The sequence below is a fragment of the Porphyromonas gulae genome (assembly GCF_000765945.1).
Classification (GTDB): Bacteria; Bacteroidota; Bacteroidia; order Bacteroidales; family Porphyromonadaceae; genus Porphyromonas; species Porphyromonas gulae.
Window position 1 is genome coordinate 1 of the sequence record NZ_JRAT01000026.1, and the last position, 57,671, is coordinate 57,671.

The window sequence follows — 57,671 nt, forward strand, 5'->3', positions numbered from 1 at the left end:
ATAAAATCACGGTTAAAAGGAAAGAGTCCGGTGCAATACCGAACTCTTTCTATAACCGGATAATGTTTAACCTGTCCAACTTTTTGGGTGCACTTCAAAGCAAAGGGGGCTATGTCAAAATCGAATTTTGACATAGCCCCCTTTCTCTTGGCTCTATTCTATAGGTAAATCGTTTTAGATCGTCCTTACATTACACAGTGTTATTCTCTGAAAGAGGTCGAGAGGCTTGCATGGATTACTTCACCTTCGTGAGAGCTTCGTCCACGGCTTTGAGTACGGGCAATACCGATATGGGAGAACCCACAGCCTGTTTCATCCAGTACTGTGGCACCAGCCGTCCCTGTACGAGCATGCGCTTCAGCTCCACGGCCAAGGATTTTCCCTTGATGTACTGTTCGATCTGAAAGTCGATGATATGCCCCATCGGATAGTTGGGCAGGTAGAGCGGATAATTGATCATGTGTGAATAGATGCCCAGAATGGTCTCGTCCTTTTCTCCGAGAATGCCGGCATAGTACTTGTTCCAAACGGTTTTGGCTGCCTCCATGACGGCGAGTTTCAGTTCGTGTGCATCAGCTTCGGGATGCGTGTACATCCATTCCCAAACGGCCATGTCTACGAGGGATACGCCCATGATCTCGTAGCAATTCCAGAAGTTGGTCAGAGCCTCGTTGTACTCTTTCTGCGGATCGGGTTTGATGACACCGAGAAGTTCGAGATCCCGCTTTTGGAAGAGAAAAGCGACGGCTTCGGTGAAAGACGTGTTCGGCACGCCGTTGAGCATGTAGTAGTCCACATCGTTCATCGTGATGGTTTGCTCGGTATTGTGTCCGAACTCGTGTACGGCTATGTTGTATCCTTTGTAGTCCATCCCCGTATCGGCGATACGTGTGCGCAGGTGAGCAAAGTCATTGCGCATCATCGATCCTGCTGCATGGCCGGCACCTCGCGAAGGATCCACCATCACCAAAGAAGCTATCCGCTCGGCATCTTTGCTTTCGAATCCCAGCTTGCGCAGGATGTTCGGCAGATCGGCTTTCAGAGCTTCGGGTGTAGGATATTTGGCTTCGGTGATTTTGTCCAATTCGCTCTCCGGCATGCCGGACTGCGAGCGGAAGCCATTGTACCAGATGTCGAACGGCTCCAACGGGCGTCCCAATCGTTTGCTGATCAGTTGGGCCACCTTCTTTACCTGTGGAGAGGAGAGCAGGGTCTCGAATAGTCGCTTGACGTCTTCTTGCGGAATCTCCATCTCTCCCTCGAATGCACGCAGGATCTGGTTCGGCTGATGTGGCATATACGCATCCTGTGTTTGCATCGCACGGAAATTGGCCAGGAAATATTCATATCGCGTATCGGGTTCGGCATGACCTCGGGTAGCAGTGCCGGCCGAGTCGTAGAGCATATTGCTGAGCGGATCCCACTGAAAGTCCGTCTTATTGATTACTTCTCGTGGGATGCTTTGGTCGATGATCCTTTTGATGATCGCGTATACCATTCGCTGCTTTTCCAGTCCGTCTTTGGGGTCTGCGTAGTTGCTCTTGATCTCATCTCGCAGTCCCCAGTGCGTGATCAGCTTCATATCACGAGGAAAGAGAGTGGTGCTGTCCGGACGCCGGAGGTAGCCCATACAGATATTGTACTCGGATATGTACGCATCCCCACGTGTCAAAGTCTCCGATACATATTGGTGTACTTCGGCCGGTATACGCGAAGCGAAGCGGTCGCCTATTCGGGCAAAAGCCCATTCCTCTCTGCTCCAATTCGCTCCCAGCTCCATCTTCTCCGTAAGAGAGTAGTAGGGGAAGTTCAGCGCAGCTATCAACCCGGCCTTATTCGCATAGAGATCATCGCTCATGTGTGCCGATGCGTTGTATCCACCGAAGATCATATCCAGAGAACTGATCTCCGGACCTTTGAGGTGGAGGGGTTCTTTCAGCGCCAGATCGATCTTGTTGAAGTAGCCGTTGAGGATTTCCAGATTCCGCTCCAGCGTACTATACATACGACGCTGACCTTCGAGCGTAGGTTCGAAGTTTTCGAGTACGAATGTGCGAAAAGCCTCGACGTCGCCATCCCTGGCTCGCCATAAAGCAGCTACTTGTGAAGTGCCACGGTCAGCTCGAAAATGAACCTCCTTGCCATAGCGTCTTACCAATAGGTCTGTCAGTTCACTGAGCATTTCCTGTCGAAAGGACATACGTTTTTGCATCGGGTTTATGTTTTGAAGTTTCACCGTTTGATCTGTCGTGTTTGCTTGGGCAAATGCCGTGTATCCTCCCCTCGGAAGCAAAGTCAGCGACCACGCCAACGCCAGCGATAGCTGTTTTCTCTTCTTCATACTATTATTATTGATTGAATTTAGAACGAATCTCCCCAAATGTAAGGACATTCGGGATATGCGAGACAAACTTTGTGTAAGAATTTCGGGTGCAAATTCTTATAAATACATATTGTTGGGGAAATAAAAAGAGACGTACCTCCGAGGGGGAGATACGTCTCTGCTTTTTCGTTTTTGTATCTGCTCTTTGTGAGCAGAGGGGAGTGATGTCAGGGATTAGCAAACGCCCTGAGCTACCATAGCCTTGGCTACCTTCATGAAGCCGGCGATGTTAGCACCCTTCACATAGTCGATGTAGTTGCCTTCCTTACCGTAAGTAACGCACTGGTCGTGGATGTCTTGCATGATCTGGTGCAGCCACTTGTCCACTTCTTCGTTCGTCCAAACGAGGTGCATAGCGTTCTGCGTCATTTCGAGACCTGAGCAAGAAACACCACCTGCATTAACAGCCTTACCCGGAGCGAAGAGCATCTTGTGCTCTACATAGTATTCGCTGGCTTCGGCCGTACAACCCATGTTAGAAGTTTCAGCTACGAGGATAACACCGTTCTTGTGCAGTGTCTTGGCATCTTCGAGGTTCATCTCGTTCTGCGTAGCGCAAGGCATAGCGAAGTCTACCTTTTGCTCCCAAGGCTTCTTGCCGGCGAAGAACTGAGCGTTGGGGAATCTCTTAACGTAGTCAGATACTACGTCATTGCCACTGTCGCGGAGGTCAAGCATGCACTGGAATTTCTCCGGTGTGTTGATACCGTCGGGATCGTAAACATAGCCGTCAGGACCGGAGATCGTAACAACTTTCATGCCCAGCTCGGTAGCTTTCTGAGCTACACCCCAAGCAACGTTGCCGAATCCGGAGATAGCAACAGTCTTGCCCTTGTAGTCTACGCCATTTTGCTTACACATGTTCTGTACGAAGTAAACAGCACCGAAACCGGTAGATTCGGGACGCAGACGAGAACCGCCGAACTCGAATCCCTTGCCGGTAAGCGTACCTGTATGCTCACGAGCGAGCTTCTTGTACATACCGAACATATAACCTACTTCGCGACCGCCTACGCCGATGTCACCGGCAGGAATGTCGGTGTCAGGACCGATGTTGCGCCACAATTCGGTCATGAAGCTCTGGCAGAAACGCATGATTTCGGCTTCGCTCTTGCCCTTGGGAGAGAAGTCGGCACCACCTTTACCTCCACCCATGGGGAGAGTAGTGAGTGCATTCTTGAACATCTGTTCGAATCCGAGGAACTTCAGGATAGAGAGGTTCACTGAAGGATGGAAACGGATACCGCCTTTGTACGGACCGATGGCATTGTTGAACTGAACGCGGTAGCCGATGTTTACCTGTACCTTACCTTGGTCATCTACCCAGGGTACACGGAATGTGAATACACGATCCGGCTCTACGATACGCTCGATGATACCGTTCTTTTCGAACTCGGGATGTTGGTTGTACACTTCTTCTACTGAGAGAAGAACTTCCTTCACTGCTTGGAGGAATTCGCTTTCGCCGGGGTGCTTAGCCTCCAGCATTGTCATAATTTCTTGGGTCTTCATAGAGAACTCTAAATAATAGTAAGAGATTACTCCGGCAAAAGTAGCTAATGTGTTTGGAACTTTCAAGCCTTTTCTCAAAAATAAAGTTTTCTGAGTTCGCTTATGCTCGCGAGGCAACTGAACCTAGCTCCAGTAGGCTCTGTAAAGGAGCAGAAAGGCACCTCTCGACTGCCAAGAATGTGCGGCCGAAAACAGGCTTCGGTACAGAATAAGCAGTTTGTTTCCGGAGTAAGTGTGAGCATTCGTATTTGATCAGAATAGTCGGAGAAGGGGGTGTATCAAGAAGCCACCTTCCGGAACTATTCCAATATGACTGCCGTACCGGAAACGGCAACCATCAGCATGGATGTGCCGATCGTTTCGTAGTCGATGTCGATGGAGAGAATGGCATCGGCACCTAATCGCATGGCTTCACGCTGCATCTCGTCCAGTGCTTCGTTCTTTGCTTTGCGGATTACTTCCTCGTAGGAGCCGGAGCGTCCGCCGACCACGTCTCGGATACTCGCAAAAAAGTCGCGTACAATGTTGGCTCCCATGATGGCCTCACCGGAGACTATGCCGCAGTACTGGCGAATGCGTCGTCCTTCGATATTGGGGGTTGTGGATAGAATCATAATGGTTGTTTTTTGTCTTGTTTGGGATCAATGTGCTACAAAGATAGCAGTCTAAGGTCAAGGAGGTGCCAAAAGGGATATTCCCTCTCTTCGGGGCAGTTACACCTCTTTTGAGGTGAGAGTATTTGTTTTTCTTTTCACTCTTGAGAAGAATTGAATTGTACTAATTTTTCCCAATCAATGTCTCCATCTTCTTTGCAAAATTCTTTTGTAAATTCTTTTGTAAATTTATTGATGGTTTTTGTGTATGAATTGATAAATTCTTCATTCTTTTGTTTTGCCTTGTGCCCAAGTGGTTCAATTATTTTAGTATAGAGATCTTTATCGCCAGAAATAAATTCCCAAAAGCGTTGTCCACAATATTTATAGTATGCTCCTTTGTCCGGTTTATTATCTTGTCCATAGCAGCATCCATTCACAGCAATAACATTTAAATTTGATTTGCTTGTACGTAATGTTTTCTTCGCTGTGTTAAAATCCGCTATCATCTTTTTTTGTTGCGAGCTATTACCCCAATTAGGACCTGATTTTATGGAGACGATATATCTTGTATTGTCCTTCTCAAATTCCAAGTCGACTCCCTCTATTCCTGACTTTTGGCCTCCATATACCTTTTTGTTGATAAAGATGGCTAATCCCTCTAGCCAATCGCCAAAAATAGTTTCTTCATTAGAGGAAATATGTGCATCTACAAATCCCCGAACAATTTGTTCTGCCGTCAAAACATTTTTTGCTTTAAATAAGTATGGGTTTTTGCGTTTTAATACTTTTTCGAGTTTTAATTTTTCGAGACTGTCAATGCGATTTGTGTGGAAATTACTTATTTCATTCTCAACGTATTTTTTTACGTCATTTATTTTTAATTTTTTCATAGTTTGATGGGTCTTCGAATAAATATTGATCAATATGATTGAGACGATTCTTTACCATTGTGTAGTATTCGGGTATTACATCTATACCGATAGAGTTCCTTTTCATCCTGTTGGCAACGAATAGAGTGGTGCCTGAACCCATAAAAGGATCAAGGACAGTATCATATTCAGTTGTAAATAATTTGATAAACCATTCTGGTAATCCTTCTGGAAATGCTGCACTATGATTTTTGTTATTGCATTCTGTTGCGAGATGTAAGACATTGGTTGGATATGCTTTATCTCTGTCGATCCAATTGGAAATGTTTTTCCCGAATCCACTACCAACTTTAGAATTGTCCCGAATCTTGTCTGTTGTGGAAAGCTTTTGAAGTCTTGTTTTGGCCCAATCTCCCATGGGAACCATAACTTCTTCTTGGTACATCTTAAAGCGTTTATCTTTATTAAATTGTAAAAGTCTTTCCCAAGCGTCCCGGAAACGATTAGGCCATTTCCCCGGATATGAATTTTTCTTATGCCAAATGAATTCTTCTGTCCAAAGCCACCCCTGCTTACGCATTTCAATGATTAGCTCCATAACGTAAGTACTCCTTTCTCCGGCTACGACTTTTTCTTTTATGTTTAGTATAAATGTGCCAGAAGGCCTTAATACTCGTAATAATTGTTCGGAAATAGGTAGGAACCATTCTACATATTTATCTGGTCGAATACCACCATAAGTATTTTTTCGTTGATCTGCATAAGGCGGTGATGTTATAATTAAATCAACTGAATTAGACGGGAGTAATTTCAGTTGTTCTTTACTGTCACCTAAATATAAATCCGCTTTTATTTCCTCCATTTTTGTACAACTATTGAAATCGTCAGTGGTTTTGCTTGTTTGAAGTTTCGATCATCACTCTACATCGTTTTATGCTTATTGTAGCTTTTTGCACTTCCAAAGTTAATTAAAAATAGTTGTATCCAATTCTGCTCAAGCTCTCAAATTCTGTTTTGTCTCTATAGGCTCTGCTCCAAAGCCTTTCGTTACGGCACAAAGCTGTCAGTAAATTTATTTGTTTCAAAATCTGTGAATATCCCTATTTCGGCTATAGCTGTATACTTAATTCTGAAATTTACAATCGAATGTCGCTTCCTTCAAGGGTTTCTTTCCGGTCGGTCTTTTTCGTTACATTTGCAGAGCGATAGGAATCTCTTCCTAAAGCCAAATCGCAGTATATCAGCGAGATTCTATCGAACGACAGTGTTTTGTATTAAACGAACAAATGACATTAGACATGTATCCGAACTTTACTCATTCTCTTGATTTGTCCGGCCGATCGGGCCGAACTCATACGTGCACCGTATATTGCTTCCCCAAACATATATATATCGGCAACGGATAGGATTGGGATAATACTTCCATAATAGACCCCAATACATAAGGCACCCACTCGGTTCGGCCACGAATCGAGTGGGTGCCTCTTTTATTTCAGCTCCTGAAAAGGCTTTTTTCGGATCACGATTTATATACAAATCATTTACGATCTATATATAAATTAAAATCGTTTTGTATATAAATCGAAAACGATCTGTATATAGATCGTAAATGATTTGTATATAGATCGTTATCATGTATTGCAATATTCGTATCCTGATCTGAAAAAGTTCGTTTTATCATCTCTTTGACGGCAAAAAGCACTTGCGTTTGGATGCTTATTTAGAATGGTTCTAAACTCATCTTCGTTGTTGAAAACTTTTTTGGCACATGTTTTTATACCGATGGATGGTGTAAACAGGGATGATTCGGCATTCGTGGCAGTGAAATTGCAGATCTTTTCCATATGATTTTTCATGCTTATTCGTATTCTGATCGGATACAAAGAAGATGAAGGAAGGACTTAGAGGATGGAACGGGGGGATTTGTCAGAGGGCGGACTTCAAAAAATAAGGGCTATCTCCCGACAGCCCTTACTTCCTTATTAACCTTAAAATCTAATACCATGAAAAACACAGTACAAAAATAAGGCGATGTATTTCCCGTGCAACTATAATAGGCCCAAAAGGCGTATAACAGCTCACTTAATACCAGTTTTCGACCTTATACTCTTGTTTTCTCCCATATTCGAACGGGGATCATACGCCAGAAAGCAACCAGCAAACAATACCGCCAGTCGAAAGTCAGCAGTCTTTTTCGACGGATGACAGCCTTTACTATTGCTTGGGCAACTGTCTTGGACTCCATCAGCATCGGATACTTCCCGTCTCGCAACAGGGGGGTATCGACAAATCCGGGACGAATCTCCGTGATGGTCAGGTGCAGGCTATCTGCTGTGGCCAATTGGCGTATGGATTGGAGATAGTGCATTTGGAAGCGTTTCGTGGCGGAGTAGGCAGGAGCGGATCCCATTCCTCTTGTTGCTGCTACCGAACTGATGGCTACTATTTGGCCCTCTTTCCGAAGGCGAAAATAGCGGTAGGCGGCACCGACCATTCGGGTAAATCCCACTCCGTTGGTGCGGAGGGTATCCAGTTCTTTCGTTTCGTCCAGTTGCGGATTGTTATAACCGATACCGGACGAGTGGAAGTATATATCCATACCGCCCATTTCTTCGATGAGGCGAGACAGCCGTTCAGGAGCATCGGAATGCGTGATGTCTATTACTGCTGTATAAACCTGAGAGGGATTCTCCTGCTTCAATGCATCAAGCATTTGGGTATTGCGACCGGCAACACCTACGAGCCAACCGCGAGAGATAAACAGGCGAGCTACATCAAGCCCGATGCCTGAGGTCGCTCCTACGACAATGATTCGTTTGGTTTCCATGATTTTCTGTTATGAAATGAAGTCCATCCCACGAAGAATTTCCGCCTCTTCCATAGTGGCTCCTATGACAGTGAAAGCTTTCATCTCACGAGGGTGTGGGTAGGCTTTGCGTTGTTCTTCGAATGTCTTCGGCGATGCTCTTAGCGACCGATCCGGTACGAGCGGATCGAAGGTATGCAGCAAAGCCCTTTCGATACGATGGTCGGGGAAGAGCGTCAGGTCTATGATGGGATGAGTCGGTGGGGGAGGGGCTAAAGTATGCAGCAGGGGAAATTCCAGTCCGAATACTTCTGTAATGGCTTCAAGGCACATTCTGGCTCCATTGGCTTTTCCATCTGCAGAGAATCCTGCAATGTGAGGAGTCGCGATGTCTGCCAAATCCAACAGGCTGAGGTCTATATTGGGTTCTCCTTCCCAGCAATCTATTACGAGGGCTTGGAGCCATCCGTTTCTGACAGCCCGAATAAGAGCTTGGGTATCCGCTACGGCTCCTCGGCAAGCATTGATCAGGATGGGCTTTTTGTCTGCGCAGCTTCGTAACAAAGCTTCATTGATGAGGTGGTAGGTGGCATGAGGACCTTCATGGGTGAGGGGAACGTGGAATGAGATAATGTCGCACTGCTCCGCCAGTCGGCTTAGGGGAAGAAAGCTACTGTCCCGCTCTGCCTCCGACCGAGGAGGATCGCAGAGCAGGAGCTTCATGCCATAGGCGGAGGCCAAACGTTTCAGCTCACCGCCTACATGGCCTACACCCACTATACCCATTAGCTTCTCTCTCAGGGAAAATCCCTCGCGCAAAGCCAGACGGCACAGGCAGCACATTACATACTGCGCTACGGCCGTAGCATTACAGCCGGGAGAATTGCGCCAGAGGATACCATGGCTTTCGCAGTATTCGCGGTCGATATGGTCGAATCCGGCCGTGGCAGTCGTTATCAGCCGTACATCAGTACCTTGCAGAAGAGCCGGTGTGCACTTGGTGATGCTGCGGACGATCAGTGCCCGGGCATGACGTATCGTATCGGGAGAGAAGTGGCCCGAGTGCAGGTAAGTAATGTCAGCAACGGGATCGACAATACCTCTCAAATAGGGTACGGATGCTTCCGCCACTATTTTGAGAGGATCGGACGGAGGAGAGGAAAGCATTTCTTAGGCTTCGCCTTTTATTTTGGTTGGGAATGTAAATGTGGCATCCGATACACGTTGCTCGATACGGATCTCGCCGTGTTCTGCTTCGTAGCGACGGATGTTGTCCGAGAGAGTGGTCAAAAGCCTTTTGGCATTGTCCGGAGTCAGGATGATGCGATTCTGAACTCGTGCATTGTCCCGATTCGGAACCATACGGATGAAGTCCATGATAAATTCGCTCGGAGAGTGCATCACGATACAGAGATTGCAGTAGTTGCCCTGAGCTATTTCTTCGGGCAGTTCGATGTTGATGGTTTTGCTTTCGTTTTCCATTTTTCTTGAATGTTTTTAAGAGGTATGAGGGGAAGTGCCAAGCCGAATAACGTACGGCGGCGTTACCCTCTTTCAAACAAAGTTACTCCTTTCGTCCAAATGCGAATAAGGGTTCACGTGCCACGAGTGGAATTATTGTGGCTCGAATTACGGATAATGCCCTTCTCCCATCCGACAAAAACATACCCTGTACGAAGTACGCTCTTTTGGCAGAGGCATACTTTGTACAGGGTAAGTGAGCACGTCCTGATTCGGGACGGGATAAGGCGAGCTTATCGCAGGCGTTCGGCTGCTCGTATCATAGCTTCATCAGCCCCTATACCGCGAATGGCCAGGTAGTGCAGGATGATGGAGACTATTGGCATGCAGAGCCAAAAACGGAATCCGAACTCCAAGTTCTCAGCCGAGCATATCTGCCAAATCTGAATCCCCAAATAGATAAGAAAACCTATCGTCACGAGGATATTGAAGATACATAGTCTGATCTGCAAGATTCGCTTTTTGTAGAGGAATATGGTAGCGAACGAGATTAGTACGATGATGGCATCAAGTGCAAAAAGGCCCCAAGTGGACTTGACCAGCGCATTGGTAGCCGGTACATATAGTCCTAATACGTTCATCACGTATCCTTGTCCTTCCGGCTCTGTCAAAAGCCCTATCGGTTTGAATAGAAGTACCGTCATGGCTATACCTGCAAGCAGGAGCCACAGTGTCTGAATTCTCTGCCACATAAGTCGAAAAAGTTGGCGTTGTCAATAGAGATCAGTCGTTCGTGGATGTTGCTCCGGGCATACGGTAGTAGAGCTTGTCCTGCTCATATTCTGCCGTAGCTATCAGACCGGGTTTGGGTAGATGCTCATAGTAACGCGAGATCTCGATCTGTTCACGATTTTCGAAGACTTCCTCCAGACTGTCATTTGAAGAAGAAAAGTCCTGAAGCTTCTTTTCCAAATCCTGTTTCATTTGCTGCCCGATTTGATTGGCACGCTTGGCTATGATCATCACTGTCTCGTACACGTTCTCCGTGTCTTCGCTCAGACGTACCATGTCGCGCGTAATGGTGTCCATGGGGACATTCATTTTCTTAAGCTCCATATATTTTTATGATTGTTTTTGTTTTTAGTCGTACTTGTGCCAGAGCCTTTCCCTTCCGATCGGCTCCCTTGTCGATCCACCCTCTGCCGCCTCCTTCATGTCGCTGCGATGGGAGAGACTCCCCGGTGTATATGAGCATTCGTCAAGCGTCTTGTGAGATATGCTTGCTGACGTTGTCGTAGATCTTTTTGGCTTGCTTGAGGTATTTCCCGTTAGGATATTCATTGATGTAGGCAAAGTACTGGTCTGCCACATCACGGTAGCGCGTTTGCAACTTTTCGCTGACGCTGAAAGAAGCCTCTTCGTACATAGCCTGAAGCATCAGGAAGACCAGCTCTTCGCGATGCTTGGTGTATGGATAAGTCTTCAATGCAGCCTCTGCTGTGACTATGCAAGAGCGGTAGTTATTGCCCAAATACAAACCGAGATTGTAGTAGAGCTTGGCCGTCCTGTACTCCTTATAAGCAAGTTTGTCCTGCAGGTCGAACAGCATCTTCTCAACCTCTTTGGTGTATTTGCCATTGGGATAAAAATCGAGATATGACTGTAGCTCCTGAATAGCCGAATAAGTGTCCGATTGGTCTAATCGCGAGTCTGGTGATGCTTGGTAGAAGCAATATCCTGCTTTGTAGCGGGCCTCATCGGCGCGTGCTCCCTTGGGATATTTATTGTAGTACTCCTGATAGCAGAGACCGGCATCGGCGTCGCGCTTTATCTCGAAATAGCATTCTGCCAGCAGATACATCAGCTGCTCGCCTTCGCTCGTGCCGTCGTATATGCCTCGCACATCTTCCAGCAAAGAGGCTGCCTTGCTGTACTTCCGTTCGTTGTAGAACTTCTTGGCATAAGAATACTTGAGGGTTGCATCGGGGCTCTGTTGTATCCTTATGAACTCTCCGCAGGATGCAAAAAGGAATGTCAGTGCAGCGAAAAAAATGAGCTTTCTGATTGTCATCTGTTTTTGTCTTATGATGGACTTAACCTCGCAAAGATAGCCGTTTTCCATATATATGAGACCTTTGCACGGCAATTGGCCTACATTTTATTTATTAATTCATTGTGTAATAGGAAGTTTTTCAGGTAGAAACCAATGTTGTCCTAAATAAATTATGAGTTAGGCGTAACCCGTTGAGTTATACAGCCCAACGAAAAAATAAGAATTTTAATCCCGCCTTTCCCCTAATTCAGCCTTAACGACACGACAAGGTTTGCCAGCCCCCATTTGTAACGAGCAGTATGCTTTAGCCAACAGAGTAGCAACATTGTTGTTAGGGCAGTCCATATCTGCGTTTCCACAGCATTGCGAGATGTCCCAATAAAGCTCTTTATACGTAGTAATTGTTTGAGATTACGGAAGAAAATTTCGATTTGCCACCGTGACTTGTAGAGCTCTGCGATGGTTGATGCAGCTAATTGCATATTGTTAGTGAGCAATTGAAGCGTAAACTCGTGTTCCTCATTCCATATTGCAATGCGTCGAAGTCTTTTCGGGTATTTCAAACTCGTCTTGGCTCCCTTGAGTTTAATAATTTCATCTATTAGTACATTTTGAGCTGCGTGTTGTGGTAAGGCGAGTTCTCGGATAGGCTCATAAAGGAGGTTGTCCCTATGGCGGACTACAAAAAGTACATGCTTGCTGTCCCAATCATTCAACAGTTCGAAATTACAGTAGCCCCCCTATCCGCCACTACTACTGAATGAGGAGCTATTGGAATGTCAAAAGAGGCTTTGTCGTCTGTACATTTTCCGGTGCTAATGGTCACGAATTCAGGTAGAAGAGTGTCATAATCGAGCAATGTGTGCATCTTAATGGCACCCTTTGTTGTGGTGTAGTGTGCCCAATCGTAAAGGGACAGCGTCAAGCTCACCATTGAGGAATCAAGCAGTTTTATGGGAGCCTTGAAACGGAATTTGCTACGTTGCCACAAGCTCTGCTGTCCAAAATGTTGAAAAGTGGCATAGTAGATATCTCTGAATACCTTACTATTCCTGTGAGCGTTCCGGTAAGCGATGGTAGATTTAGAAGGTGCACGAGCTATTCCTAAGTGGTTGAGATTGCCGTTGGCAGAATTAAGACCATTGGAAATGTCTCTCACAGAGTCGCAGTTTGAGAATTGGCTGAACATCATACTAACAAACTGACTCCAAGTATCGTAACCCTTGCAATGTTTGTCTGTACCTGACTCCCGAATAATCTTTCTAATCTTTTCTTTCGGTAGTTTACCGATGGCTTGCGCAAAGAGTGTTATCTATCTTTTTTGCTACCTTTGCAAAGTAACTGAGAGTTCTTCACAGCAATGTGAACAACTATATATACAAATAGCCTGCTCAATTTATAGAACAACTTGACAAATGACCCATAGACATGCATACCGACTTAGCATATACCAGTCCTTTGTTAAGGGCAATTTTGCCCCATCTATTCGTGTACTGCGACAACATCGTATCCCATACAAGTGGCCTTTATCATATGAGAAATAGCGTTTAGGGAGATATTTACTCCCTTTCCAAGCATATCAGGCACCCGTCGAATTAGACTCAGTTCGACGGGTGCCTTTGTTTTATCGGCTCTCGAAAAGGCTTTCAGTCGCTTACGATTTATATACAAATCATTTACCATCTGTATATAAATTGAAAACGATTGATATATAAATCGAAAACGATCTGTATATATATCGTAAATGGTTTATATATAGATCGTTGTGCGATGTTCTTGAAAGTGGATTTTGAGCTGAAAAAGTTTGTTTTCTCTTCTTTTTGAGATCGAAGTCTGCTTCTTTTTAGAACCTTATTTAGAATCATTCTAAACTCTGCTTCGTTGTTGAAAACTTTTTTGGCGCATGTTTGGGGTGCCGTATCGGCTCCCCGAAATGAGGGAAATAAATCTTTTTCGGAGTAGATGGAGAGAGCATCGATAGGGTTCTATTCACTCTCTGGTCGAGCAGGCTGTCAATGGATCGTAGACTTTGGCCATTGAGTAACGAGCGTTCATCGCTCTATACTTTATGGGCTCTCTTTTCAAGACCGTGTGCCTGATAGGACTGAGGGAGATATTATCTCAATCTTCACGACTGTTTCAGTTGGGGGAGGCATGTGCCGTAGAATATGCAAGTGCTTCATATTTGCGGCTTTCAAAGAATTCGGCTAATTTTGGCGGAAATTTTTACGCGGTTTTTCAAAGCCAAAAAGACAATAACTCCAAGATAATAAAGAAGAAAATGAACGTATCGATCAAGAATACGGATGCCGTCAATGCCATTGCTACCGTAGCAATCGAGAAGGCTGACTATGCCAACGAAGTGGAAAAAGCACTGCGTACCTATCGCCAACGTGCCAATGTCCCTGGGTTCCGCAAGGGAATGGTGCCGATGGGTATGATCAAGAAAATGTACGGCAAGGGTGTCAAAGCAGAGGAGATCAACCGCGTAGTCGGTCGTGAACTCTATCGCTATATAGCAGACAACAAGCTCAATGTACTGGGCGAGCCTATGCCTAATGAGGAATTGCAGAAGGAGTACGACTTCGATACCACTGACGACTTCGAATTCGTATTCGATCTGGCTCTCAGCCCTGTAGTAGACGTAGTGGCAGACAAGAGCGTTCGCGTACCTTATTATACGATCCAACCCACAGAGGAGATGATCGACCAGCAGATCGAATCCATGCGCTCCAGCTACGGACACTCGGTGGAGGCTGATGAAGTGGGTGCCAATGATGTAGTGAAGGGTCGCCTCTGCGAGTTGGAGAACGGACAGCCCAAAGAGGGTGGTATCTGTGTGGAGGAAGCTATGTTGCTCCCGGCCTATATAAAGGACGAAGAAGAGAAGAACAAATTCGTCGGTGCTGCCAAGAACAGCGTTGTCGTATTCAATCCTGCTAAGGCATACAATAACAATGAGTACGAACTCTCTTCTCTCTTGAAGGTGGACAAATCAGCTATCGGAGAGCATACGGGCGACTTTTCTTTTGAGATCAGCAGCATCTCTCGTCATGAAAAGGCAGAGCTGAACGAAGAGTTCTTCAAGCAGGCTTTCGGTGAGGAGACGGATATCAAAAACGAATCGGACTTGCGTGCCAAGGTGACCGAAGGTGTTCGCGAGCAATTTACAGCCGAAAGCGACTACAAATTCCTCTTGGATTTGCGTCGCGTGTTGGAAGCTCAGGTAGGTGAGCTACAGTTCCCCGATGCGTTGCTGAAGCGCTGGCTGAAGCTGTCGCATACGGAGTGGAGTGATGAAGAATTGGAAAAACAATATCCTGCCATGATCAAGGATCTGACCTTCCACGTGATCAAGGAAGATCTGGTCAAGAAGAACAACATCGAGGTTACGCCGCAAGACGTCAGGAGCTTCGCCATCATGGTAGCCAAGAATCAGTTTGCCCAGTATGGCATGTCCGCCGTTCCTCAGGATGCTCTCGAACGCTATGCCAATACGATGATGGAGAAGGAAGATACTCGTCGCAATTTCTTCGACCGCGCTACGGAGAACAAGCTCGCTGCCGCACTGAAAGAAAAGCTCGATATCGATGCCAAGACGGTTTCTCCGGACGAATTCAACAAGCTGATGACCGAACAACCGGCTTCGGCTGAGTAATGACTCTCTCTATTCGACGTCTTGTCTGTGGTAGGGATTGCTCCTACTGATACACTTCCGAATGAAATAAGGCTGCCATGCAATTACTGCCGGCAGCCTTTCTTTTTTTGTCCCCCCTGTGTGGAATTGATTCCCGTTTGGCCTATTGGCAGACCTATCGTTTTAGTGGATTTTGCTCCAATAAAGCGGCTATTTCTTCCATTTCTCTATACCATTCCTCACCGAATGCCCGTATGAGTGGTTCTTTTAGGAATCGGTATAGGGGTGTTCCCGTCTGACGGCCTAAGGCTTCTGCACAACGGCAAATCTCCCAACGGTGGTAATTGACCGCCGTAAAGCCGCTGTAACGGGTCAGACGGACGGGGTATAAATGACAACTGAGCGGCTTCGGAAAGTCGATCTTGCCCGAGCGGTATGCCCGCTCAAAGGCGCAGAGGCAATTGCCGTTTTCGTCGTATGTGGTGAAAACGCAGTCCCTTCCGTTCACAATGCTGGTGACTTCGTCTCCTTCCACATCCAGATAGCTGACGCCCTGCTTATCGATCACTTCGAGGGCTTCGGGCGCAAGCATATCGCGCACGGCATCGAGATGCCTGCGCAGCAAATCGGCCTCTCCTGCTTCAAGGGGGGCACCGCTTTCTCCTTCCACACAGCAAATCCCCTGACAAGTGGCATAATCGCAGACAAAATACTTGTCGAAGAGGTCAGGGCTGACGATCGTTTCTTGGATTTGGAACATCCTTATATGCAATATTTCTAGCGGAGCGCAAAACTACTAAAATCCGCTCCAATATCCGGATCTTATCCGATGAAAACATATGAGCACTTTTGTATTTTCAATCGGGCTAATCTCTTCATGTGTCCGATGAACCATTATCTTTGGCGCGACGGAGCCGCTCTTCCCTCCATCAAATGGGGCTTTGCGAGCTGTGAGGTTGCCGTTTCCCGTTTATGTTTAAGTCTTAAGTAAAAGAATCATTTGTTCGGTATGCAGACAGAAAAAGATAGCCTTATCGTCGTTTCCGGTGGGATGGATAGTGTGACGCTGATGTACGAGAAGAGAGCCTCCATCGCTTTGGCTCTCAGCTTTGACTATGGCTCCAAACATAATGCGCGCGAATTGTCGTTTGCTAGGCTACATGCAGAGCGTTTGGGTGTGGAGCATCTGATTGTCCCCCTCGATTTTATCGGGCAGTATTTTCAGAGTGATTTGTTGCTTAGCGGGGGAGATATTCCTGAGGGCAGATACGACGAGGAGAATATGAAGAGTACGGTAGTGCCCTTTCGCAACGGCATTATGCTGGCGGTGGCTGCCGGATTAGCAGAAAGTAGGGGATTGCAGCGAATCTATATCGCCAATCATTTCGGCGATCATGCCATATATCCCGATTGTCGTGCCTCATTTATTCGTCCGATGACCGAAGCTGTTCGGTGCGGTACCTCGGACGGTGTGCTTATAGAAGCTCCGTATACGGATATTACCAAGACCGATATTGCACGGATTGGGGCTTCCCTGGGTATAGACTATGCCGAGACTTGGAGCTGCTATAAGGGCGGTGTTTCTCATTGCGGTGTTTGCGCTACTTGTTTAGAGCGCAGGGAAGCACTGCGCGATGCCGGCATTCCGGATCCGACTGAGTACGAAGGTTGAGTCTGCTTCATTGGGCACGAGTTTATCATAAGCGATGAAAAAAATAGGACTCCTATCCGATACGCATGGCTGCATCGACGAAAAGTATCGATTACACTTCGCCGATTGCGATGAGATTTGGCATGCCGGTGACATCGGTTCTGTAGCGGCAGCAGAGCATCTATCGGAATTGGCACCGCTCCGTGCTGTCTATGGTAATATAGACGGACAGGATATTCGTTTGCAATACCCCGAGGTATTACGTTTTCGTGTAGAGGAAGTGGATGTGTTTATGACCCATATCGGAGGCTATCCCGGCCGATATGAACCTCGCGTCTATCGAATGCTTGTGCAGCAACCGCCCCGCCTTTTCGTTTGTGGGCATAGCCATATCCTCAAAGCCATGTACGATAAGAAGTTGGATATCCTGCATCTCAATCCCGGAGCTGCAGGCAAGTATGGTTTTCATGCTGTTCGCACCCTGATGCGCTTTGTAATCGACGGGCGGGATATAAGGGATTTGCAGGTAATAGAATTGGCTAATCGATAAAACAATCAATATGAAATACTTTATTCCCAAGGTTTGCATTTTCTTCTCCTTACTGTTAGGCAGCTGTATATCCTCGTCATGTCGTGGCGGAGCAACCCCGTCTTCAAGTGGTACGGGATTAGTTCCGGATCGGATCGATACGCTGGAGATTAAGTTGCTCTTTGCCGGAGATATCATGACACACGGCCCTCAGATAGAAAGCGCAAAGCGCGAAGGGGGAAGTGTGTACGATTTTTCTTCCTCTTTCGATAGCTTGTTTTCCATGATAAAGGGAGCCGATTTTGCTATTGGGAATTTGGAGACCACTTTTGCTGGTGCACCCTATAGCGGATACCCTACTTTCTCTTCGCCTGACGCTATGGGGGAGGCTCTTAGAAATGTCGGTTTCGATGTGCTGACTACTGCCAACAATCATACTGCCGATAAGGGGAAAAAGGGCATTGTACGTACTCTCGATATGCTGGATAGTCTGGGTATAGCCCATACCGGCAGCTATCGGGATATGGCTGCTCGCGATAGGATGAATCCCCTTATCGTCGAAGTTAAAGGAGTACGCATAGCTATTCTGGCCTATACCTACGGTACGAATGGAATGCCTGTGCCCGCTCCTACTTGGGTGGATCCTATCGATACGGTTATGATGAAGAAGGATTTGCAGCGGGCGGACTCCTTAGGGGCGGACTACCGTATCGTGCAGATTCATTGGGGAGTCGAATACAGAAAGGAGCCCGATAGCGAGCAACTGGAACTTGCACGCAAACTTCATCGCTACGGTGCCGATGCCATCATCGGAAGCCATCCGCATGTGGTGCAGCGATCCGAGTGGTTGAAAACCGACACCAAGACCTCTTTCGTGATCTATTCGATGGGCAATTTTATAAGCAATCAGAGAAAGCCTGCTGCCACCAGAGGCGGTATGTTGTTATCGCTTACCCTGCGTAAGGTGGGCGATCTGGTTACCACGCATCCCGACTACCAATACGTTTTTGTCAATAAGCGCACTCCGCAGGGTAAGAGAGTTTATCGCTTGTTGCCTGTGGATCCTTTTTCTACAGATACTCTGCCTGCTCTTCCTCCGGAGGAGCAACAGGACTATAAGGAATTCGCCAGATATTACCGAACGATACCTCTCGTTCAGTAAGAATCAGGATAGGGGAAAAAGAGGAAAAGATGATTATTGGAAGAGCACTTCTATGGCTTCGGTTTGAGCCGCAGCATGGAGAAATAGGGGAAGCGACGAGGTAATATGTCTTCTTCGATGCAGGATGAGATAAATTCCTTGTCGGTCCCTACGTACTCGAAATAGATGGCAGCTACATTTTCCTTGGACAAGAACTCTTTCACTACGCTCTCGCATCTCGATAGTTTCATGATCAGGACTGTGCGTCCCTGAGCCATAGCCTCGCACAGTTTTTCCGGCGTGGCATTTCCCGGTATTATCTGTAGCTCCTCGTCCTGTCGGGTGATGCTCTGTCCTGCAACGGCACCCGCAGCGATGAAGGCCGGTACTCCTGCGATGAATACAAAAGGACACCCCTCACGAAGAAGCACATCGGAGATATAGTGCGTAGAGGAATAAAAGCCTGCATCACCTTCGGCCGCTACCGCAACCGACAGACCTTCGTCGTAATGGGCTTTGCATCGTGAAGCCACTTCTTCATATACCGCTAATGCTTTTGTCCTGTCCATACTCATAGGAAGAGAGTAGGGTCGGAATTTGGTCGTATCTATACCATTTGCCAACATGATCTCTCCTGCTTTCGATACGGTCTTGCCCGATGGTGAGACGGTGGTAGGGTAGTAGATGAGGTCGCATTTTTGCAGAGCTTTGTATGCCGCGAGCGTTATCAGATCGGGATCGCCGGGACCGAGCGATACGAATTGGATATAGTAGCGTTCCATATTGCTGTGGGGAGGAGCTTTTTCGTTTACTGTCAATGGGTAAGGGGCTGCACTTGAGGATCATACCTCCGAGTGCAGCCCCTTCATTATCGGTATATCGGATGTCTGTCGTTATTTAATAACGCCTAATTCGCGACCAACTTTGATGAAGGCGTCGATAGCCTTGTCCAGATGTTGGCGTTCGTGGCCGGCAGACAGCTGTACTCGGATGCGAGCCTGTCCTTTGGGAACGACGGGGTAGTAGAATCCCGTAACGTAGATACCTTCTTCGAGCAAACGAGCCGCATAGTCCTGAGACAGTTTGGCATCGTACAGCATGACAGCACAGATGGCACTTTGGGTCGGCTTGATGTCGAAACCGGCTGCCAGCATTCTGTCGCGGAAGTAGTTCACGTTCTCCATCAGCTTGGTATGGAGGTCATTGCTCTCTTTCAGTATCTTGAAGACCTCGAGACCGGCACCTACCACACTAGGAGGAATAGAGTTGCTGAAGAGGTAGGGACGTGAACGCTGACGCAGCATGGCGATCACTTCTTTCGGGCCGGTCGTAAAGCCGCCGATGGCACCGCCGAAAGCCTTGCCCAGAGTCCCGGTATGGATGTCGATACGTCCGTAGCAATTGAACTGCTCAGCTACGCCACGTCCGGTAGCACCCACTACGCCGGCAGAGTGGCATTCGTCCACCATCACCATGGCATCGTATTTCTCTGCCAAATCGCATATCTTATCCATGGGAGCCACATTGCCATCCATGGAGAATACGCCATCCGTTACGATGATGCGATGGCGTTGGGCTTGTGCTTCTTTCAGGACGCGCTCGAGGTCTTCCATGTTGGCATTCTCGTAGCGGTAACGCTTGGCTTTGCAGAGTCGAACGCCGTCGATGATGGAGGCATGGTTGAGAGCATCGCTGATGATGGCATCTTCTTCTCCGAAGAGCGGTTCGAATACGCCGCCATTGGCATCGAAGCATGCTGCATAGAGGATGGTATCTTCGGTGTGGAAGTATTCGGCAATGGCTTTTTCCAATTCTTTGTGGATGTCCTGCGTCCCGCATATGAAGCGTACGGAACTCATCCCGAATCCACGCTCATCCATCGCATCCTTGGCGGCTTGTATCAGCCGAGGGTGATCGGACAGACCGAGATAGTTGTTGGCACAAAAGTTCAATACCTCTTGCCCTTCGTTTACGCGGATGTCAGCACGTTGGGGGGTGATGATGATCCGTTCTTTCTTGTACAGCCCGGCTTCTTCGATACTCTTGAGTTCGGCAGCCAAGTAGTCTTTCATTCCTTTGTACATAGCACTGGAGTTTTTTAGGTGTTTTTGGTTTGTTGTATCAGTATCGGTCTTTAACGATGCAGAGGCCGAAGTATGCTATTCTTTATTCCGTCGTCTCTTCTTCCGCCGGTTTCTCTTCCGATAGGAAAGTGGTAAAACCGTTGTCCACCAGGAGGTTGTACCAAGAGATAATCTTGCGTATATCGCTCGGATATACTCTGTCGACGTCGTATTCGGGCAGTACCTCCCCGAAGAAAGCACGTAGTGAGTCGTTGTCCTTCGTGAGAGCAGGAGCATCGAGCTGTTTGCCTTCGTACTTCCGGTATATCGCTTCCATAACCTCCGGTAGAGGGACATCGTCTTCGATGGTGTAAATGGAAATATCGCCAAGGGAGACTACTCGGTCCGATGGGTATGTGGGGGTTCTACGTTTCGTGTCGAGGGCTTCGACTATGAGCGTATTCTTTCCGCGCGATACGAGACGAAACAATCCGGATTTGCCGGATATGGAAAGGATGGGTTGCAACATATTTTTCTGTTATTGATATTGTATTTCTGTTATTGACTGTTTGCAAAAGTAAGTATTTCGTTCCTGTCCGAGGGGCAGGAGAGCAGGGAAGCACCTGCCTTATTCCCCTAAAGCCGATCGGGCGGATTCGGTCTCTTTGTTCGGACTGTCTCTATAATTCTGACGACTTGAGGGATGAGCAGATAGGGTGGCGCATTGAACACCGTGTGGTCAGCTCCGGCCTTGGCCAATGACTGCTCTCTTCCTTGGCTGAGCATACGCTGCCTCACGGTTTCTGCCGGTGAGCCGTCGCGAGCCATCGCTCGCTCTTGCCTTATCTTTTCGGGAGCATCGACCCGAATCACCGTATCGCACAGAGAGTCGAATCCCGAGCTGAAAAGAATGGCACTCTCGACGGCGCAGAGATCCGACTCGCACTCCGAACGCCATTGGCAGAAGTCTTTTTTGACTTCCGGATGTATGATGCCGTTTACTCGTTCGAGGAGGTCGCCGGAGGAGAAGATGGCCGCAGCCAACCTGTCTCGCCTGAGCATGCCGTTCTCGTACAGATCGCTGCCTATGAGGTCGGTCAGTGCCTGTCGGATGACGGGGCTGTGATCATTGAGCCATTTGGCTCTGCTGTCAGAGTCGTATACGGGGATACCGAGGGTATGCAGGATACGACTGACGACAGACTTCCCGCTTCCTATTCCGCCGGTGATCCCAATGGTAATCATTACTGCTTACTGAATGCGTTCGATGATGAATTGGACGTGCGAAGGCGTGATCTTATAGTGCTTGAGCCAGTCCGGTTTCATGATCAGCTCCACGGGCAGAGAAGAATCGCTCCGGAGCGAATCCGGAGAGGACGGATAGAAAACGGCTGTTTGCAGATCAGCTTCCGATACTTCTTTGTAGCGCGATGTGGGGAGTGTGAGCAGTATCGACACTTTGCCGGGCAGAGGACGAAGAAGGAAGCCATCGGGTACGTTCTTCGTGATGATGGGAAGCTCGAAGGTCTGTTCCGTCAGCTGCTCTACACGCACTTGCATCCTGATATTTGTCGGATCGATAACGATGTCGTCGATCGGGTCGATCGCTATATCCCCGGAGAAATCGTTCTCCAGTCCGTCGATAGAAAACTCCTCCGTATTCACGGATCCGATGCCCGCCAACGCTTCCGCACTTCCATATACGGTCACTTCGCTCGGAGAGAGGACGGGATCGAAGGCGTAGAATCCTTCTTTGGGGACGATCTGTCCGTTTATGACTACGGGTACGGTTTTCTTTTTGCGAGTGTAGAATGTCGCTTTGATGTCTTCGGGCGAGATGGCTGCAATGGTCGTGGAGGTTTCCAGTTGTTTTTGGAGCAGTTCGACCAGATCCCGTTTGTTCAGTCGCATGCTCTTTTTCTTGTGTAGCTGCGCTTTGGATGGGGAGATATTGATCGGAGAGAAGCCCTCCAGCTTATAGGTCAGAAGTACGATACCCTGATCTTTCAGCATAATATCCAAGCGGTCGGGCAGCCTGCCTGAAACTCCTATGTCCGGCGGCAGCTCGGAATAGGAGATGGGAATAGAAAACGAAGCCGTGTAAACGTCCTGCAAGCTCTGCATGAACCAAAAAACGGCAGAGAGAACCACAAAAGCGAAAAAGACAAGGACATTCCTCCCACGGCGTGAACGGGGAGCGGATGCCTTGTCTATACTTTTCCCCTTTTTCCGATCGGCATTGAGGAGATTGAGCTTCATTCCCTTTAGCGGATTTGGTGGAGAACGATGAGGAACTGAAAGAAGGGGTAGGTGCCTTATGCCAAGTGTTACCGGACGTAGTACCCGTCTCCGTCTCTGTCAGTTCCTCCGATAGATTGCCCTTGTGCAGCTCTTAGTCTTTCTTGTTGGCCATGTCTGTTTCCGCTTCGCGAGCAGATACATATACAGACCCTTTATCGATGCGGATGTTCACTCCATTGGCTATTTCGACCAAGAAATCCTTTTCGCGAACCTCGCGTATGGTACCGTGTATACCGCCTGCGGTGATTATTTTGTCTCCTTTAGCGAGGGCTTCACGCTGACGCTGAAGCTCTTTCTGACGTTTTTGTTGAGGTCTGATCATGAAGAAGTAAAAGATTACTACCATGAGCACGAGCACCAGAATCATCTGGCTTGAGCCTCCGAACAGGCCTCCGGTTTGGGGTGCGGCCTGAAGAAAGATGAAATCCATATTCTACTTTGTTTTTATATAACTGGTTTTATGCTTGCAAATATACTCAAATATAAATAGCCCTCGAGAGGCTTTCGTGGCTTTAGACCAGCGGACTCATTTCATGACGAAGCAGGAATTCTTTTTTGTCCAATCCCCCACCGTAACCTGTCAGGGTATTGTCGCTCCCTATTACCCGATGGCACGGCACGAGGATGGATATGGGATTGGCTCCGTTGGCACGGGCTACAGCCCTCACGGCTTTGGGGTTTCCTATTCGTCGTGCAAGAGTGGCGTATGAGATCGTGGTGCCGTAGGGAATGTTCAGCAGCTCGCCCCATACCGTTTGCTGAAACTCCGTCCCTGCCATAAGCAGAGGGACGTCGAAGGTCTCTCTCGCGTGGGAGAAGTATTCGTCCAGTTGGGCGATCGTCTCTTTCAAGACGGGCGACAGTGCGATCTCGTATGAGGAACACAGTCTTTTTTGCAGGCCCTTGTCGATAAGCTCCCTGCGCTCCTTATGTGCCCAGTCGCACATGCAAAGCTGTTGTCCGTAGGAGCCGAGGATGAGATCGCCGCATGGCGATTGGTAGTGCTGAATGCGGATTGTTTCCATATCGTATTTTGTCGTTGGAGGGGTGGTGTCGAAGATGAAAAATGGCTGTGAGGCTCATTTGCCCCTTTGCCCCCCGTTTCCTGCCAAAGGTACGAAAAGAATAAAGGGTGTGACGTGTGGCCGGAATGAATTCTCGATCCGAAAAATGCTCGATTGTGGTTCGTGTTTTGCTGAAAATACGCGCGTAAATTTTTTCGTTTTGGCGCGAGACGTAAAAATTTTACGAACCAAAACGAAAAAGTTTACGCGCCACGTTTTTTGACCCGAAGAACGACAATTTTTTGGGACGTAAAAGACTCCGGAGATAGCCCATGCCTTTCGGAGCCTTAACATTCCCGACAGGGCAAAAACAGCGTACTTGCATGGAAGAAGCGGTCTGCCGTGCGGTATCGTGTGGCACGTTTGGCGAAAGCTCTTTCTCGAGCATCGTTTTTTTCGCAGGCTTTTGACTATAGTAATTAAGGAACAACGGGCTCTATTGCTTACCTTTGCAGGACGAATGACAGAAGAATTTGACATTAGACAGGAGCGTTACCGCGGCAACGACGGCGAACGGGAAGTCGAAAACAAGCTACGCCCCCTGACGTTCGATAGCTTTAGCGGTCAGGACAAGGTGGTGGAAAATCTGAGCATCTTCGTCGCTGCAGCTCGTTTGCGCGGCGAGGCCTTGGATCATACGCTGCTGCATGGCCCTCCGGGTCTGGGTAAGACCACGCTGTCGAATATCATAGCCAATGAGCTTGGCGTGGGGCTTAAGATCACTTCCGGTCCCGTCCTCGACAAGCCGGGTGATCTGGCCGGACTCCTCACCTCGTTGGAATCCAACGATGTACTCTTCATAGACGAAATACACCGGCTGAGTCCTGTGGTGGAAGAATACCTCTACTCGGCCATGGAGGACTACCGTATAGATATAATGCTGGACAAGGGACCCAGCGCGCGCTCCATTCAGATCAATCTCTCCCCCTTCACCCTTGTGGGAGCCACTACGCGCAGCGGTTTGCTGACGGCACCCCTTCGCGCCCGTTTCGGGATCAATCTCCATCTGGAGTACTACGATATGCATACGATTACCGGTATCGTGGAGCGGAGTGCACGCATTCTGGAGGTGTCCTGTTCGCACGATGCAGCCATCGAGATAGCCGGACGAAGTCGTGGTACGCCTCGTATAGCCAATGCCTTGCTGCGGCGTGTGAGGGACTTCGCACAGGTCAAGGGATCCGGTGCCATAGACAAACCGATAGCCTGCTATGCTCTCGAAGCCCTGAATATCGACCGTTACGGGCTGGACAATGTGGATCACAAGCTCCTCGCCACCATCATAGACAAGTTTGCCGGCGGCCCTGTCGGATTGAGTACCATTGCCACGGCTTTGGGGGAAGACCCCGGTACGATAGAGGAGGTCTATGAGCCATTCCTGATCAAGGAGGGATTCCTCAAGCGGACACCTCGAGGAAGAGAAGTGACGGAGCTGGCTTATACGCACTTGGGGCGTAACCCTCATCCGCACCGGCCATCCCTCTTCGACTGACGACTTTCTAATCTGCTGATATATGGCATCCGGAATACGAGGTTTGATGAAAGATACGGCCGTTTACGGCCTGAGTACCATTCTGGTACGTCTGCTCAACTGGTTGATGACCATCGTCTATGTACGTGCTCTACCGGGTACGGCCGACTTCGGCAATATGACCAATCTCTACGCTTGGACGGCACTGGCCATGATCGTCCTGACTTATGGGATGGAGACGGGTTTCTTCCGCTTCATCAATAAGGCCGAACGCCCGAACGAAGTCTATTCCACCACGTTGTGGTCTTTGGGGGCTACATCCACCTTCTTCCTTTGTGCAGGTCTGCTTTTTCTCCGACCACTCAGTGGGAGTATGGGCTATGCCGATCATCCGGAGTACGTGGGGCTGTTGCTCGCTATCGTGGCGATGGATGCTTTCATGGCCATTCCATTGGCCTATCTCCGCTATGCGAACCGGCCGTGGCGATTTATGTTCGTTCGGCTGACATTCATCCTGCTGACCATCGTCCTTACGATCTTCCTCCTCTTCCTGTGTCCGCGTATCTATGCCGTGCATCCGGAGTGGATCGATAGCTTCTACCGCCCTAACTACGAATTGGGGTACGTGTTCGTCATCAACTTCATTTGTAACCTCGTGCAGATGGCCATGCTATTCCCCCATTGGCGGCATGCAGGCCGTGCATTTCGTCCGGATATTCTGCGCAAGATGCTGGCCTATTCTTTTCCGATTCTGTTGTTGGGTTTGGCCGGCAGTTTCAACAATCAGGCCGATAAGATTCTCTTCCCCATGCTTTTCGACGATCCGGCAGAAGGGAAAGCACAGCTCGGTATCTATGGCGCCTGCTACAAGCTGGCCATCATCATGGTGATGTTCACCCAGGCCTTTCGCTATGCTTACGATCCTTTCGTCTTCGCCAAGACCAAAGGTGGCGAGGAAGAAGGAAAGGAGGCCTATGCTACGGCGATGAAGTACTTCGTTATCTTCGTTTGTTTCATCTATCTGGGGGTGATGGCCTATATGGACATCCTCAAGCACTTCGTCAGTCCGCCTTACTACGCAGGGCTCAAGGTCGTTCCGCTTGTGATGCTCGGGCAGTTGATGTTCGGCATTTACTTCAATCTCTCGCTTTGGTACAAGGTCACAGATCGGACGATATGGGGTGCGATCTTTTCTCTGATCGGCTGCGTCACTACAGTGCTGATCATCGTCTTCGGTGCGCGTACCTACGGCTTTATGGCTTGTGCATGGGCTTCGGTGATCAGCAATGGTCTGATCATGCTGCTTTCTTATTTTACGGGGAGGCACTATTTCCCCGTTCCCTATCGTCTCGGAAATGCTTCGTTCTATGCTGCTCTGACGGCTTTGCTCGTGGGTGGAACATATTGTGTGGCCTATCTGTTTCCGCAGTATACAACCCTTCGATTGGGTGTCAATACTTTGTTTGTCTTATTATTCGTCGTCATAGCTTTCAGGAAAGATCTGAGTGGGATAGCAGTCCCCATACTCAATAGAATACGAAAAAGATAACCCCCTAATCTATATTTACTTATGGACAATAATCCCGGTACTACTCCTACCCCGACTCCAACTCCTACTCCGACACCGTCGGATATCAAACGGAACTTTGTGGAGTATATCAAGTCGATCCTCGATCTCCGGCAAGAGAAAGAGAACGACTATCAGACGATCGATCTCATCAAGGCGGATGTCGATTTCCGTGGGACGAAGCTCTGGATTCTTATCTTCGCCATCTTCATCGCTTCTCTCGGGCTTAACGTCAATTCGACCGCCGTTATCATCGGTGCCATGTTGATCTCCCCGCTTATGGGCCCTATCATCGGATTCGGCTTGGGTCTGGGGATTTTGGATTTCGAACTTGTCAAGCGTTCACTCCGCAACCTGGGACTGGCCACGCTTTTCAGTATTCTCACGGCTACACTGTTTTTCTTTATCTCCCCTGTCGGACAGGAACAGAGCGAACTTTTGGCACGTACACAGCCTACTCTGTACGATGTGCTGATCGCGTTCTTCGGCGGTGCTGCGGGGATTGTCGCCGGCAGTACCAAAAGCAAGGGCAATGTAATACCCGGTGTGGCCATTGCGACAGCCCTTATGCCTCCTCTCTGTACTGCTGGTTTCGGCCTTGGTACGGGTCAGTTCGCATACTTCTTCGGGGCTTTCTATCTCTTCATCATCAATTCCGTATTTATCGCTCTGGCTACCTTTCTTGCGGTACGTTTGCTCAAGTTTCCGCGCAAAGTATTCCTCAATAAGCAGCGAGAGCAAAAGGTTCGCCGCATTATCACGATCATTGCCATTTGTACCATTGCTCCGAGTATCTACCTGAGTATACAGCTCTTCAGCAACAACTTGCTCAAAGAGAATGCACACAAATACGTGCGCGAGGTGATCGGCAGTATCCCCAATACGCAGGTCATACGCGACCAGCTACTGGAAGAGAACGACCAGAAACATATTGAAGTGGTATTGATAGGCGCTACGGTCTCTCCTGCTCAGATAGACAGTGCCAAGACGAAACTCACCGCATACGGGTTGTCCGGCGTGGGGCTGAATATCAAGCAAGGCTTCGGCTACGAACAGGAGGAGACGGACGTGAACGAACTCAAGAACGTCCTGCTGAAAGACCTCTACGACAATAGCGAGAAGATTATTCGAAACCAGCAGCGGCAGATCGATTCGCTCCGAAATGTATTAAACTTCTACAACCGTTTCTCCTCAATGGAGAGTGAGATAGCTCAGGAGCTGCAAGTGATTTTCCCCTCTATCAACTCGGCCATGTTGGTTCCTTCGGCCGGAGTGGCACAGGGTAGGGACTCCGTATTGCTTGTCGTGGTGCGTCCGAAAGACCGAATAAGCCAGTCGGAAATAAACAAGCTGAGTACATGGATGGCTACGCGTACCAAGACCAAGAAGGTACGACTTATCATAGATAATAATAATCATAGGTAACAACCATAAACAGTAATGCAAATGAAATTAAAAAGTATTCTTCTCGGAGCAGCCCTGCTGTTGGGTGCTTCAGGGGTAGCCAAGGCCGACAAAGGCATGTGGCTCCTCAACGAACTCAATCAGGAGAATTTGGATCGGATGCGTGAGCTCGGCTTTACGCTTCCGTTGGATTCGCTCTACAGTTTCGACAAGCCATCCATTGCCAATGCCGTGGTTATCTTCGGTGGCGGATGTACCGGTATTACAGTGTCCGATCAGGGTCTGATCTTCACCAATCACCACTGCGGATATGGAGCTATCCAGAGCCAGAGTACGGTGGATCATGATTATCTGCGCGATGGTTTTGTTTCTCGCACGATGGGTGAGGAGCTTCCGATTCCGGGTCTTTCCGTGAAGTATCTGCGCAAGATCGTGAAGGTAACGGACAAGGTAGAAGGACAGCTCAAGGGTATCACCGACGAGATGGAGCGTCTGCGCAAGGCTCAGGAGGTATGCCAAGAGTTGGCCAAAAATGAAAATGCAGGTAAGAACCAACTCTGCATCGTAGAGCCTTTCTACTCCAACAACGAATACTTCCTCATCGTCTACGATGTATTCAAGGACGTCCGTATGGTATTTGCTCCTCCCAGCTCCGTAGGTAAGTTCGGAGGCGATACGGACAACTGGATGTGGCCGCGTCACACGGGCGACTTCAGCGTATTCCGCGTATATGCCGGTGCCGACAACGGTCCGGCCGAATACAGCAAGGACAACAAACCCTATAAACCCGTTTACTTCGCTGCCGTATCTATGCAGGGTTACAAAGCCAATGACTATGCCATGACCATCGGCTTTCCGGGCAGTACGGATCGCTACCTCACTTCTTGGGGGGTAGAGGATCGTATCGAGAATGAGAACAATCCCCGTATCGAAGTTCGCGGTATCAAGCAAGGTATCTGGAAGGAAGCCATGAGTGCAGATCAGGCTACTCGTATCAAATATGCCAGCAAGTATGCTCAGAGTGCTAACTACTGGAAGAACTCTATCGGTATGAACCGCGGTCTCGCTCGTCTCGACGTGATAGGTCGCAAGCGTGCCGAGGAGAGAGCATTTGCCGACTGGATTAGGAAGAGTGGCAAGAGTGCAGTCTATGGCGATGTGCTGCCTTCTCTCGAAAAGGCTTATAAAGAAGGGGCCAAAGCCAACCGCGAGATGACGTATCTGCGCGAGACGCTCTTCGGTGGTGCCGAAGTGGTTCGTCTGGCACAGTTTGTCAGTGCATTGGCTTCCAATCCCGATGCTCATGCCGGCATTCTCAAATCGCTCGACGGTATGTACAAGGACTATCTGCCCTCACTCGATCGCAAGGTGCTGCCAGCCATGCTCGACATCGTACGCCAGCGCATCCCTGCCGACAAGCTCCCCGACATATTCAAGAATGTGATTGACAAGAAATTCAAGGGTGATACAAAGAAGTATGCGGACTTCATCTTTGAAAAGAGTATAGTTCCTTATAGCGACAAGTTCCATGCCATGCTCAAATCCATGGACAAGGAAAAGTTTGCCAAGGCTATCGAGAAAGACCCTGCCGTAGAACTTTCCAAGAGTGTGGTCGCAGCTGCTCGTGCCATTCAGACCGATGCAATGGCCAATACCTATGCCATTGAGAAGGGCAAGCGTCTTTTCTTTGCCGGTTTGCGTGAGATGTACCCTGGACGTGCCTTGCCGAGCGATGCCAACTTCACCATGCGTATGAGCTACGGCTCCGTCAAAGGATATGAGCCGCAGGACGGTGCTTGGTACAACTACTATACGACCGATAAGGGCGTATTGGAAAAGCAGGATCCTAAGAGCGACGAATTTGCCGTACAGGAGAATATCCTCGATCTCTTCCGCACCAAGAACTATGGCCGCTATGCCGAGAACGGTCAGCTCCATATCGCTTTCCTCTCGAACAACGACATCACGGGCGGTAACTCCGGTAGCCCCGTATTCGATAAGAACGGTCGTCTGATCGGTCTTGCTTTCGATGGCAACTGGGAAGCTATGAGTGGTGACATCGAGTTCGAACCCGATCTGCAGCGTACGATCAGCGTAGACATCCGTTACGTCCTCTTCATGATCGACAAATGGGGTCAGTGTCCCCGTCTCATCCAAGAGCTGAAGCTGATCTGATCCGATCCATCCTATACAACAAAAAGGGCTGTGCCATTCGGCACAGCCCTTTTTGTTTGTTTTTGATTCCTCGAATAGAGGGAAGATAGGAGTTTCGCTTATTTGAGGATTTCGGAGAGCTTGTTCGTCAGCTCTTCGCCGTGGAGGTTTCGAGCGATGATGGTACCGTCATTGTCGATCAGCAGGGTAAAGGGGATGGAATGGATGCCGTATTGCATGGCTGCCACGCTTGCCCAGCCTTTGAGGTCGGACATTTGCGGCCACGTGATGCCGAGTCTTGCGATGGCTTTCTTCCATGCTTCCGGATTTTCATCGAGCGAAACCCCTACGATCTCAAGTTTTCCCTTGTAGTCGGCATAGACCTTGATCAGATCGGGCATAGCTTGGCGGCAAGGGCCGCACCAGCTGGCCCAGAAATCGACGAGGACAATCTTACCCTTGCCCACGTAGTCGGATAGCTTGACAGTTTTGCCTTCGGGAGTCTGCATCGCGAAGTCGGTGAAAAGGGTGTTTATATCCGTTTTCTCTTGGGATTCCATTTGCTTTTGCATACCCATCAGAACCGGGTCGTTGAGGTATTTTGAGGGGATTTGTCGGAACAATGCCTGATTTTCGGCCAGGCTGTTCTCGAAGTATTGTTCTTTGAAGAGGAAGATGCCTACAGGATTGGCGATGTTTTTCTTCACGGCCTCTTTCAGTGTAATGGCGTATTCCCTTTCAGCCTGATCCATTCTCGTCTCGGCTTCTTCTTCGGTGAGAGTGGAGTCCCTATCTATTTCGTTCATTTTGTGCAGCAATTCGGCCACTTTGCTTCGTATCTCCTGATAGATGTCGTTGGTCGGGGTACCGGTGACGGATTCGCTTTCGTTCTCCATTTTTACCTCTATGCGTCCGTTTTCGAGGAAGAAGGGGATGCTGAATGCTTCGGAGGCGGTCACACAAGAAAGATAACGGGAGACGATAGAGTCCTGTCTGCCTTCGAAGGTAAACGTGCCATTGCGGATAATGGCAGAATCGAGGCGAATGACTTCCATGTTTTCGATAGATTCGAGGAATACGGTATCGCCCTCGGCGGCATACTCCACGGTGCCGACGATCTTGTATCCGGATTTTCCTTTGTCGGAGCATGAGGCGGATAGCAGAGTGATAGCCGTAGCCGCTATTGCTATATAAGTCAGCTTCATCGTAGTTGCGAGAAGATTTGTTCGTTTCATTGGGTTGGATTTGTTTTTGGATTTCACACTGATGGCAAAGTTATTGTTTTGGGCTAAAGCGCGGTATGTGACCGAAAGAGTCGCTGCCGATCCGAGGATCAGATTTTTCCCTCTCCTGCTTGATTCGGGAAAGTTAGGCACAAGCCGGTCTCGGTGTCAGCACCTTTGCAGACGATTCGCGGCGAAAAAATGCCTGCGGTACCATACCGTCTGCATCAGGCTGCGCGTGAGGAGATAGAGGACGAAGGCGAGCCAAAGGGCTGTCTCGCCCAAGGCTACACGAAGGAGGAAGAAAGTGGCGAAGAAAACAACGAAAGCAGCTGTCATGGCTCTGCGCATGGCTTTTGATGCGGTGGCTCCCACGAATACTCCATCCCAGAGGAAAGCCGCAAAAGAGACGATCGGTACCACTCCTGCCCAGATGGCAAAGCGGCGAGCATGCTCTATCACTTCCTGCTTATCGCTCAATACTGATAACAAAGCGGTCGGGAATAGGAGATAGAGCAAGGTGGCCACGAGGGAGACGACCGTCCCGATTCGAAAAAGGCGATGGATCATCAGACGCAATTCGTCCGCTCGGCGTGCACCTATGTATCGCCCCGTAAGTGCTTCGCCGGCATAGGCAAATCCGTCCATAAAGTAGGAGAAGAGTGTGAAGAGCTGCATCAGCAAGGCATTTGCCGCCACAGTGATCTCCCCCATAGCAGAGGAGGCAGAGGTGAAAAAGAGGGTCACCGTACCGAGCAAGGCAGTGCGAACAAAAAGGTCGCCTCCGGTGCGCAGATAAGCTCCGTATCCCGAAGTATCTGTCAGACTGCTTGCTCGGAAAAAGCGCAGTACGCGTCGGTAGCGAAAAAAGGCAATGCCGGAGAGCAACGCCAGACCGACATATTGGGCCGCGATCGTTCCGGCGGCAAGCCCTCCCACTCCCATGTCGAGTCCTCGTACGAAGAAAATACTCAGACCGATATTGACCATATTGGAAACGATGGCTACGACCATCGGAACGCGTGTGTCCTGCATCCCTACATACCAGCCGTTGAAGACGTAGACGAGCAGGGCCGCAGGTGCTCCCCACAGAGCGATGCGGATATACTCGCGTGCCTCTCGTCCGATGGTCTCCTGACCCGAAGCCAGCAGATGCCCGAAGCGTTCTATCAGAGGAGCTGCTATGAGAAGAAGCAGGGCTGCGACAACAGCCATCGCCGCGCCACGTGCCAGATAGCGTGTGATGGCTCGTACATCGCTACGCCCGAAAGCCTGTGCTGTGAATCCCGTAGTCCCCATACGGAGGAAGGCGAAGAGCCAAAAGACGAAATTGACCACCCCCGAAGCCACAGCCACCGCCCCGATAGAGCCGGCCGTGTCCATACGACCGGCCAGCCCTACATCCACGATGGAGAGGAGCGGTACGGTAATGTTGGAGATGATATTCGGAATAGCCAAGCGCAGGATGCGCCTGTCCATCTCACGCCCCGTGGTCAGTCGCATGCGGATTGGGAGGAGTTGTCACGAGGTTCGGTCAGATAGGAAAACAGTCCGGCCGTGCACTCCTCCAGAATGTCCAGCACCAGCTCGAAGCCGGATGCTCCTCCATAGTACGGATCGGGGACGTGGTCGTGAATACCGCTACTGCTGAAATCCGTCATCAGACGGATCTTGGCCGCAGCCTCTTCAGTCGGAGCCAGTTCTTGCAACCGTTCGCGATTGGCAAAGTCCATGCCGATGATATAATCGAATCGTTCGAAGTCCTCATACTCCACCGGTCGGGAGAGCGAAGTCAGATCGTAGCCCCGACGGGCAGCGTGTGCACGCATTCGGACGTCGGCCTTCTCGCCCTGATGGTAGTTGCTCAGTCCGGCCGAATCGATATGGAAGCGGTCGGCGTGCCCTCGCTCCTCTACATACGAGCGAAAGACAGCCTCGGCAGACGGCGAGCGACAGATGTTGCCGAGGCATACGAATAGGATTTTATGTTGCTTCATAAGCGGATTATCGGAGCAAAGGTAGTCGCTTGGTACGCAGTCGCAAGCTGTTGGTCACCACCGAAATAGAGCTGAAAGCCATGGCAGCCCCGGCAATGGCAGGGTTCAGGAGGAACCCGTTCACGGGGAAGAGCAGACCTGCGGCTATCGGGATGGCAATCAGATTGTAGCACATAGCCCAAAAGAGATTCTCTTTGACCGTACGTCTCGTGGCGCGCGACAGTTCCAAAGCAGCAGGCAGCAGGCGCAGATCGGAGCGCATCAGCGTGATTCCTGCCACTTCCATGGCTATATGGCTGCCATCGCCCATGGCTACGCTGACGTCCGCCGTACTGAGAGCCTCGGAGTCGTTCACGCCGTCGCCCACCATAGCTACATGGTGCCCCTTGTCCTTGAGCATTCGTATATAGTCGGCCTTGTCGGAGGGCATCATACCGCCACGATAATGCTGCAAACCCAGTTTGCGAGCCAATGCTTCCGCCGCTTCGGGGCGGTCGCCCGTCAGCATAATGGTGCGAATGCCATGTCGATGAAGCTGTGCGAGCACTTCGGCTGCCTGAGGTTGCAGTTCGTCCGTCACACAGAAGCGTCCCAATAATCTTTCGGCACGTGAGAAATAGAGGACGGCTGCATCCTCCGGCAGAGCGGCTATATCCGTCGGTATCTGTGCGCCAAGCTTCTCGATGAAAGCCTGATTGCCTACTCTGTAGACCTCTCCTTCGAAAGTAAATTCGATCCCACGCCCGGGGAAATTCTGCACTTCCGACAGCTCCTCCGTCTTGCCATCCTCTGCAAAGGCTCGGCAAATGGCAGCCGCGAGTGGATGCGTGCTGAGGATTTCGGCAGAGTAGAGCAGCCGGCGTACTTTCGGCACATCGGTATCCGATACGAACCAATCGATGCCGGTCAGTTCCGGCTTGCCTATGGTGAGCGTACCTGTCTTATCCAAGACCACGGCATCGATGGTAGCGAAACGCTCCAGTGCTTCGGCGTTACGTACGAGGATACCATTTCGTGCCGAGCGTCCGATCCCTACGACCAGAGCCGTAGGCGTAGCCAGACCGAGTGCGCACGGGCAGGCGATCACCAGCACTGATATGGCACAGAGGAGTCCGTACACCGAAGCATCGGCAGCTCCCGTCAGTTGCCATATAATATAGGTAAGGATGGATAGCCCGATGACTATGGGAACGAATATGCCGGCGATACGGTCGGCCAGTCGCTGGATAGGTGCTTTGCTGGCCTGTGCCTCGCGGACCGTGCGGATGATGCGTCCGAGTACGGTGTCGCTGCCTACATGGGTAGCCTGTACGGTGAGGACACCGGAGCCGTTGATCGTGCCGGAGAAAACCATAGAGCCGGCTTCCTTCTCTCGCGGTAAGGGTTCGCCACTGATCATGCTCTCCTGCACGGAGCTACAGCCTTCGGTCACGATACCGTCCACGGGTATCTGCTCGCCCGGACGTACGCGAACCAAGTCGCCTCCGATGAGCCCAGCAATGGGCATCACGGTCTCGCGCCCGTTACGCACGACCAATGCCTCCGCCGGCTGCAGTCGCATCAGTTCGCGAATGGCTTGCCCCGTGCTTCGGCCGGCACGCTTTTCCATGAGTTTGCCCAGTAGGACAAATGCGATGATCATGGCCGAGGCATCGAAGTAGAGGTGCAGCTTCATCCCGGCCGGCCCTTCACGGAAAAACAGCAGGACTACCAGACTATAGAAAAAGGAGATAGTGGTACTCAACGACACCAGCGTATCCATCGAGAATACGCCGTGGCGCAGCTGCTTGAGTGCCGATCGGTGGAAAGCCCTTCCTGCCCATGCGTATCCGGGCAAGGCTACGAGCATCATCAGGTAGGGCATCATCTGGAAATGCGGCATTAGCATCAGAACCATCAGCAGGATGGCGGACGACCAAGCTATGATCGTATCGCGCTTCATCCGTCTCAGTTCTGCTGCTTCCATGGCATCGCGCCGGCGCAGTTGCTCCGCCTCCGAATCCTCCACTATCAGGTCGAATCCTATGCTGCGGATAGCTCTGCGCAGATCCTCTGCCGAAGCCAACCTTTCGTCCACCGATACGGAGAGTATATTCTCGGCGAGTTGGACGTTCGCATCGCTAATGCCTTCTACCTTGGAGGCAGCCTGTTCTACGCTATGCGCACAGCCTGCACACCGCATTCCCACTACGGGAAAACGTTTTTGCTCTTTCATATCACGGACTATCGGTTATCGGGAACGGGCTTGTCAGAGCTTACACTCGAATCCGGCGAGGCGTACAGCCTCCATTATTGCCTCCGGTGAGGCTGTCTCCGGAGTATAATCCACTGTAAGACTATGGGAATCCAGAGATGCGAATGCCGTTTGTACGCCTTGTACACCGAGAGCCGCTTTCTCTACACTTGCAGCACAACCGCCACACATCATGCCTTCTACGGAAAAGGTCGTTGTTTTCATCTTGACGAGTAGTTTTTTCTTAAGATCCTTTGTTTTTGACTATGGCTTGTACGCAGTTGATCTGCGGCAAGCCCTTGTTCGGACTACTGTGGGGTATGCATACCGGACTCCTGCATCGTCCCCGACTGTAGTCTCTGTCTACTATATACAAGTGGAACAAAATCAGTAGTCGAATGGTTCGCCGGACTGCGGATAGTGGCCGAGATGAAAAATGCGAAGCGGTGCGGAAAAAAACTTGTTTCATGTCCCTAAAAATGCCGAGCGTAAAATTTTTCGTTTTGGTGCGAGAAAAGAAAAAAAGTCGAACCAAAACGAAAAAAATCTCGCGCGTAAATTTCGGTTTTGCGGCGCGATAATCGGAGGAATTGCGGTTCCGAAATTGCTGTGGCTGGTTTCAGCCGTGACGGGACTTCTCTCCTTTTTTATTTCCGTAGGAGACGAAGAGGATAAATGGCTTGTAATGGTGCCTTTCCTTTTTGCCTCCGAACAGCCAATATGGACGGATGGCGATCTGCCTTACAAGTATATGTGTTTGAGTGGTTTATGTGGGAGATAGAGGCATGTCGGGATCGGTGGTATCCCAAACAATAGGGATGAAGAGAGACGATATGGAGGGGCTTTTTCCCTATATGTCGTGATTGTGTATTTTTTTCCGTTATCTTTGTGCACGAAGGTCGGAATACCTCTTCACAAGGCGGAATACAGAGTCGGTTTCGCCTATTGGTTGAATGGATCTTAGAAGAAAAAGAAAGAATCAACTAAATAACTAAAACAGTAAAAAACTTATGTGGTTACTTAAATCCTCGATTGGCCGTAAAGTGGTGATGAGTGTCACCGGACTGGCGCTGATCCTGTTTTTGACGTTTCACATGTCCATGAACCTTGTGGCTCTCTTCTCAGCAGAGGCTTACAACATGATATGTGAGTTTCTCGGCGCCAACTGGTATGCTCTGGTCGCCTCTATCGGCTTGGCGGTACTGATGCTTCTGCACATCGTGTATGCCTTTATCCTCAATGCGCAGAACCTTCGTGCTCGAGGTCGCGATCGCTATGCTGTTACGGGCAGACCCAAAGGTGTGGAGTGGAGCTCGCAGAATATGCTGGTGCTCGGTATCATCGTCCTGTTGGGTATCGGACTGCACATGTTCAACTTTTGGGCTAAGATGCAGCTGGCAGAAATCTGCCATATGGATGTAGCCCGATTCGGTATCGAAGGCTTCGACCATCCTGCCAAGGGAACGGAGCTGATCCGCTACACATTCAGCCAACCGATCTACGTGGTGCTCTATGCCGTATGGCTGGTTGCCTTGTGGTTCCACCTGACACATGGATTCTGGAGTGCGCTGCAGACCTTGGGATGGAACAATACCATCTGGATGAATCGTGTCAAGTGCATCTCTAATGTAGTTTCTACCGTATTGGTAGGCGGTTTCGCTTTGGTCCTGATAGTATTTGCTTGTCAGGCATTCATCGGTTGATAGTACACCCTAATTCAAAGTATTCTCACTATGGCTACAATAAATTCCAAAATACCCACCGGCCCACTGAAAGACAAGTGGACCAACTATAAGGATCATCAGAAGCTGGTGAACCCCGCCAACAAACGTCGTCTGGATATTATCGTGGTCGGTACCGGTCTGGCCGGTGCTTCGGCTGCTGCTTCTTTCGGCGAGATGGGCTTCAATGTGCTCAACTTCTGCATACAGGATTCTCCTCGCCGTGCACACTCTATCGCTGCACAGGGAGGTATCAATGCCGCCAAGAACTACCAGAACGATGGCGACTCCGTCTATCGACTCTTCTACGATACGATCAAAGGAGGTGACTATCGTGCTCGCGAGGCCAACGTATATCGTCTGGCCGAAGTGTCCAATGCCATCATAGACCAGTGCGTGGCTCAGGGTGTACCCTTTGCTCGCGAATACGGTGGTCTGCTGGACAACCGTTCTTTCGGTGGTGCGCAGGTATCTCGTACTTTCTATGCTCGTGGTCAGACGGGACAGCAGCTACTCCTTGGAGCCTATTCGGCTCTCTCCCGTCAGGTCGGTTTGGGTAAGGTAAAGCTTTACACTCGCTACGAGATGCTCGACGTGGTGCTTATCGACGGTCGTGCTCGTGGTATTCTGGCTCGCAATTTGGTGACGGGTAAGATCGAACGCTTTGCTGCACATGCCGTGGTAATTGCCACGGGCGGTTATGGCAATGCCTTCTTCCTTTCTACCAATGCAATGGCATCTAACGGCTCTGCCGCATGGCAGTGCTACAAGAAGGGTGCTTTCTTCGCCAATCCATGTATGGCTCAGATCCATCCCACTTGTATTCCCGTGCACGGGGACTACCAGTCCAAGCTGACGCTCATGTCCGAGTCGCTCCGTAATGACGGTCGTATCTGGGTGCCTAAAGACATAGAGGATGCCAGACGTCTTCAGCGTGGCGAGATCAAAGGGAAAGACATTCCCGAAGAGAAGCGCGACTACTATCTGGAGCGTCGCTATCCGGCCTTTGGCAACCTCGTTCCCCGTGACGTGGCCAGCCGTGCTGCCAAAGAACGATGCGATGCTGGCTATGGTGTGAACAATACGGGCCTTGCCGTATTCCTTGACTTCGGCGATGCCATCAAACGTTTGGGACGCGACGTGGTGGAGCAGAAGTATGGCAACCTCTTCCAGATGTATGAGAAGATTGCAGATGAGAATCCGTACGAAACGCCGATGATGATCTATCCGGCTATTCACTATACGATGGGTGGTCTCTGGGTGGATTACGAGCTGATGACCACGATCCCGGGCCTGTTCGCCATCGGAGAAGCCAACTTCTCCGATCACGGTGCCAACCGACTCGGTGCTTCCGCTCTCATGCAGGGGCTGGCTGACGGTTACTTCGTTATCCCTTATACGATGCAGAACTATCTGGCCGATCAGATTCAGGTGCCGCGCTTCAGCACGGATCGTCCCGAATTCGAAGCTGCCGAGAAAGAGTTGCAAGATCGCATAACGCGTATCATGAACGTCAAGGGCAATAAGTCTGTGGACGACCTTCACAAGGAGCTGGGCCACATCATGTGGGACAATGTGGGAATGGGACGAGACAAAGCCGGATTGGAAAAGGCCATCGTGAAGCTGGCCGAGCTGAAGAAAGAGTTCTGGAGCAATGTCTATGTGCCGGGTGAAGCCAATGACCTCAACGTAGAACTGGAGAAAGCCCTCCGACTGGCGGACTTCATCGAGATAGGTACGCTGATGGCGCACGATGCCATGGATCGCGAAGAAAGTTGTGGCGGTCATTTCCGTATCGAGCACCAGACGGAAGAGGGTGAAGCCAAACGTGACGATGAGAACTTCGCTTACGTTTCCTGCTGGGAATATCAGGGAGAAGACAAGGATCCGATCATGTACAAGGAAGAACTGGTATATGAAGAGACTGTCCGTGCACAACGTAACTACAAGAGCTAATTAGTCCACCGCTAAATACAGAATCAAAATGGATAAGAATATCAATATATCGGTTAAGGTTTGGCGTCAGAAGGGACCGAAGGAAAAAGGACACTTCGAGACGTATCAATTGCAAAACATTTCGCAAAGTGCCTCTTTCCTCGAAATGATGGATATCCTGAACGAGCAGTTGATCAAGGAGCATAAAGCTCCGGTGGTGTTCGACCACGACTGTCGCGAGGGTATTTGCGGTATGTGCTCGCTCTATATCAATGGTCATCCCCACGGACCGGACGATAGTATCACCACTTGTCAGCTGCACATGCGTCGTTTCGATGACGGCGATACGATCACGATAGAGCCTTGGCGTTCGGCCGGCTTCCCTGTGATCCGAGACCTGATGGTGGATCGCTCGGCTTATGACAAGATCATTCAGTCCGGTGGATTCGTTTCCGTCAATACGGGTGGTATCCCCGATGCCAACGCCATCCCCATTTCCAAGAAGAATGCGGATGAGGCTATGGATGCAGCGGCTTGTATCGGCTGTGGAGCTTGTGCGGCAGCATGCAAGAACGGCTCGGCTATGCTCTTCGTATCAGCCAAGGTGAGTCAGTTGGCTCTTCTTCCGCAGGGACGTATCGAGGCTGCTCGTCGCGCCAAAGCTATGGTGGCTAAGATGGATGAACTCGGATTCGGGAACTGTACGAACACACGTGCATGTGAAATGGAATGCCCGAAGAACGTATCGATTAGCCACATCGCTCGTCTGAACAGGGAGTACATCGTCGCTAAGAATCGCGATTGATCGCTCCTCCTGATTTTATAAAACGAGGTCGTGCAAGGGTATAAATCCCGAGCACGACCTTTCTTTTTTCGGAGCATGCCATAATATGCAATTATATCATGTGTATTTGCTTGTATTATATGGTCAATAGTTAATCAGTCAATCAAGAATAATTTCTACATTTGCGAAAATGCTTTTGCATTAGGACCTTCGAACAATGATAGAAGAGTCAACACAATAATAAAGTAGAGAGCAATGAATCTATCTCACATCGAACATCTCGGTATTGCGGTCAAAAGTATCGAAGAAGCCCTCCCATACTACGAAAATGTATTGGGACTCAAGTGTTACAGCATTGAGGAAGTACCCGACCAAAAGGTGCGTACTGCATTTATGATGGTAGGGCAGACCAAGCTGGAATTGTTGGAGCCGACCTCTGACGAAAGCCCTATTGCCAAATTCATAGAAAAGCGTGGAGAAGGTATCCATCACATTGCTTTTTGTGTGGAGGATGCCAACGAAGCATTGGCCGATGCCGCCTCTAAAGGCATTAAGCTGATCGACGAAAAAGCTCGCAAAGGAGCAGAGGGCTTGAATATCGGTTTCTTGCACCCGAAGAGCACCATGGGTGTGCTGACCGAAGTATGTGATCATAAATAACAGTAACGACCCTACGGGCGGACCGGACAGTGGCGACTGCTTTCCGGCAAGTGTGCCTGTATGTCATCAAATAGCAAACCTAACTATTTAGAAAAGAATATGAGTTTTCAACTGGAAAGAGTAAAAGAGCTGATCCAATTGCGTGAAAAAGCTCGCCTTGGTGGTGGAGAAAAAAGAATTGAAGCCCAGCACCAAAAAGGTAAATACACCGCTCGTGAACGTATAGCAATGCTGTTGGACGAGGGTAGCTTCGAAGAATTGGATATGTTCGTCAAGCACCGTTGTACCAACTTCGGAATAGACAAGACACAATTTCTCGGCGATGGTGTCGTAGTCGGTAGCGGTACGATCGACGGCCGTTTGGTATATGTTTTCGCACAGGACTTCACCGTATTCGGTGGTGCTCTCTCGGAAATGCTTGCTTCCAAGATCTGTAAGGTGATGGAGCTGGCTATGCGTATGGGTGCTCCTGTGATTGGTCTGAACGATTCGGGCGGTGCACGTATTCAGGAAGGTGTGAATGCTCTTAAAGGATATGGCGAGATCTTCGAAAACAATATCCTTGCTTCCGGTGTGATCCCTCAGATTTCCGCCATTTTCGGCCCATGCGCCGGCGGTGCCGTGTATTCTCCGGCTCTGACAGACTTTACCATCATGTCGCGTGGTACGAGCTATATGTTCCTCACAGGCCCGAAGGTTGTAAAGACTGTAACGGGCGAGGATGTAACGCAGGAACAGCTCGGAGGAGCAGACGTACATGCCTCCAAGAGTGGTGTGGCTCACTTTGCCGTTAATAGTGAAGAAGATGGTCTTCGCCTGATTCGCCACCTCTTGAGTTTCTTGCCCCAAAACAATCTGGAGGAGGCTCCCTATGTGGAGTGTGATGATCCCATCGATCGTTTGGAAGACTCATTGAATCATATCATCCCCGACGAGGCTAACCGTCCTTACGATATGTACGAAGTGATCGGATCTATCGTAGACCACGGCGAATTCCTTGAAGTACATCGTGATTATGCCAAGAATATTATTGTTGGTTTTGCTCGCTTCAATGGCCAGAGCGTAGGTATCGTAGCCAACCAACCACAGGTGATGGCCGGCTGTCTGGACTCCAATGCATCACGCAAGGCTGCTCGTTTCGTCCGCTTCTGCGATGCTTTCAATATTCCTTTGGTTACTCTGGTGGATGTGCCGGGATTCTTGCCGGGTACAGGTCAGGAGTACAATGGTGTGATTACGCACGGAGCCAAGTTGCTCTATGCTTACGGTGAGGCTACTGTGCCCAAGGTAACGGTTACGTTGCGCAAGGCATACGGCGGTGCCTATATTGTGATGAGTTCTAAGCACCTGCGTAGTGACATCAACTATGCATGGCCTTCTGCCGAGATTGCAGTGATGGGTCCGAGCGGAGCTGTGGAAGTAATTTTTGCCAAAGAGGTAGCAGCAGCCGAGAATCCGCAGCAAGCAGCTTTGGAAAAGGAAGAAGAATATCGTCAGGCTTTCGCCAATCCGTACAACGCAGCCTCTTATGGCTATATGGACGATGTAATCGAGCCTCGCAATACTCGTTTCCGCATTATTCGTGCTCTTGAACAGCTTCGTACAAAAAAGCAAACTATTCCGGCTAAGAAACACGACAATGTGCCTCTTTAATATCCTTGGTACAAGAGGAGCTTAGTGCATCGATCATGAATATTAGCAGGTTTAGCCATATCCTTCTGACTTTGTTTGTCATAGCCTCCGGACAGCTCTTTGCCCAGCAGGCATCACAGCTTCGTTTGAATGAAGTGATGCCCCTCAATGTGCAAAACTATCAGGACAGCTATGGCAATCATAAGCCGTGGATTGAAATATACAATTCTTCGGCTGCTACGGTGGACATCAAAGGTTGTTATTTGACCGATGATCTATCCAAGCTGAAGAAGTATATGATCCCCAAAGGGGATGTTATGACTGCGATAAAACCGCATCAGCATCTACTCTTTTGGGCAGATAACGATCCTGACAAAGGAACTTTCCATCTGAACTTCACCCTTGATCCCGAAGTCTCCACCCTCATTGCGTTGGTGGATGCTGACGGACGAACGATCATCGACAGCATCCGTATTCCTGCCGGCATCCCTGTGGATAGAAGCTACGGGCGTTTGGTTGATGGGGTAGGAGCGATGGGGGATACTTCTGTTTGGGATATATTGCCAAAGGTTACACCAAGCACTAACAACGTAACTCTGGATTCGAACAGCAAAATAGATCGCCTGAAGGAATCTGATCCTCAGGGCGGTATTATGACGCTGACAGCTATGTTGGTTGTCTTCTCCGGTCTGTTGGTGCTTTCCTTTGTCTTTTGGTTCATCGGTTCTCTCTCGATTCGGATATCCAATCGTAGAGCTATCGAGGCCGGTGCAGGCCTGCGCATGCGTTCGGCTACTCGCACTGGTATTAGCGGTGAGGTTACTGCTGCTATCTGTATGGCTCTGAGCGAATCGCAGAATGACGTTCATGATGTTGAGAATACCGTATTGACTATCCGACGGGTGGAGCGTAAGTATTCACCATGGAGTTCTAAGATTTACGGACTAAGGTCTCCTATTGAAAGGCATATGTTCACAAGTAAACACGATAGACAATGAAAGAAAAAGATAAGAAAGCAGCTCCCGCTAAAAAAGCAAAAGCTGCTGCCCCCAAGACAGGGAAGGCAAAGCGGGGAGCTATCACGGACGGCATCTATGCTGCTATCTCGATGGCTCTCTATCAGGAGACCTATGAGGCTCATGATGCTGAACCTATGAGACTCACCATCAAGCGTCATCGTCATTCTGCTTGGAGCTTGAAGACGCTTATGCTTCGTCAACTTCCTAAATAATCTCATTCAATCACGACATTAAAAACATGACAAAACAATGAAAGAGTATAAATATAAAATCAACGGTAACGAATACAGCGTTGTTATCAATAGTATCGAAGATGGATTGGCAGACATCGAAGTTAACGGTACTCCCTATAAGGTGGAAATACTTACTGAGAAGAAAAAAGCATCGAAGCCTGCTATCAAACGTCCGACCGTAACGGCTGCATCTGTAGCTGCTGCGCCCGTTGTGCCTGCCGCTTCAGCCGGAGGACAGGGCACAGGCGTTAAGTCTCCGCTGCCCGGTGTCATCCTCGATGTTTGTGTTCAGGTCGGAGACGAAGTCAAGATCGGTCAGAAAGTGGCCGTTCTCGAAGCCATGAAGATGGAAAACAATATCAATGCGGATCGCGATGGTAAGATCGTTGCTGTGAAAGTAAACAAAGGCGACTCCATCCTTGAGGGTTCTGATATCGTTATAATCGGTTAATGATATGACCGGATTCGGGAGCTTCTTAGCAAACAATATCGAGGTATTCCTTTCTTACACAGGCTTCGCCAATGCCACGCCCGGCCACTTGGTGATGATTCTGGTCGGATTGCTTTTCATCTTTTTGGCAATCCGGTATGAGTTTGAGCCTATGCTGCTCATTCCCATTGGCTTTGGGATCCTCATTGGCAACATCCCCTTCAAAGATGCCGGTCTGCAGATCGGCATTTACGAAGAAGGATCGGTGCTGAATATCCTCTATCAAGGGGTGACTAAGGGATGGTATCCACCACTCATATTTTTGGGTATCGGTGCGATGACCGATTTCTCTGCTCTTATCGCTAATCCGAAGCTGATGCTGATCGGTGCGGCAGCGCAGTTCGGTATCTTCGGTGCCTACATATTGGCTTTGTATCTTGGGTTCGAACCCAATCAGGCCGGTGCTATCGGTATTATCGGAGGGGCAGATGGACCTACGGCTATCTTCCTTTCTTCCAAGTTGGCACCGAATCTGCTGGGTGCCATCGCAGTCTCTGCATACTCCTATATGGCCTTGGTGCCGATCATCCAACCTCCTATTATGCGCCTTCTGACCACGAAGAAGGAGCGTATGATTCGGATGAAACCACCGCGTGCCGTATCTACTACGGAGAAGCAGATATTTCCGATCGTGGGGCTGCTGCTTACTACCTTCCTTGTACCTTCAGGTTTGCCATTGCTGGGAATGCTGTTCTTCGGTAATCTGTTGAAAGAAAGCGGTGTTACTCGGCGTTTGGCTGAGACGGCACGTGGCCCGTTGATCGATGTTATTACCATTCTTTTGGGCGTTACGGTCGGAGCCTCTACGCAGGCGACCCAATTCCTGACTTGGAACTCAATCAAGATTTTCATCTTGGGTGCTTTCTCTTTCATCATTGCCACGATGGCCGGTGTTTTGTTCGTGAAGATTCTCAACCTCTTCTTGCGAGACAAGCTCAATCCGTTGATCGGCAATGCGGGAGTTTCGGCTGTTCCTGACTCGGCACGTATTTCGCAGGTCGAAGGGCTAAAAGCCGATCCGACGAACTACCTGCTGATGCACGCTATGGGACCCAATGTGGCCGGTGTGATCGGCTCAGCAGTTGCTGCCGGTATCCTTCTCGGATTCCTCGCCTAAGCAAGTTTCTATAATCTCAATAGGCCGCCCATTGAACAGCCTTTTCTGTTCGGTGGGCGGTTTTTCTTTTGCTTCCGGCAAGAAAAAAAGTTGCGCTAATGATACGACAGCTATTTCTATGAGGACAATGACAGAAAGAAATAACTCTTCAAAAACTTTACTCTTATTGCTGCTATTGGGCTTATTCTAGCTTGAAGTCTGTATTTTTGGAGTAAGAAAATACCGTAATTTCCTCTTGCCGCATTTTATGGTAGTCGTATTTTCTGTAAAACTAATTCACCTGCCGAACAAAATGTATTCTAAGCGAATAATGCCGACGAGAGCAATCCTATTCTCTCTTTTGCTGACATTGCTCCCTCTATCTCTGTATTCGCAGGTAAGAGGCGTGATTTTGGATGCCAAGACCCGTATTTCGATCCAAAGTGCAGGCGTAAGAGCTTATAATAAAGACTCTGCGATGATCGATGGGGTTATAAGCGATGAGGACGGGCGATTCGTCATTAAAGCTAAGCATGTGATCAGGCTGCATATCAGCTACGTGGGCTACGAAGATCGTGTGCTGGAGAATCCTGATGGCCTTACGGGAGATATGGGCGAAGTCCTGATGAACGAGGCTGTCATGAACTTGGAGACCGTTTCCGTCACTGTCGCTTTGAGGCGTACGGGAGCCACGAAAGAGACCATCATGATAACCGACTCACTGAGAAAAGGTGCGATAAGCAGTGCCCGACTCTTGGATAAAATCCCCGGCATACGTACCGATTGGATTACCGAAGCGGTCAAAATCGGTCATGAAGGCAACGTACCGGTCGTCGTTAACGGTCAGGAAGTGGAGCCTCAATATGCCATGAGCATCAATCCCAAACGGATCAAGAAGGTAGAGATTATCCGTTATCCGACAGGGAAATATGCCGATTATCCCGTTATTGTCAATCTGGAGTTGTTCGAGGACTATGTCGGCTGGGACATAGCACCACGCCTTACGGCTATGTCCTCGCTTAGGTATAAGTATACCAATCGGGAGAACGTTGCCGTCAATGCCACTTGGTCTATGAATCGGTGGAACGTGTACGGCTCAGCGGAATATGGCCACAGACATCTATACGATGTATCCGCATTTGAAAAGCGATACGGAGATCTCTACGCAGAGCAGACAGCGGATATCGACCTCTATGATCCCAATATGCGCAGTCGGCGGCACAGCGGAATGATCAATATGGGTGTTGATTATCGGCTTACTCCTCTTCATATCGTATCGCTCCAAACAAGAGTGGATTTGGATAAGTACAAAGAGCAAGACGATCATCTCCTATTCACGGGCATCCCTGGAACTCCATCACAGAAGTTTCGACTGTCGGGAAACAGCTACGAAGCACAGAGCAGTGCCGTCAGGGCTTCCTACGAGGGGACAATATCCGCAAAAATGAATCTGACGGCCGATTTGCTGTACAACCATTATCATGTCGATGAAGAACGGATTTACCGATTGGGAGAGGATTATTTGTCCGAAAAAGCCTACCGAGGTCGTAAGGATTATTTCGCACAGAGTATAAATATGGCATACGGGGTCTCTTCCAAATGGAAACTCCTCTTGGACAATACATTTACTTGGCGTCGCTATGTCAATCGGGAAAAGACTGCACACGATTTCTCTTTCCAATCCGAAGACTTGCGCAACAGGTTCAATGCCGGTTTCGAGTACAGCTCCGGCAGGAGATTCGAACTATCGGCAGGCAGCAGCTTGCTGACTATCAGAAACAGTGAAAGGGGAGAAAACCGTACTGTCTCATCCTTTATCCCTTATCTGAAGCTCTATTGGCAACCGATCGACTTCATCGGTCTGAGGCTGAACTATTTCAACTCGGTCGATTACCCCACTTTGGACCAACTCTCCACCGCTCAGTGGCAGGTGGACCCATACATGATCCACCAAGGCAATCCCGATTTGAAGGCCAGGATTATGCACTATGCCGAAGCCCGGCTACAGCTCGGCAGGCTGTTCAAACTGACTTATATGCACAAAATATCGGACGACGATATAACCCTCTTCTATGAGCGTATGCCCGATGGTCTCTTCGTCGAGACGCTGACCAACAGCAAATACCGGCATGCTTATTTCAGCATCGAGGGCGATTATACTTTGGCCGAGGGCCTGAACCTGACGGCTCTTGCCAATTACCAATGGTACACCCGTTACAAGACACCCGACGACAAGCGATACGGCTATACCTATACTTTCGATACCCAGCTCGTCTACGCCCTGCCGAAAGCCAAGATAAATCTCGTGTCGAACTACTACCTCCGTTATGATTGGCTCCCACTGTTGCAGGGGAGAGAATACTTCCAGGAAGAGCTGCTTGGTTGTGGGGTGAACAGGATGTTTTTCGACAATAAGTGCTCCGCCACACTCATGTTCGGATTGCCGACGAATCTGATATCGAAGAGGACATTCAGGGAAATAGACATAGAGGGCTACCGATCGGTTACCTACGGCGATGGGCGGATGAATTCCTTCATCGTCTCGCTGAATATCCGCTATAGCCTCGGCAATGGAAAAGCACGAAGATATTCGAGCGAAACCCAAATAGAACAGGAAAAACAGAAGTGAAAAATGCCTCCACCTCTGCTCCGATGTAGGCAGAAGAGTGTAGAATTTCAGGGATAAAAGCAACTAAGATAATCGGTATTGTGACCGAAAAATAGGTGTCAAAAAAGATTTCAACAGCGAAGACGAGTTTAGAATCATTCCAAATAAGCCGGCTCTAAGAAGTCTGATTATGATGCAAAAGAGATGGAAATACACCTTTTTCAGATCGAAATACCTTTCTCGTTATATCGAATAACGATCTATATATAAACCATTTTCCAGTTATATATAAATCGTTTCTCATTTATATATAAATCGTTTCTCATTTATATATAAATCGTTTTCAATATATATAGAAATCGAAAATGATTTGTATATAAATCGCAGCCCCCAAAACGCCATATCGTAAGCTGATAAAACAGAGGCACCCACCTGATTCTCTCATAAATCGGGTGGGTGCCTTATATGTTATAGAAGCTATCGAATGCCTATTCTTGCTTATTCCTCATGGAATAAAATCTCCTCTGTCCTCATGTCGGGGTAGTATATACTTGTATAAGCCGGACGTAATCCGCCTAATGACGGTATAGAAAGAGAGAAGTCAGCGTGCATCATATCTGTTGCTATTAAGTAGTTAGTAAACGTTCGTAAAGCTGTTCTGTTCGATAGACAAGCTCTCCCTGATATACTGCCATCTAAACTGCCGAGAGCACCTTATCGCTCTACAAAAGTAGCAAAAAATCCCAGCAGGGTGAGATTTTGCGCTGGGGTTTATATGGCGTCTCCACAAGGCTTGCATCGGCAAGTACCCCTTCCCTTACCGAAATGTGATGGAGGGAAAGTTGCTTATTAAACTGCACCAATAGTTTGTCCATCAGGCCTAGTTCGGTCAGTGCCGAACGAAATCGACTGATGGTGCTGTGGTCGGGAGAAACCTCTTCCATTTTCAACCCCAACAATCGGGAAAAAGTGATTGAATCATTGATACGCTCCTGCAGAGCACAATCACTGAGGTTATACCATATCTCCAGGAGCAACATCTTGAATAAGAGAATCACATCATAGGCAGGAGCATCGATGGCATTTTGTCGCTTCGTGTATTTCTTGTTGATCAGCGTCCGAATCGGACGCCAATCAATAAGCCTGTCAATCTGATTGAGGAAGTCGTTTTGTGCTTTGCGATAACGCTTTGAAAGGAGTGCGTCTGCAAATGTTACATGCTCATCGGTGTTCTTGGATTGGTATGCCATGGGAAGGATATTATACTGTTTTTAATACTCAAATATAATAAATAACTTCCTATTAAACAATGAATTAATAAACAAAATACAGACTAATTGCCGTGCAAAGGTCTCGATCCGGAACAGTTGAAAGGAATTGAAAGATATTTTCCATAAATCATTGCAGCCAAAATGTTAGTTAAGTCGCTTGAAATCAGATATAAATATACAAAATGCAAGCTACATGAACAAAGAAAAACATCATTGATTTTCAGGTGTTTGAATATTCTTTCAAGGATATTCGATAAATCCAAATGCGATAACCCTGGGCCTGGGAACGATCGGATTCTGCATGTGGGCAATAAACACTATCTTTGTATAGTATCGTGTTGCAACGTCGATAGTGTTCGGCATGCGTGCTCGGCAATCTTTTGTCTCATGAAGGATATCCTTTTGCATTGCAAATGAAACGATAGCAAAGATTCTTTAAGTACAATAAATGATGTGTCGTTCCATAATTCTCTCTCTCTTTGCTTTGATTTCCATTATCGGAGGCAAGCAGCTCTCCGCCCAAAGCGTTTCGGAACTTCGTCTCCTGATCGATAGCGGACGTTATGACAAGGCTTTGCCCATAGCCCAACAGTTGGTGGCCAAAAATCCCAAGCATGCCGATAATAACTATATGCTGGGACTCCTCCTGTACAAGGCAGAACGCTACGAGGAAGCTATTGCTCCCCTTCGTGTGGCCGTAAGCCGGCGGAGCGATGCCTATGAGATGTTGGCGGATGCTTATGCCAAGGAGTATTTCTTCTCCGAAGCTCTTGCTGCACTGGAAAAACAGAAGGCTGCTCTTGTGAAGAAAAAACAGGAAACAGTCTCCGTAGATGCCCGAATAGACCGTATGCGACGAGCTGTGCGCTTGCTGGACAGAGCCGAATGGGTGGAGGTGATAGACAGCGTACGGACGAATAAAGCCGATCTTCTGTCGGCCTACAATCTCATAGCCGATAACGGTCGGCTCGAATGGATGAAAGGAAACCGAGGGGAGGCGACTTCCTTTGTCAATGGACGTGGCGACCATGCCATCATGACGGAGAAAGGAGAGGATGGAGTTTACAGTCTGCATGAAGCCCACCGGATCGGTGGCAAATGGGGCAATGCGATACCCCTCGAAAAACTCAATTCCCGATTCAATGAAAACTTCCCTTCGTTACGGGCGGATGGTTTTACCCTTCTTTTTGCCAGTGATCGACCCGATGGAATAGGCGGATATGATCTGTATATGACCCGTCGCGATTTGGAAGATGGCGTTTTTCTGGAGCCTACTTTGCTCGGTATGCCTTTCAATTCCCCTTACAACGATTATCTGCTGGTGTACGATGAATTGCGTGGGATCGGCTTCTTTGCCAGTGACCGTTTTTGTCCCGCGGATGTTGTCACTGTCTATACCTTCGTTGTCAATGAAGAGGGACGTCCTGTGGCTACCGACGATATGGCCGTCAAAAGGGCGTACGCCTCCCTCAAGAGCATAAAAGCAACGCAAGACCCTGAGCGAGACTACAGTCGTCTGATCGCATCGGCTCGGGACAGCCGCACCGATGCAGAGAAGAAGGCTTCCGAACGACAGATTTATCTCCCTATGCAGGGGATGCGTATCTATACACGTTGGAGCGACTTCCGAAGCAGCGAAGCCAAGTCGCTCTATCAGGATGCGATGGCTCGGAAAAGAAAATTGGAACAGGCGGCCACCCGTCTGGAAGAGTTGCGACTCCTGTATGGAAGAGCATCGGCTTCGGAGCGAAACGGCATGAAGCAGGAGATTCTTCGTCTCGAAAATGCCATTCCTCCGCTGGAAGAGGAAGTCGGCCGAATGGAAAAGGAAGTCAGAAACATAGAGTTGCAAGCCGGACATAGCTTTTAGGCCAACCACGCCGGTCTTTTCGAGAGTGATCTTACGTGTCTCACCTCTTAAAACATTAACGAACTTATGGAAACTAAAAGAACGATTCCCCCCTCCGAGCTGATCATCAATGCGGACGGTTCGGTCTTTCATCTGCATATTCGCCCCGAACAATTGGCCGATAAGGTCATATTGGTAGGTGATCCTGCTCGTGTGGATACGGTCGCCTCTCGTTTCGATCGTATCGAATGCAATGTATCCAGTAGGGAGTTCCACACCGTCACGGGGTGGTATGGCGACAAGCGTATCACGGTGCAGAGCCACGGCATCGGCTCTGATAATATAGATATAGTCTTGAATGAGCTGGATGCTCTGGCCAATATAGACTTCGATACCCGTCAGGTGAAGGATCGGCTGCGCAAACTCACACTCGTAAGGGTGGGGACTTCGGGCGGATTGCAGGACAATACGCCCATAGGATCTTATGTGGCTGCGGAGCGAAGCATCGGCTTCGATGGAGTCATGTATTTCTATAGCGATACGGAGAAGATACGGGATGCAGCTTTCGAAGCAGCACTTCAGGACCAACTGGAGTGGAAAATCGAAGGGCTGAAACCCTACGTGATACCGGCTGACAAGATGCTGACGGATCGAATATGTGGAGAGGACATCCTGCGAGGCGTGACTATTGCAGCCAATGGCTTCTACGGACCGCAGGGGCGTCGCCTGCGCTTACCTCTCAAAGACGAGGATCTGAATAGGAAGATACAGGCTTTCGACTTCAATGGTAGCCGTATTACGAACTATGAAATGGAAAGCTCCTCTTTGGCCGGTCTGGCTGCCCTGATGGGGCACGAGGCCGTCACCGTCTGTTGTATCATCGCAGGTAGGAAATCCGAAAAGATGAATACCTCCTATCAGGGAAGTATAGAGGGCCTTATCGATTTGGTTCTGGAACGTATCTGATAGAAATAAGTTACCTTTGTGAACCAAGGTTTTTCCCCCTCGGACGAATGGCTCCGATCGTTTCGGTATGCAGAGCAGGCGAGTTGCTGCAGGGGGAATATAAATTAGAAGTTTTGCATGAACATACTCGAACTTTCGGAACAAGAAGTCGTACGCCGTAACAGCTTAGAGCAACTGCGTAATTTTGGGATCGATCCATATCCTGCAGCGGAATATACCGTCAATGCCTATTCTGCCGAGATCAAAAGGAATTTCAATGACGATGAGAATGCCGCCAAACGTCAGGTAAGCATTGCCGGACGTATTATGAGCCGCCGTATCATGGGGAAAGCTACATTCATGGAGCTGCAAGATGCGGAGGGACGTATCCAGATCTATATTACTCGGGACGATATTTGTCCGGGTGAGGACAAGGAGTTCTACAATACGGTGGTCAAGAAGTGTACGGATATAGGTGATTTCATCGGAGTGAAAGGGTATGTATTCCGCACTCAGATGGGAGAAATATCGGTGCATGTGCAGGAGATGACTTTCTTGTCGAAAGCTATCCGCCCTCTTCCTGTGGTAAAAGAAAAAGATGGGGAGGTCTTCGATGGCTTCACGGATCCGGAGCAACGCTATCGTCAGCGATACGTAGATTTGGTCGTCAATAGTCATGTCAAAGACATTTTCCTCAAGCGTACGATGGTATTCAATTCGATGCGCAGCTTCTTCAACGAGCGCGGATACATCGAAGTGGATACACCCGTACTCCAGTCGATCCCGGGAGGTGCAGCTGCACGTCCTTTTATCACGCATCATAATGCTCTGGACATTCCGCTCTATCTGAGAATCGCCAACGAGTTGTATCTGAAGCGTCTGATCGTGGGCGGTTTCGATGGTGTGTATGAATTCAGTCGCAATTTCCGAAATGAGGGGATGGACCGCACGCATAATCCTGAATTCACGGCCATGGAGATCTATGTGGCCTATAAGGATTACAACTGGATGATGAACTTTACGGAGCAGATGCTCGAACGCATCTGTATGGATGTGCTGGGTACTACTCAGGTGAAGGTGGGCGAGAAATTGATTGACTTTAAGGCTCCCTACAAGCGAGTGACCATGATCGAAGCCATCCATGAGCATACGGGTATCGACATCAGTGGAATGAACGAGGCCGAGTTGCGTCAGGTATGCGACAAGCTGGGCGTAGAGCACAACGAGACGATGGGCAAAGGCAAGCTCATCGATGAGATCTTCGGCGATAAGTGCGAGAAGAACTATATCCAGCCTACTTTCATCACAGACTATCCGAAGGAAATGTCGCCTCTGACAAAGGAACACCGCACCAATCCGGAGCTAACAGAGCGATTCGAGCTGATGGTCAATGGCAAGGAGTTGGCCAACGCCTACTCGGAGCTGAACGACCCGATTGACCAGCGAGAACGTTTCGAAGAACAACTCAAACTATCCGAGAAAGGCGATGACGAGGCCATGTATATCGACAACGATTTCATCCGTGCCCTTGAATACGGTATGCCGCCGACCAGCGGTATGGGTATCGGTATGGACCGTTTGGTCATGCTATTGACAGGGCAGGAGAGTATTCAGGAGGTACTCCTTTTCCCACAGATGAAGCCTGAGAAGGTGGCTCCACGGGATACGAAAGAGAAGTTCGCCGTTTGTGGCGTTCCCGAAGAGTGGGTACCTGTATTGCATAAAGCCGGCTATCTTACCGTACAGTCGATGCGAGAGGATAAACCGGGCAAGGTGATGCAGCAGCTGATGGACATCAATAAGAAATATAAGATGGGGCTTGCCGGTTTGAATCTGGAAACCGTTTCGGCTTGGCAGGAAGCCCCGTATGAGTAACGATTGTACAAGGATAGCGGTGCGAATAGGAAGGCTCTTGCTCTTCCGTGCGGCTATTCTTTTTTATCTGGATAATTAAAGTATCATGGGGGGAATCGGGAGAATAGGAATATTGGGTAGTGGCAGTTGGGCTACGGCTCTGGCCAAAATCATATTGACCTCTCAACCATCCATCAATTGGTTTATGCGCCGCGAGGAGCAGGCGCAGGGCATTAAGCGTACGGGGCGCAATCCGAACTATCTGCGCGATGCCGTATTCGATCCTCGGAAAATCTCATTTTTTACCGATTCGGATCTTAACAGTTTTTTTAGAGCCAGCGATGTGGTGGTTCTTGTCACTCCCTCGCCTTTCATCAAATCCTATCTGAAGCGCGTTCGATCGTCCAGCATGCGCGACAAGCTGATTATCAATGCTATCAAGGGGATCGTACCGGATGAGAATGTCTTGGTATCGGAATATCTGCACGATTTCTGCGATGTCCCCAACGAACTGATAGGTGTAGTCTCCGGCCCTTGCCATGCAGAGGAGGTGGCCAGAGAGCGCAGATCATATCTGACGGTAGGCTGCTTCGACATAAATAAGGCAAAAGCCATGGCAAACGTACTACGCAACGATTATGTGAGCTGTACGACCAGTCAGGATGTAGTAGGCATCGAATATGCCTCGGTACTGAAGAATGTCTATGCCATTGCCGCCGGAATATGCAACGGTCTGCAGTATGGCGACAACTTTCAGTCTGTCCTGATGTCGAATGCCATTGCTGAAATGAATAGTTTCGTCAATACCGTCCACCTCTTGGAAAGAGAGATCACGGATTCGGTATATTTGGGCGACCTCCTTGTGACAGCTTATTCGAACTACAGTCGCAATCGTACTTTCGGCAACATGATAGGAAAGGGATACAGTGTCAAATCCGCTCAGATGGAGATGGAGATGATAGCAGAGGGCTACTATGGGGCCAAGTGTGTAAGGGAGGTAAACAAACGCTATCAGGTCAATATGCCGATCATGGATACGGTGTACGAGGTATTGTACGAGAAGCGAGATGCTGCCGAGGCCATTACTGCTCTGACGGCACATTTCAAATAATTTCGTTGCACATTAAATACCGAATACGCTAATGGAAAGAATCCGATTGGATCTGTCTAAAACAGGTTTTTCTGTTACGCCTTATGCAGAAGAAGCTGAGATGTTCAATGCCATGTTGGATAAGGGTACCGGCCGCGGAAATGATTTCCTCGGTTGGGTTCATTTACCATCTTCCATCACGGAAGAGGAGTTGAATGCGGTAGAGACTGCAGCTGCTATCCTCAGAGAACGTTGCGACTATGTAGTAAACGTGGGTATCGGGGGCAGTTACCTCGGAGCAAGGGCTGTGATCGAAGCATTGCAAAACAGTTTTGAAGCATATCGCTCGGACAGGGAGAACCCTGTGGTGCTCTATGCCGGTAATAATATCGGTGAAGATTATCTTTCTGGGTTGCTGCATTTCCTACGTGATAAGAGATTCGGTATCATTTATATTTCCAAAAGTGGAACGACTACCGAACCGGCTATTGCTTTTCGTCTGTTGAAAGGTTTGCTGGAGTTCCAGGTTGGATCCCAAGATGCTCGGGAGAGGATCGTGGCCGTTACCGATTCGACCAAAGGAGCACTGAGGCGTATGGCTGATGAAGAGGGCTATCGCTCTTTCGCTATACCCGACAATGTGGGAGGACGTTTCTCCGTTCTTACTCCTGTGGGATTGCTCCCCGTGGCTGTAGCCGGCTTCGATATCCGTCGATTGGTACAAGGTGCAGCCGATATGGAAGCCATGACGGCTTCAGACATTCCTTTTTCGGATAATCCGGCTTTACAATACGCAGCAGCTCGCAATGCTTTGTATGCCGAAGGAAAGAAGATAGAGATATTGGCCAATTTCCATCCCAAAATGCACTATATCGGAGAGTGGTGGAAGCAGCTTTTCGGTGAGAGCGAGGGCAAAGAGGGTAGGGGGATCTTCACGGCAACTGTGGATCTGACTACCGACCTCCATTCCATGGGACAATGGATGCAGGAGGGCGAACGTACGATATTCGAGACAGTGATTTCCGTGGAAAATCAAGATACATGCTTGATGATCCCTTCCGACTCGGCGGATTTGGACGGACTTAACTTTTTGGCCGGAAAGCGTATAGACGAAGTAAATAAGATGGCTGAATTGGGTACCCGACTGGCTCATGTGGACGGGGGAGTCCCTAATATACGCATCGTTTTGCCGCGATTAGATGCTTATTACATAGGGCAGTTGTTCTATTTCTTCGAAAAAGCTGTAGGCGTCAGTGGCTATATGCTGGGGGTGAATCCTTTCGATCAGCCGGGGGTCGAAGGTTATAAGAACAATATGTTTGCTCTACTGAACAAGCCTGGCTATGAAATAGAATCGGCGGCTATGGCAAAGCGGCTGAAAGAGTGTTAGGAATTACAAACATCAGAGGATGAATTATAATAGTAAAATGGAACCATTGGCTATTCCGGAATATGGACGGAATATCCAAAACATGGTAAACTATTGCATGACGATCGACGATCGTGACGAACGGAATCGCTGTGCACAGACGATCATTACAATTATGGGAAACATGTTTCCTGAACGGCGGGAAAACGGTGAGACCAAACATATTCTTTGGGATCATCTAGCCATCATGTCCGGATTCAAGTTGGATATCGATTATCCGATGGAAATCATCAGTCCGGAAATGCTCGAACGGAGGCCCAAAGCCGTAAGCTACTCAGCCAACGACATCGTATATCGGCACTACGGCCATCTCATACAGGAAATGATCCTCAAGGCTTGTGCCATGGAGCAGGGAGAAGAGCGTCATGCACTGGAGTTGCTCATCGCCAACCAGATGAAGCGTTCGTATCTGACGTGGAACAAAGATACGGTGGATGACTACAAGATATTCAAGGATTTGTACGAACTTTCCGAAGGACGCATAGAGCTGACGGAGGAGAATTGTCGTCTGACAATACCGAATGCTTCGGATCGGAAGGACAATAACAACGCCAAACGGAACAAGGTATTCCGGCGGAAATAAATTATACGGACAACTTAAAAACGCATTATCGCTATGGCTTCTTACGTAATAGAAGGGGGCAACAGTCTCAAGGGTGAGATTCTTGTCCAGGGTGCAAAAAACGAAGCTTTGCAGATCATCTCAGCTACGCTATTGACCGATCAGGAGATTGTGGTGCGTAACATCCCCGATATATTGGATGTGAACAACCTGATCGACCTGCTTCGAAACATGGGGGTCAAGGTAAAAAGACCCACCCGTGATACCTGTATTTTCCAAGCCGATAATGTGAATCTCGACTATATCAAAAGCGAGCAGTTTCTTGAGAAAAGCCGTGCTCTCCGCGGTTCGGTGCTGCTCGTGGGGCCACTGATTGGT

General features: G+C 49.1%; 54 protein-coding genes and 1 pseudogene (1 of these 55 running past the window's edge). 27 read left to right on the forward strand and 28 right to left on the reverse strand.

The window, feature by feature from the left end:
• Positions 1 to 235: 235 nt before the first annotated feature.
• The 13 genes from HQ49_RS09215 to HQ49_RS12340 form a co-directional block, all read right to left on the reverse strand.
• A complete protein-coding gene (locus HQ49_RS09215; RefSeq protein ID WP_039419641.1) occupies positions 236 to 2,341 on the reverse strand; it encodes a hypothetical protein in 2,106 nt (701 codons plus the stop codon).
• A gap of 216 nt (positions 2,342 to 2,557) precedes the next feature.
• Positions 2,558 to 3,895, reverse strand: a complete 1,338-nt coding sequence (gdhA, locus tag HQ49_RS09220; RefSeq protein WP_039419642.1) for an NADP-specific glutamate dehydrogenase — start codon at positions 3,893 to 3,895, stop codon at positions 2,558 to 2,560.
• Positions 3,896 to 4,194: 299 nt separating this feature from the next.
• Entirely contained in the window at positions 4,195 to 4,509 is a 315-nt protein-coding gene (locus HQ49_RS09225; RefSeq protein ID WP_039419643.1) for a heavy metal-binding domain-containing protein, read from the reverse strand.
• 137 nt (positions 4,510 to 4,646) lie between these two features.
• The gene (locus tag HQ49_RS09230; RefSeq protein ID WP_039419644.1) at positions 4,647 to 5,381 is read right to left on the reverse strand and encodes a PmeII family type II restriction endonuclease; all 735 of its coding nucleotides are present in this window, start codon (positions 5,379 to 5,381) and stop codon (positions 4,647 to 4,649) included.
• Positions 5,359 to 6,222, reverse strand: coding sequence for a DNA-methyltransferase (locus HQ49_RS09235; RefSeq protein WP_039419645.1), 864 nt, complete (start codon positions 6,220 to 6,222; stop codon positions 5,359 to 5,361). Before HQ49_RS09235 ends, HQ49_RS09230 begins: the two co-directional genes overlap by 23 nt.
• A gap of 1,239 nt (positions 6,223 to 7,461) precedes the next feature.
• The gene (locus HQ49_RS09240) at positions 7,462 to 8,187 is read right to left on the reverse strand and encodes an SDR family NAD(P)-dependent oxidoreductase (RefSeq protein WP_039419646.1); all 726 of its coding nucleotides are present in this window, start codon (positions 8,185 to 8,187) and stop codon (positions 7,462 to 7,464) included.
• A gap of 9 nt (positions 8,188 to 8,196) precedes the next feature.
• Entirely contained in the window at positions 8,197 to 9,333 is a 1,137-nt protein-coding gene (gene pdxB / locus HQ49_RS09245; RefSeq protein WP_039419647.1) for a 4-phosphoerythronate dehydrogenase PdxB, read from the reverse strand.
• A 3-nt stretch (positions 9,334 to 9,336) separates the two neighbouring features.
• The gene (locus HQ49_RS09250) at positions 9,337 to 9,648 is read right to left on the reverse strand and encodes a DUF3467 domain-containing protein (RefSeq protein WP_039419648.1); all 312 of its coding nucleotides are present in this window, start codon (positions 9,646 to 9,648) and stop codon (positions 9,337 to 9,339) included.
• Positions 9,649 to 9,920: 272 nt separating this feature from the next.
• Positions 9,921 to 10,379, reverse strand: a complete 459-nt coding sequence (locus HQ49_RS09255; RefSeq protein WP_039419649.1) for a DUF4293 domain-containing protein — start codon at positions 10,377 to 10,379, stop codon at positions 9,921 to 9,923.
• 31 nt (positions 10,380 to 10,410) lie between these two features.
• Positions 10,411 to 10,743, reverse strand: coding sequence for a DNA-directed RNA polymerase subunit omega (locus tag HQ49_RS09260; RefSeq protein ID WP_039419650.1), 333 nt, complete (start codon positions 10,741 to 10,743; stop codon positions 10,411 to 10,413).
• Between the two features lie 142 nt (positions 10,744 to 10,885).
• Complete coding sequence (locus HQ49_RS09265) at positions 10,886 to 11,698, reverse strand: outer membrane protein assembly factor BamD (RefSeq protein ID WP_039419651.1); 813 nt, start codon at positions 11,696 to 11,698, stop codon at positions 10,886 to 10,888.
• Between the two features lie 224 nt (positions 11,699 to 11,922).
• Positions 11,923 to 12,396, reverse strand: a complete 474-nt coding sequence (locus HQ49_RS12335) for an IS4 family transposase (RefSeq protein ID WP_235290118.1) — start codon at positions 12,394 to 12,396, stop codon at positions 11,923 to 11,925.
• Entirely contained in the window at positions 12,393 to 12,992 is a 600-nt protein-coding gene (locus HQ49_RS12340) for a DUF4372 domain-containing protein (protein WP_316931264.1), read from the reverse strand. Before HQ49_RS12340 ends, HQ49_RS12335 begins: the two co-directional genes overlap by 4 nt.
• Before the next feature lie 969 nt (positions 12,993 to 13,961).
• Between HQ49_RS12340 and tig the strand changes: the two genes are divergently transcribed.
• Complete coding sequence (gene tig, locus HQ49_RS09280; RefSeq protein ID WP_026292261.1) at positions 13,962 to 15,338, forward strand: trigger factor; 1,377 nt, start codon at positions 13,962 to 13,964, stop codon at positions 15,336 to 15,338.
• Between the two features lie 154 nt (positions 15,339 to 15,492).
• On the opposite strand, the gene HQ49_RS09285 is transcribed toward tig, so the two are convergent.
• Complete coding sequence (locus tag HQ49_RS09285) at positions 15,493 to 16,077, reverse strand: DUF3109 family protein (protein WP_039419652.1); 585 nt, start codon at positions 16,075 to 16,077, stop codon at positions 15,493 to 15,495.
• Between the two features lie 249 nt (positions 16,078 to 16,326).
• Between HQ49_RS09285 and queC the strand changes: the two genes are divergently transcribed.
• Genes queC through HQ49_RS09300 form a run of 3 tightly spaced genes read left to right on the forward strand, consistent with a single transcriptional unit; the run spans position 16,327 to position 18,659 of the window.
• Entirely contained in the window at positions 16,327 to 16,989 is a 663-nt protein-coding gene (queC, locus tag HQ49_RS09290; protein ID WP_039419653.1) for a 7-cyano-7-deazaguanine synthase QueC, read from the forward strand.
• 34 nt (positions 16,990 to 17,023) lie between these two features.
• Positions 17,024 to 17,518 (forward strand): metallophosphoesterase family protein, encoded by a 495-nt coding sequence (locus tag HQ49_RS09295; protein ID WP_018965407.1) that lies wholly within the window; start codon positions 17,024 to 17,026, stop codon positions 17,516 to 17,518.
• 10 nt (positions 17,519 to 17,528) lie between these two features.
• A complete protein-coding gene (locus HQ49_RS09300; RefSeq protein ID WP_026292262.1) occupies positions 17,529 to 18,659 on the forward strand; it encodes a CapA family protein in 1,131 nt (376 codons plus the stop codon).
• 50 nt (positions 18,660 to 18,709) lie between these two features.
• On the opposite strand, the gene HQ49_RS09305 is transcribed toward HQ49_RS09300, so the two are convergent.
• The 8 genes from HQ49_RS09305 to HQ49_RS12830 form a co-directional block, all read right to left on the reverse strand.
• Positions 18,710 to 19,456: a precorrin-2 C(20)-methyltransferase gene (locus HQ49_RS09305; RefSeq protein ID WP_235290120.1), complete on the reverse strand. Its 747-nt coding sequence runs from the start codon at positions 19,454 to 19,456 to the stop codon at positions 18,710 to 18,712.
• Between the two features lie 75 nt (positions 19,457 to 19,531).
• Positions 19,532 to 20,722 carry a glycine C-acetyltransferase gene (kbl, locus tag HQ49_RS09310; protein WP_018965410.1) on the reverse strand — a complete coding sequence of 397 codons (1,191 nt, stop codon included), beginning with the start codon at positions 20,720 to 20,722 and terminating at the stop codon, positions 19,532 to 19,534.
• An 82-nt stretch (positions 20,723 to 20,804) separates the two neighbouring features.
• Positions 20,805 to 21,230, reverse strand: coding sequence for a DUF5606 family protein (locus HQ49_RS09315; protein ID WP_018965411.1), 426 nt, complete (start codon positions 21,228 to 21,230; stop codon positions 20,805 to 20,807).
• Between the two features lie 107 nt (positions 21,231 to 21,337).
• Positions 21,338 to 21,946 (reverse strand): dephospho-CoA kinase, encoded by a 609-nt coding sequence (gene coaE / locus HQ49_RS09320; protein ID WP_039419655.1) that lies wholly within the window; start codon positions 21,944 to 21,946, stop codon positions 21,338 to 21,340.
• A gap of 6 nt (positions 21,947 to 21,952) precedes the next feature.
• The gene (locus HQ49_RS09325; protein WP_039419656.1) at positions 21,953 to 22,960 is read right to left on the reverse strand and encodes a CdaR family protein; all 1,008 of its coding nucleotides are present in this window, start codon (positions 22,958 to 22,960) and stop codon (positions 21,953 to 21,955) included.
• Positions 22,961 to 23,093: 133 nt separating this feature from the next.
• Complete coding sequence (yajC, locus tag HQ49_RS09330; RefSeq protein WP_018965414.1) at positions 23,094 to 23,432, reverse strand: preprotein translocase subunit YajC; 339 nt, start codon at positions 23,430 to 23,432, stop codon at positions 23,094 to 23,096.
• Between the two features lie 82 nt (positions 23,433 to 23,514).
• Positions 23,515 to 24,027: a methylated-DNA--[protein]-cysteine S-methyltransferase gene (locus tag HQ49_RS09335; RefSeq protein WP_039419657.1), complete on the reverse strand. Its 513-nt coding sequence runs from the start codon at positions 24,025 to 24,027 to the stop codon at positions 23,515 to 23,517.
• 54 nt (positions 24,028 to 24,081) lie between these two features.
• A complete protein-coding gene (locus HQ49_RS12830) occupies positions 24,082 to 24,258 on the reverse strand; it encodes a DUF1661 domain-containing protein (RefSeq protein ID WP_394331913.1) in 177 nt (58 codons plus the stop codon).
• Between HQ49_RS12830 and HQ49_RS12835 the strand changes: the two genes are divergently transcribed.
• The 5 genes from HQ49_RS12835 (at position 24,245) to HQ49_RS09355 (ending at position 30,683) form a co-directional block, all read left to right on the forward strand.
• Positions 24,245 to 24,289 (forward strand): DUF1661 domain-containing protein, encoded by a 45-nt coding sequence (locus tag HQ49_RS12835; RefSeq protein WP_394331914.1) that lies wholly within the window; start codon positions 24,245 to 24,247, stop codon positions 24,287 to 24,289. The two genes, HQ49_RS12830 and HQ49_RS12835, sit on opposite strands and share 14 nt — an antisense overlap.
• A 237-nt stretch (positions 24,290 to 24,526) precedes the next feature.
• Positions 24,527 to 25,558 carry a Holliday junction branch migration DNA helicase RuvB gene (ruvB, locus tag HQ49_RS09340; RefSeq protein ID WP_018965416.1) on the forward strand — a complete coding sequence of 344 codons (1,032 nt, stop codon included), beginning with the start codon at positions 24,527 to 24,529 and terminating at the stop codon, positions 25,556 to 25,558.
• A 22-nt stretch (positions 25,559 to 25,580) separates the two neighbouring features.
• Positions 25,581 to 27,086 carry a lipopolysaccharide biosynthesis protein gene (locus HQ49_RS09345; RefSeq protein ID WP_018965417.1) on the forward strand — a complete coding sequence of 502 codons (1,506 nt, stop codon included), beginning with the start codon at positions 25,581 to 25,583 and terminating at the stop codon, positions 27,084 to 27,086.
• A gap of 21 nt (positions 27,087 to 27,107) precedes the next feature.
• The gene (locus HQ49_RS09350; RefSeq protein ID WP_018965418.1) at positions 27,108 to 28,529 is read left to right on the forward strand and encodes a DUF389 domain-containing protein; all 1,422 of its coding nucleotides are present in this window, start codon (positions 27,108 to 27,110) and stop codon (positions 28,527 to 28,529) included.
• Between the two features lie 21 nt (positions 28,530 to 28,550).
• Positions 28,551 to 30,683, forward strand: a complete 2,133-nt coding sequence (locus HQ49_RS09355; RefSeq protein WP_039419674.1) for a S46 family peptidase — start codon at positions 28,551 to 28,553, stop codon at positions 30,681 to 30,683.
• A gap of 98 nt (positions 30,684 to 30,781) precedes the next feature.
• On the opposite strand, the gene HQ49_RS09360 is transcribed toward HQ49_RS09355, so the two are convergent.
• From HQ49_RS09360 to HQ49_RS09380, 5 genes are all read right to left on the reverse strand, one after another.
• Positions 30,782 to 31,897, reverse strand: coding sequence for a TlpA disulfide reductase family protein (locus HQ49_RS09360; RefSeq protein ID WP_026292271.1), 1,116 nt, complete (start codon positions 31,895 to 31,897; stop codon positions 30,782 to 30,784).
• Between the two features lie 156 nt (positions 31,898 to 32,053).
• Positions 32,054 to 33,388, reverse strand: a complete 1,335-nt coding sequence (locus HQ49_RS09365; RefSeq protein ID WP_039419658.1) for an MATE family efflux transporter — start codon at positions 33,386 to 33,388, stop codon at positions 32,054 to 32,056.
• A complete protein-coding gene (locus tag HQ49_RS09370) occupies positions 33,379 to 33,882 on the reverse strand; it encodes a low molecular weight protein-tyrosine-phosphatase (RefSeq protein ID WP_018965422.1) in 504 nt (167 codons plus the stop codon). Before HQ49_RS09370 ends, HQ49_RS09365 begins: the two co-directional genes overlap by 10 nt.
• Positions 33,883 to 33,889: 7 nt before the next feature.
• The gene (locus HQ49_RS09375) at positions 33,890 to 36,097 is read right to left on the reverse strand and encodes a heavy metal translocating P-type ATPase (RefSeq protein WP_039419659.1); all 2,208 of its coding nucleotides are present in this window, start codon (positions 36,095 to 36,097) and stop codon (positions 33,890 to 33,892) included.
• Between the two features lie 33 nt (positions 36,098 to 36,130).
• Positions 36,131 to 36,340, reverse strand: a complete 210-nt coding sequence (locus HQ49_RS09380; RefSeq protein WP_026292265.1) for a heavy-metal-associated domain-containing protein — start codon at positions 36,338 to 36,340, stop codon at positions 36,131 to 36,133.
• Positions 36,341 to 36,594: 254 nt separating this feature from the next.
• On the opposite strand from HQ49_RS09380, the gene HQ49_RS12840 reads away from it, so the two are divergent.
• From HQ49_RS12840 to HQ49_RS09435, 11 genes are all read left to right on the forward strand, one after another.
• Positions 36,595 to 36,696, forward strand: a complete 102-nt coding sequence (locus HQ49_RS12840) for a DUF1661 domain-containing protein (RefSeq protein WP_394331915.1) — start codon at positions 36,595 to 36,597, stop codon at positions 36,694 to 36,696.
• A gap of 429 nt (positions 36,697 to 37,125) precedes the next feature.
• Positions 37,126 to 37,818 (forward strand): fumarate reductase, encoded by a 693-nt coding sequence (locus tag HQ49_RS09390; protein ID WP_039419660.1) that lies wholly within the window; start codon positions 37,126 to 37,128, stop codon positions 37,816 to 37,818.
• A gap of 30 nt (positions 37,819 to 37,848) precedes the next feature.
• Positions 37,849 to 39,792, forward strand: a complete 1,944-nt coding sequence (locus HQ49_RS09395) for a fumarate reductase/succinate dehydrogenase flavoprotein subunit (protein ID WP_018965428.1) — start codon at positions 37,849 to 37,851, stop codon at positions 39,790 to 39,792.
• Positions 39,793 to 39,820: 28 nt separating this feature from the next.
• Positions 39,821 to 40,576 carry a succinate dehydrogenase/fumarate reductase iron-sulfur subunit gene (locus HQ49_RS09400; protein WP_004584033.1) on the forward strand — a complete coding sequence of 252 codons (756 nt, stop codon included), beginning with the start codon at positions 39,821 to 39,823 and terminating at the stop codon, positions 40,574 to 40,576.
• 234 nt (positions 40,577 to 40,810) lie between these two features.
• The gene (gene mce / locus HQ49_RS09405) at positions 40,811 to 41,215 is read left to right on the forward strand and encodes a methylmalonyl-CoA epimerase (RefSeq protein ID WP_004584034.1); all 405 of its coding nucleotides are present in this window, start codon (positions 40,811 to 40,813) and stop codon (positions 41,213 to 41,215) included.
• Between the two features lie 99 nt (positions 41,216 to 41,314).
• Positions 41,315 to 42,868 carry an acyl-CoA carboxylase subunit beta gene (locus HQ49_RS09410; RefSeq protein WP_039419661.1) on the forward strand — a complete coding sequence of 518 codons (1,554 nt, stop codon included), beginning with the start codon at positions 41,315 to 41,317 and terminating at the stop codon, positions 42,866 to 42,868.
• Between the two features lie 35 nt (positions 42,869 to 42,903).
• Positions 42,904 to 43,845 carry an OadG family transporter subunit gene (locus HQ49_RS09415; RefSeq protein ID WP_039419675.1) on the forward strand — a complete coding sequence of 314 codons (942 nt, stop codon included), beginning with the start codon at positions 42,904 to 42,906 and terminating at the stop codon, positions 43,843 to 43,845.
• Positions 43,842 to 44,078 (forward strand): hypothetical protein, encoded by a 237-nt coding sequence (locus HQ49_RS09420; protein WP_018965431.1) that lies wholly within the window; start codon positions 43,842 to 43,844, stop codon positions 44,076 to 44,078. The genes HQ49_RS09415 and HQ49_RS09420 overlap by 4 nt, the downstream gene beginning before the upstream one ends.
• 37 nt (positions 44,079 to 44,115) lie before the next feature.
• Positions 44,116 to 44,550: a biotin/lipoyl-containing protein gene (locus HQ49_RS09425; RefSeq protein WP_039419662.1), complete on the forward strand. Its 435-nt coding sequence runs from the start codon at positions 44,116 to 44,118 to the stop codon at positions 44,548 to 44,550.
• Positions 44,551 to 44,554: 4 nt separating this feature from the next.
• Positions 44,555 to 45,706 carry a sodium ion-translocating decarboxylase subunit beta gene (locus HQ49_RS09430; protein WP_018965433.1) on the forward strand — a complete coding sequence of 384 codons (1,152 nt, stop codon included), beginning with the start codon at positions 44,555 to 44,557 and terminating at the stop codon, positions 45,704 to 45,706.
• Between the two features lie 310 nt (positions 45,707 to 46,016).
• Positions 46,017 to 48,314 carry an outer membrane beta-barrel protein gene (locus HQ49_RS09435; protein ID WP_039419663.1) on the forward strand — a complete coding sequence of 766 codons (2,298 nt, stop codon included), beginning with the start codon at positions 46,017 to 46,019 and terminating at the stop codon, positions 48,312 to 48,314.
• A gap of 731 nt (positions 48,315 to 49,045) precedes the next feature.
• Here HQ49_RS09435 and HQ49_RS09440 read toward each other — a convergent pair.
• Positions 49,046 to 49,543, reverse strand: a pseudogene (locus HQ49_RS09440) (transposase); the annotation flags it as partial.
• A 472-nt stretch (positions 49,544 to 50,015) separates the two neighbouring features.
• On the opposite strand from HQ49_RS09440, the gene HQ49_RS09445 reads away from it, so the two are divergent.
• The 7 genes from HQ49_RS09445 to murA form a co-directional block, all read left to right on the forward strand.
• Positions 50,016 to 51,434 carry a tetratricopeptide repeat protein gene (locus HQ49_RS09445; protein ID WP_230587240.1) on the forward strand — a complete coding sequence of 473 codons (1,419 nt, stop codon included), beginning with the start codon at positions 50,016 to 50,018 and terminating at the stop codon, positions 51,432 to 51,434.
• Between the two features lie 66 nt (positions 51,435 to 51,500).
• On the forward strand, positions 51,501 to 52,379 hold the full coding sequence (locus tag HQ49_RS09450; RefSeq protein WP_018965438.1) for a nucleoside phosphorylase: 879 nt from the start codon (positions 51,501 to 51,503) through the stop codon (positions 52,377 to 52,379).
• A gap of 117 nt (positions 52,380 to 52,496) precedes the next feature.
• The gene (lysS, locus tag HQ49_RS09455) at positions 52,497 to 54,233 is read left to right on the forward strand and encodes a lysine--tRNA ligase (RefSeq protein WP_039419666.1); all 1,737 of its coding nucleotides are present in this window, start codon (positions 52,497 to 52,499) and stop codon (positions 54,231 to 54,233) included.
• An 85-nt stretch (positions 54,234 to 54,318) separates the two neighbouring features.
• Positions 54,319 to 55,323, forward strand: a complete 1,005-nt coding sequence (locus HQ49_RS09460; RefSeq protein ID WP_018965440.1) for an NAD(P)H-dependent glycerol-3-phosphate dehydrogenase — start codon at positions 54,319 to 54,321, stop codon at positions 55,321 to 55,323.
• 31 nt (positions 55,324 to 55,354) lie between these two features.
• Positions 55,355 to 56,692 carry a glucose-6-phosphate isomerase gene (locus HQ49_RS09465; protein ID WP_018965441.1) on the forward strand — a complete coding sequence of 446 codons (1,338 nt, stop codon included), beginning with the start codon at positions 55,355 to 55,357 and terminating at the stop codon, positions 56,690 to 56,692.
• 19 nt (positions 56,693 to 56,711) lie between these two features.
• On the forward strand, positions 56,712 to 57,314 hold the full coding sequence (locus HQ49_RS09470) for a DUF4290 domain-containing protein (protein WP_026292270.1): 603 nt from the start codon (positions 56,712 to 56,714) through the stop codon (positions 57,312 to 57,314).
• A 33-nt stretch (positions 57,315 to 57,347) separates the two neighbouring features.
• Positions 57,348 to 57,671 carry the beginning of a UDP-N-acetylglucosamine 1-carboxyvinyltransferase gene (gene murA, locus HQ49_RS09475; RefSeq protein ID WP_039419667.1) on the forward strand. It continues 981 nt past the right edge of the window, so the window shows 324 of its 1,305 coding nt (coding positions 1-324); its start codon is at positions 57,348 to 57,350; the stop codon falls past the right edge of the window.

Coding starts and splice junctions, on each gene's coding strand:
- HQ49_RS09410 (WP_039419661.1), top strand. CDS start 41,315: ATGAGTTTTCAACTGGAAAGAGTAAAAGAGCTGATCCAATTGCGTGAA.
- HQ49_RS09370 (WP_018965422.1), bottom strand. CDS start 33,882: ATGAAGCAACATAAAATCCTATTCGTATGCCTCGGCAACATCTGTCGC.
- ruvB (WP_018965416.1), top strand. CDS start 24,527: ATGACAGAAGAATTTGACATTAGACAGGAGCGTTACCGCGGCAACGAC.
- HQ49_RS09335 (WP_039419657.1), bottom strand. CDS start 24,027: ATGGAAACAATCCGCATTCAGCACTACCAATCGCCATGCGGCGATCTC.
- HQ49_RS09380 (WP_026292265.1), bottom strand. CDS start 36,340: ATGAAAACAACGACCTTTTCCGTAGAAGGCATGATGTGTGGCGGTTGT.
- HQ49_RS09350 (WP_018965418.1), top strand. CDS start 27,108: ATGGACAATAATCCCGGTACTACTCCTACCCCGACTCCAACTCCTACT.
- HQ49_RS09390 (WP_039419660.1), top strand. CDS start 37,126: ATGTGGTTACTTAAATCCTCGATTGGCCGTAAAGTGGTGATGAGTGTC.
- HQ49_RS09465 (WP_018965441.1), top strand. CDS start 55,355: ATGGAAAGAATCCGATTGGATCTGTCTAAAACAGGTTTTTCTGTTACG.
- HQ49_RS09325 (WP_039419656.1), bottom strand. CDS start 22,960: ATGAAGCTCAATCTCCTCAATGCCGATCGGAAAAAGGGGAAAAGTATA.
- HQ49_RS09420 (WP_018965431.1), top strand. CDS start 43,842: ATGAAAGAAAAAGATAAGAAAGCAGCTCCCGCTAAAAAAGCAAAAGCT.
- lysS (WP_039419666.1), top strand. CDS start 52,497: ATGAACATACTCGAACTTTCGGAACAAGAAGTCGTACGCCGTAACAGC.
- HQ49_RS09355 (WP_039419674.1), top strand. CDS start 28,551: ATGAAATTAAAAAGTATTCTTCTCGGAGCAGCCCTGCTGTTGGGTGCT.
- HQ49_RS09345 (WP_018965417.1), top strand. CDS start 25,581: ATGGCATCCGGAATACGAGGTTTGATGAAAGATACGGCCGTTTACGGC.
- pdxB (WP_039419647.1), bottom strand. CDS start 9,333: ATGCTTTCCTCTCCTCCGTCCGATCCTCTCAAAATAGTGGCGGAAGCA.
- HQ49_RS09260 (WP_039419650.1), bottom strand. CDS start 10,743: ATGGAGCTTAAGAAAATGAATGTCCCCATGGACACCATTACGCGCGAC.
- HQ49_RS09265 (WP_039419651.1), bottom strand. CDS start 11,698: ATGACAATCAGAAAGCTCATTTTTTTCGCTGCACTGACATTCCTTTTT.
- HQ49_RS09375 (WP_039419659.1), bottom strand. CDS start 36,097: ATGAAAGAGCAAAAACGTTTTCCCGTAGTGGGAATGCGGTGTGCAGGC.
- HQ49_RS09435 (WP_039419663.1), top strand. CDS start 46,017: ATGCCGACGAGAGCAATCCTATTCTCTCTTTTGCTGACATTGCTCCCT.
- kbl (WP_018965410.1), bottom strand. CDS start 20,722: ATGTACAAAGGAATGAAAGACTACTTGGCTGCCGAACTCAAGAGTATC.
- HQ49_RS09400 (WP_004584033.1), top strand. CDS start 39,821: ATGGATAAGAATATCAATATATCGGTTAAGGTTTGGCGTCAGAAGGGA.
- HQ49_RS09285 (WP_039419652.1), bottom strand. CDS start 16,077: ATGTTCCAAATCCAAGAAACGATCGTCAGCCCTGACCTCTTCGACAAG.
- HQ49_RS09235 (WP_039419645.1), bottom strand. CDS start 6,222: ATGGAGGAAATAAAAGCGGATTTATATTTAGGTGACAGTAAAGAACAA.
- HQ49_RS09460 (WP_018965440.1), top strand. CDS start 54,319: ATGGGGGGAATCGGGAGAATAGGAATATTGGGTAGTGGCAGTTGGGCT.
- HQ49_RS09250 (WP_039419648.1), bottom strand. CDS start 9,648: ATGGAAAACGAAAGCAAAACCATCAACATCGAACTGCCCGAAGAAATA.
- queC (WP_039419653.1), top strand. CDS start 16,327: ATGCAGACAGAAAAAGATAGCCTTATCGTCGTTTCCGGTGGGATGGAT.
- HQ49_RS12840 (WP_394331915.1), top strand. CDS start 36,595: ATGCCGAGCGTAAAATTTTTCGTTTTGGTGCGAGAAAAGAAAAAAAGT.
- HQ49_RS09365 (WP_039419658.1), bottom strand. CDS start 33,388: ATGCGACTGACCACGGGGCGTGAGATGGACAGGCGCATCCTGCGCTTG.
- HQ49_RS09295 (WP_018965407.1), top strand. CDS start 17,024: ATGAAAAAAATAGGACTCCTATCCGATACGCATGGCTGCATCGACGAA.
- HQ49_RS09470 (WP_026292270.1), top strand. CDS start 56,712: ATGAATTATAATAGTAAAATGGAACCATTGGCTATTCCGGAATATGGA.
- mce (WP_004584034.1), top strand. CDS start 40,811: ATGAATCTATCTCACATCGAACATCTCGGTATTGCGGTCAAAAGTATC.
- gdhA (WP_039419642.1), bottom strand. CDS start 3,895: ATGAAGACCCAAGAAATTATGACAATGCTGGAGGCTAAGCACCCCGGC.
- HQ49_RS09255 (WP_039419649.1), bottom strand. CDS start 10,379: ATGTGGCAGAGAATTCAGACACTGTGGCTCCTGCTTGCAGGTATAGCC.
- HQ49_RS09215 (WP_039419641.1), bottom strand. CDS start 2,341: ATGAAGAAGAGAAAACAGCTATCGCTGGCGTTGGCGTGGTCGCTGACT.
- HQ49_RS09450 (WP_018965438.1), top strand. CDS start 51,501: ATGGAAACTAAAAGAACGATTCCCCCCTCCGAGCTGATCATCAATGCG.
- HQ49_RS09445 (WP_230587240.1), top strand. CDS start 50,016: ATGTGTCGTTCCATAATTCTCTCTCTCTTTGCTTTGATTTCCATTATC.
- coaE (WP_039419655.1), bottom strand. CDS start 21,946: ATGATTACCATTGGGATCACCGGCGGAATAGGAAGCGGGAAGTCTGTC.
- HQ49_RS09415 (WP_039419675.1), top strand. CDS start 42,904: ATGAATATTAGCAGGTTTAGCCATATCCTTCTGACTTTGTTTGTCATA.
- HQ49_RS09225 (WP_039419643.1), bottom strand. CDS start 4,509: ATGATTCTATCCACAACCCCCAATATCGAAGGACGACGCATTCGCCAG.
- HQ49_RS09230 (WP_039419644.1), bottom strand. CDS start 5,381: ATGAAAAAATTAAAAATAAATGACGTAAAAAAATACGTTGAGAATGAA.
- HQ49_RS09240 (WP_039419646.1), bottom strand. CDS start 8,187: ATGGAAACCAAACGAATCATTGTCGTAGGAGCGACCTCAGGCATCGGG.
- HQ49_RS09315 (WP_018965411.1), bottom strand. CDS start 21,230: ATGTTGCAACCCATCCTTTCCATATCCGGCAAATCCGGATTGTTTCGT.
- HQ49_RS09395 (WP_018965428.1), top strand. CDS start 37,849: ATGGCTACAATAAATTCCAAAATACCCACCGGCCCACTGAAAGACAAG.
- HQ49_RS09425 (WP_039419662.1), top strand. CDS start 44,116: ATGAAAGAGTATAAATATAAAATCAACGGTAACGAATACAGCGTTGTT.
- HQ49_RS09430 (WP_018965433.1), top strand. CDS start 44,555: ATGACCGGATTCGGGAGCTTCTTAGCAAACAATATCGAGGTATTCCTT.
- HQ49_RS09300 (WP_026292262.1), top strand. CDS start 17,529: ATGAAATACTTTATTCCCAAGGTTTGCATTTTCTTCTCCTTACTGTTA.
- tig (WP_026292261.1), top strand. CDS start 13,962: ATGAACGTATCGATCAAGAATACGGATGCCGTCAATGCCATTGCTACC.
- yajC (WP_018965414.1), bottom strand. CDS start 23,432: ATGGATTTCATCTTTCTTCAGGCCGCACCCCAAACCGGAGGCCTGTTC.
- HQ49_RS09360 (WP_026292271.1), bottom strand. CDS start 31,897: ATGAAACGAACAAATCTTCTCGCAACTACGATGAAGCTGACTTATATA.